This is a genomic window from Cuneatibacter caecimuris (assembly GCF_004216775.1).
GTDB lineage: Bacteria > Bacillota > Clostridia > Lachnospirales > Lachnospiraceae > Cuneatibacter > Cuneatibacter caecimuris.
This window is the reverse complement of the sequence record NZ_SGXF01000002.1, coordinates 288,358-346,028: the sequence shown is the minus strand read 5'-3', so window position 1 is coordinate 346,028 and position 57,671 is coordinate 288,358. Positions and strand designations below refer to the sequence as shown.

Genomic DNA, 57,671 nt, shown 5'->3' with positions numbered 1-57,671 from the left:
AACCAGATTACCTGGGACGTCAACGGCGGCCTGCCCTTTGATGAGACGGCCAGGCAGGAGCTTTTTGGAGAGCTGGAGAAAGATTATATCAGCGGGGTGACTTTCAGCGGCGGAGATCCGCTGCATCCCAGAAATACAGAGGAAATCGGCATGCTTGTGGAGGAAATCCATGAAAAATTTCCGAAAAAAACAATATGGCTGTATACGGGAGCGCTTTGGGAAGAGGTGAACCGGCTGCCTTTTGTGAAGTACGTGGACGTGCTGGTGGACGGAGAGTTTGTCCAGGCCCTGGCGGACAAATCCCTCAGGTGGAAAGGCAGTTCCAACCAGCGGGTGATTGACGTAAAGGCGTCCCTGGCATCAGGCAGCGTAGTGCTGAAGTATGAAGACTGACAGGAGAAGAAAGATGAGACGGATTGCTAAAATGGAAAAAGTGAGCTTCCCCAGATTTTATGAGGACTGGTGCGATACCTTCGGCCCGGTGAAGGAAGAAGAATGCAGAAAGATATATGATGGGATTGCTCTTCCCAGGAGAGCCACCAGAGGCAGCGCGGGGTATGATTTTTACGCTCCTGTGGATCTGGAGCTGGCCCCCGGGGAAAGCGTGAAGATTCCCACCGGAATCCGGGTGAAGATGGAGCCGGATTGGGTGCTGACCTGTTATCCCAGGAGCGGCCTGGGCTTTAAGTTCCGCCTGCAGATGAATAATACGGTGGGCATCATAGACAGTGATTATTATAATTCTGACAATGAAGGCCATATTTTTGCAAAGCTGACCAATGATTCCAGAGAAGGAAAAGTCTGCAGGGTGCCTGCGGGACAGGGATTCATGCAGGGGATTTTCCTGGAGTATGGGATCACAATTGATGATGAGGCAGAGGATGAAAGAAACGGCGGGTTCGGCAGTACAAGCAACTGATTTCGGAAAAGGGAGCGTGGCCCGGAACATCATGAATTTGGCGGTACCCATGATGCTGGCCCAGCTGGTCAATGTCCTGTATAATGTGGTGGACAGGATGTATATCGGCCGGATTCCCGGGGAAGGAAAGCTGGCGCTCACCGGACTGGGGCTCACTTTCCCCATTCTTTCGATTGTAACGGCGTTTACCAACCTGTTCGGACAGGGCGGGGCGCCGCTTTTTTCCATCGAAAGGGGAAGAAAAAACGAGGAAGAAGCGGGGAAAATCATGGGGAATTCCCTGACCCTCCTGCTGATCAGCGGAGCGGTCCTGACGCTTGTCTGCCTTGTTCTGAAAAAGCCCATGCTGTATCTGTTCGGGGCCAGCGACGCCACTTTTCCCTACGCGGACACCTATCTCACCATCTATCTGTGCGGCAGCATATTTGTGATGGTGGGCCTTGGCATGAACGGTTTTATTAATTCGCAGGGATTTGGGAAAACCGGGATGCTGACGGTGATGATCGGGGCGGTGATCAACCTGGTGCTGGACCCGGTATTTATTTTTGTCTTCCACCTTGGCGTGAAGGGGGCCGCCATAGCGACGGTGATATCCCAGGGGGTATCCGCGCTGTGGGTGCTGTGGTTCCTTACAGGGAAAAAGGCAGGGCTGAAGCTGCGCCTGTCCGCCATGAGGCTGAAATGGGAGCGGGTGAAGAACATTACAGTGATGGGGCTTTCCGGCTTCATGATGGCCATAACCAACAGCCTGGTGCAGATTTTCTGTAATTCTACCTTACAGCGGTACGGCGGGGACGACTATGTGGGCGTGATGACAATTCTGCAGTCTGTCCGGGATGTGCTGATGATGCCGGTTAATGGATTGACCAATGCGGCGCAGCCGGTGATGGGATTTAATTATGGGGCAAGGAAATATCAGCGGGTCTGCAAGGGCATCCGTTTTTCCAGCGCCGCCTGTGTGATCTATACCGTAGCTGCCTGGGGCGTGATCTGGCTGTTCCCGGAATTTTTGATCCGTATTTTCAACAGCGATGCGCAGATGCTGGCGCTGGGCGTTCCGTCCATGCACGTCTACTTCTTTGGATTTTTCATGATGTCCCTGCAGTTTGCGGGGCAAAGCGTATTTGTGGGACTGGGAAGGCCGAAGCAGGCAGTGTTTTTCTCTTTGCTCCGCAAAGTTGTGATCGTGGTTCCTCTGACGCTGCTGCTGCCCATGGTGGGAGGCCTTGGGACGACCGGTGTGTTTTTGGCGGAACCGATATCCAATTTTGCAGGCGGCCTGGCCTGCTACCTGACCATGCTGTGGCTGGTGTACCGGCCGCTGCGGAAAATGCAGGATGAATTGTAAATAATCAGAAGGAGAAGACGGGATGGATAGCCTGACAAAGAACAGACAGAGCCGGCGCACGCTGGAAGAGATGGCTGCAAAGATTTTTGCAGGAGAAGAGATGGAAAACTGCACCGAGCTGACGGAAGGGTATTTTAATGTGGCTTATGAGGTCCGGCTGAAAAGCGGCAAAGAAACGATCCTCAAGGTAGCGCCGCAGAAGAATGTGCGGGTGATGTCTTACGAGAAAAACATCATGTTCAGCGAGGTGCAGGCCATGAAAATGGCAGCCTCCTGCCCGGAAATCCCTGTGCCTGAAATTTATGGGTATGACAGCAGCTGTACAGTCTGCCCTTCTCCGTATTTTTTCATGGAAAAACTGGAGGGGGCAAGCCTGTTTTCCATGAAAGATACGCTGCCGCGGGAGGAAATCAGCAGAATACAGGTTGAAGCCGGAGGGCTCAACCGGAAGATCAATGAAATTTCCTGCCCGTGTTTCGGTCTGCCCGGGCAGCCCAAGCTGCAGGGAGAAGAATGGTTTCCTGTATTTCGCAGCATGCTGGAACTGGGATTGCAGGACGCGGAGGCAGGCAAGGTGGATCTTAAAATCTCCGGGGCCGGTCTGCTGGAACACCTTGAGAAGGATAAGGACATTTTTTATGAAGTAAAGGTTCCGAAACTGGTGCACTGGGATTTGTGGGACGGCAATATTTTTGTTCAGAACGGAAAAATAACAGGATTCATTGACTGGGAGAGGAGTCTGTGGGCGGACCCCCTGATGGAGGTGGGATTTCGGACTTACAAAGAAAATGAAGATTTCATAAAAGGCTACGGTATAGCCGCAATGGCAGAGACCCAGCGGCGGCGCGCTCTCTGGTACGACATCTATCTGCTGGTATTGGTTTCTCTGGAGTGCGAGTACCGGAAATATGAGACTATGGAGATGTACGAGTGGTCCACCGGGCTTCTGGCACGGCAGTTCGGGAAACTATAAAACGTCATCGGGGAGGAACAGATGGATATTAGGATAGAAAAGGGAACCAGACAATATTTGAACGATTGTGAGGAAGCCCTTTTAAATTCAGAGTTGGGCAGAAAGTATTTTACTGGCGCGGGAGCAGGAAAAATGGCAGTGCCGGAAGGCATAGAGCAGGGGAATTTATAGGGATACCGAAAAAAAGGAATCGGAAAAATCCTGATTGATTTTTTCGTGAATGCAATATGTGCGGAGGATAAAAAAATATTTTTGGCTGTCGCTGATTTTAATCCGGTAGCAAAGCGTTTTTATGAAAAAAATGGATTCCGGCAAGTTGGCGAATTGCCTAATCTCTATAGGGATGACAACACAGAGTTCCTGATGATGAAGGAAAAGTAAGGCCGCCTATCATTCAGCAATGACCTCGCCGTGCACGCTGACTCTTCCCCCGTCAGGGCATTTTGCATCAAATTTTTTTGCGCGGCCCGGGCCGTAATCCAGTTCCGCCCCATTCTGCAGAGCGTAAACCAGCGGATAGATGGTATTCCACAGCTCATGACACAGAGGAGGACATAAATCCCCGATGAGAAATTCATCTCCCTTTTTACAGTACGCGCCTCTGCATTTACTTTCTGTGACAGTTAACTTCACTTTTGGCATTCTGATACCTCTGCTTTTAATGATTTACTGCTGTATAAGGTATTGATACAGCAGTATGGAATCTGACCAGCGGGCTGCTTTGGAACTGTTCATCACTACGGCAATATAGGACTGGCCGCCGTGGGTAAAGGCGCTGACCAGACAGTTGCCGCTGTATGCGCTGCTACCTGTTTTCAGGCCGATGCATTCGCTGACATAGTTGGCGTTGGAAGCGTCAATGAGCGCATTTGTATTCTTCCAGGTAATCCGTTCTCCGCTGGTAAATACCGCATCGTAAGAAAAAAGTGAGGTAATAGCGGTTAGTTCAGGATGCTTTACAAATTCTGCTCCCAGCAGAGCCAGATCCTCCGCAGTGGTCTGCTGTTTTGGGTCGTCATAGCCGTCAGGATTGGTGAAAAAGGAATTTTTCATGCCCAGTTCTGCTGCAATTTGATTCATCGTGTTGACAAATACGGAAACTGCTTCAGATGGAGAAAGTGCCGGATTGCCTGCGATTACCCTGCCTGTATGGGCGGCAATTGTGTAGGCGGCGTCATTTCCTGAAGGGATCAGCAGTGCGTGAAGCAGCGTATCCATGGTCAGCTGCTGGCCTTTGGCAAGGTAGGCCAGGCTGGAGTGGGGCTGTACCAGATCCAGTTCATCCCCTACAGTGACCGCATCAGACAGAGGGACATAGCGCAATGCAATGATCGCAGTCAGCAGTTTGGCAGTGCTGGCAGGATAGACCAAATTATCAGAACGTTTGGCTACCAGCGTTTTTCCGTCCGCACAGCTGTAGAGAACAGCGCTTTGAGCTGTAATTCCCAGAGCCTGTCCGTCCGCCGCAGTGGGCTGCAAAGTCGGAGCGGAGGACGGAACAGGCTCTGGAGCGCCCGTCGTCTGCTCCACGGGGCCCGTTGTTTCCGGGGAACCTTCAGAAGACGAAGGAGAACTGGCAGATTCTGTAGAAATCTCTTCCGGAGTCTCCTGGGCAGAGGTATAAGTTCCTTCAGAGGCGGCCGGAAAAGTGGTCTCTCCGGCATTTTCAGAATTGCCGCAGGCAGCGGCGGAAACTGTCAGAACAGCGGCAAGCAGAAATGCGGCAGCGCGGGTGCTTTTTTTCTTCATGATCATTCACTCCTGTAAAAGAATAAAAATGGATGCTGCAGATCCCGGACAGATATGCCGGAACCTGCAGCATTGGCTTGTATTTATTTTATTTCATAGGAAACTGCGTTCCCTATGAAATAAAACCCTCCGGGGGATGCGCACTACGCGCTAAGGAAATATGGCCGCTGAAGCGGCTGCGCTTCGGCGCGAGAGTCCGGCGAGCCGGACTCTTTATTCTATTACCTGGGGTTCCCTACAAAAAACAGGGCAAGGGTACCCGGCCCGGAGTGGGCGCCGATGGTGGGGCTTACATAATGAATCAGGATATCCTGGATGCCGAAGCGCTCCCGGACCTGATTCGCTACATATTCTGCGTCTTCCATACAATCCCCGTGGCTGATAAAAACAGTATTATTTTCATCTTCGTAACCTTTGATTTTGCTTTCCATCAGATCTACCAGGGCTGTAAGGGATTTCTTGCGCCCGCGCACCTTGGAAAGGGGAATCAGATGTCCGTCGTCATCTACATGGAGAACCGGTTTCACATTCACAATAGTTCCCAGCACAGCAACAGTTTTGGATACCCGGCCGCCCCGGTATAAATTGAAGAGGTCATCCACTGTAAATACGTGGCAGAGATGCGGCAGGATCATCTGAACGTGGCTGACTGTTTCCTGATAGGATTTGCCGGCCTCTTTGGCCATCACGGCCTTATGTACCAGAAGCCCCTGCCCAAGGGACGCACACTTTGTATCGATTACAGTGATCTTCCTGTCGGGAAATTCCTCACGAAGGTCCTCTGCGGAGATCACTGCATTCTGGTAGCTGCTGCTCAGGCCAGAAGAGAAGGCAAGGTGAATGATATCAAGGCCCTGTTCCAGAATGGGATGCAGGCCCTCCCGCAGTTCTTCCGGATTAATGGCCATGGTGGTGGGCATCTGGCCTTCCCGCATTTTATTATAAAAATCTGAAGGGCTCAGCTCCTTTGTACCTCCGTAAACATCTTCCCCCAGCTGGTAGAACAGGGACTGGGCATAAATATTGTGTTTTTTCAGATACTCCTGAGGAAGATCACAGGCTGAATCTGTAGTGATGACATAATTACTCATAAATTTCCCTCCTTGATTATTTAGGCTGCAGCAATTCCAGAACCATATCCAGACGCGGCAGCACCGAACAGGCCAGCTTCAGCACAGAGGCCGGCGGCTCTGTAAGATCCGGTATACAGACTGCCGGAATACCGGCGCGGTGCGCGGCCAGCAGCCCATTGGGAGAATCCTCCAGTACCAGGGAGGCTTCCGGGGTGAATCCTGCGGTTTCACAGGCCTTTAAAAAGATATCCGGCTCAGGTTTGGATCGTTCGGTCATTTCACCGCCGGTGACAACAGAAAAATAAGAAGAAATTCCTGCCATAGCCAGCATACGGCGGACACGGGCGGAACGGCTGGAAGAGGCGACGGAGCAGCGGATTTTCCTGGAAGAAAGTCCGTCCAGCAGTGTGAGCAGCCCGGGCTTGACGGGAACGCCTTCTGATTCCATGCGGGCGTCCATTTTCTGATAGGTGAGTTCGGAAATTTTTTCCACCGGAAATCCGTCGCCGAAATGAGCAAGCATGATCTCACGGTAAGCGGTCTGGTTGACGCCCAATGTTTGAAGATAGAGTTCCTTGTCTACGGTATATCCGTATTCTGCCGCAGCTTCCTGCTCACAGATAAAACACAGCGCTTCCGTATCAAACATCAATCCGTCCATATCAAAAATCACATGCTGCGGCTGCTTCAATAATTTCATGCTGCGCCTCCTTTTACCTGTTCCTAATATACAGGAAACCGAATTGAAAAGCAAGAGTTTGGGTTGTTATTTTGGAAAAAATGTGCTACTCTAAGGGAAAATGAGGAGGATGATTCAGATGGACAGAATTGGATTTATCGGCATGGGAAATATGGGATATGCGATGCTCAAAGGCGCGCTGAAATATTTCGATAAAATGAATCTGGTGTTTTCCGACGCCAATGAACAGCGGGTCCGGCAGGTTTATGAGGAAACAGGAGTCCGCTTTATGGACAGCAACGCTGCCTGCGCAAATGATGCAAAATATCTTGTGCTTGCGGTGAAGCCTCAGTTTTATCCCGCAGTGCTGAAAAATATTGTGAATATTGTCACCCAGGAGCATGTAGTCATTTCCATCGCGCCGGGCATTACCATAGAAAAGCTGCAGCAGACCCTTGGCTATGACAGAAGAATTGTCCGGGCCATGCCCAACACTCCGGCTCTGATCGGCAAGGGCATGACCGGAGTATCTTATGATCCTTCGCTGTTTTCGGAGGAAGAACAGGAGATGATCCGAACTATTTTCACATCTTTCGGGCAGATGCAGGTGGTTCCGGAAGGGCTGATGAGCGCCGTCGCCTGCGCCAGCGGCAGCTCTCCGGCTTATGTATACATGTTCATCGAAGCCCTGGCGGACGGCGTGGTCAAATGCGGCATGCCCAGAGAACAGGCATATCAGTTTGTAGCCCGGGCGGTGGCCGGTTCTGCGGAGATGGTTTTGGAGAGCGGCCTGCATCCCGGAAAACTGAAGGATATGGTATGTTCCCCGGCGGGCACTACCATAGAGGCTGTGGAGGCGCTGGAGCAGTGGGGATTCAGAAATGCCCTGATGAAAGCGACTGACGCCTGTTTTGATAAATGTGAGAAGCTGAAGTGAGGTAGAGGATGGATAAGATCAAGCGTTTGAACAGAGAACTGAAGTACAGGGGCCGGATTCTGGATTTTTATGAAGATACCATCCAGACGCCGGAGGGACATATCGCATACTGGGATTTCCTGGCCCACAAAGGCGCGGCGGCTGTGGTCCCGGTGCTGCCGGACGGCAGAATCATCATGGTGCGGCAGTACAGAAACGCCCTGGACCGGTTCACATTGGAAATCCCCGCAGGCGCCAAGGATTCTGCGGAAGAAGAGGGGATTGTCTGCGCGGCCCGGGAGCTGGAAGAAGAAACCGGGTACCGCTGCGAACAGCTGGAGCCCCTGGTGAAGCTGGTGACCACTGTGGCCTTCTGCAATGAGACCATTGATGTGTTTTTGGCGAGAAACCTGATCCCCTCCGCCCAGCATTTGGATGAAGATGAGTTTATCGAATTGGAAACCCACACGATAGAAGAACTGAGCGGGCTGATCCATCAGGGGATCATTCAGGACTCAAAGACGGTAGCGGCCTTGATGGCATACAAAGATCTGCGCCAAAAATAAAGTTATTTTTTAATCACCCCCGGCATAGCTTTTACTGCCGGGGGTGATGTGATGTACAATGAAAAAAAAATTCCGTGGTATTGGATCCTTTTGTGCGCCGGACTTCTGTCCGGGGCATGTATTGCCAATCTGGTTCAGGCCCAGGGAGGGATTGGCGTCAGCCTCTGGGGGGATGAGATTCAGGAAAAACTTCTGCTGGTGAAAGGCGTGCCAGTATCCTATTTGAAATATCTGGCGCCCAGACGCCTGGGAGGCTGCGTTTTGCTGCTGCTGGCGGGGCAGACTATTTTCGGAAAAATTGTTAACGGCATGTCAGCCGTTTTTATGGGCATGTGCGCCGGATTCTGCCTGGGGCTGCTGGCTGTGGGAAAGGGAATTCTGGCTCCCGCCTGTTTTCTGTGCATGAGTTTCCCCCAGTATCTGCTTTATCTTCCGGCAGGTTTTTTGCTCTGGGACACAGCAGGACGCCTTGCGCCAGAGAGGGGGAGAATGGCGCGGGGGGAGAGATACTGGAAAATTGCCGGGGCAGTTTTGCTGACAGTGGGGGGAATTGCTTCTGAAACCTGGTTAAACCCGGTAATAATGGGGATTGCTGGAAAATATTTCTAGTTTTCCTTCAGCAGAACACCAAGATGTTGAGATTGGCGGAGGACTCATTACCAGATGTGGTATACAAGCTGGAATTGCTTTTTTTTGTCCGGTAAATGTGGAAAAAATGTGTTTGATTTTGTAGGAAAAAGCCGTTATAATAGAGCTTACATTGTCTTAAAGATACGAAGGATGAAGGGGAGCGCGGGCATGACAGCCGAAGTAGAACAATTTATAGCATATTTACATTCTGTTAAAAAAACCACACCGAATACAGAGGTTTCATACCGCCGCGATCTGCTGAAGCTGGTGCAGTTTCTGCAGGGAGAAGGGATTCTGAGCTGGGATAAGGTAACGCTGACCAGCCTGCAGTCCTACATCCTTTTTCTGGAAAAAGAAGGGAAGGCGGCGACAACGATCTCCCGGAATGTGGCTTCCGTAAAGGCTTTTTTTCAGTACGCCGTGGCGGCAGGGACCTGCGGGGAAAATCCTGCTTTTGCCCTGCGCGCGCCCAGAGTGGAGAGAAAAGCGCCGGGGATTTTATCCGTTCAGGAAATGGACAGGCTGCTTCGCCAGCCTGACTGCAGTAAACCCAAAGAATTGCGGGATAAGGCTATGATGGAACTGCTCTATGCCACCGGCATCAGAGTGTCCGAGCTGATCAGCCTGAGGCTGAAGGACGTGAATATGGAGATGGGTTACATACACTGCGCCGCCAGAGAAAGGGACAGGATGGTGCCTTTTGGAAACACGGCGAAAAAGGTGTTGGAAAGTTATCTGACAAAGGCGCGGGAACATCTCCTAAAAGGCAAACAGACGGATCTGCTGTTTACCAACTGTTCCGGCGGGCAGATGAGCCGTCAGGGTTTCTGGAAACTGATCAAGCTGTACGCGGAGCGGGCAGGGATTGACGGAGATATCACCCCTCATACACTGCGCCATTCTTTTGCCGTACATCTGGTGGCAGGCGGAGCTGACCTGCACGCAGTACAGGAGATGCTGGGGCATTCAGATATTTCCACCACCCAGATGTATGTGACTCTTGCGGGAAGGAGCCTGCGGGAGTCCTACGCGGCTCATCCCAGAAAGTAATGAAGCAGTAGCATGGGAAAAGGTTCTGTTGACAAACAGGGCCTTTTATTGCTACATAGGAAACAGCGTTTTCTATGTAGCAAACCCCTCCGGGGGATCGCACTGCGCGCTAAGGAAATTTGGCCGCTTAAGCGACCGCGCTTCGGCGCGAGAGTCCGGCGAGCCGGACTCTTTATTGCATAGGAAACAGCATTCCCTATGCAATAAACCCCTCCGGGGGATCGCACTGCGCGCTAAGGAAATATGGCCGCTTAAGCGACCGCGCTACGGCGCGAGAGTCCGGCGAGCCGGACTCTTTATTTCAGGGAATATAGAACATTAGGGAGGAAGGCCATGAATAGCAGCGGAATTCCTGTCCGCGGGAAAGAAAACAACAGAAACAGAATTTATCAGGCAATTTATGAAAGGGACGGCGTGAGCAGGCAGGAGATCGCGGACGCGCTTTCTATGAGCCTGCCCACAGTGGCGCTTTATCTCAACAGCCTTCTGGAGGAAGGGCTGGTGGAAGAAAAAGGCGTTTTTGCGTCCACAGGAGGGCGGAGAGCTGTGTCTTACCGGATTGTACCGGAAAGCAGGTATGCGGTAGGGGTGGAAATTACAGCTCTGGATATGACTGCCGTGCTGGTGGATTTGTATGGAAAACAGCTGAGCAGGAGAAGGGTGAAACTGCCGTTTCAGTATACAGAACGATATGCCAGAAGGCTTGGGCGGCTGGTGGAGGAACTGCTGAAAGGGAAGCCCTCCGACGGGCCGGAGAAGAGGTCTCGGCTTCTGGGAATCGGGGTGACGCTTCCGGCAATTTTAGATGCGGAAGGAAAAATGATCCTGCATGCGGAAACCCTGGGCGTGCAGGGAGTCTCAGCGGAGCTGCTGGGGCGGTATCTGCCGGGCAGGGTATGCTTTTTTCACGATTCCTCGGCCGCGGGCCTGGCGGAGGCCTTTGCTTTGGGAGAAGAAGGCCGGAGAGCCTATCTCTATTTGAGCAATACGGTGGGAGGCGCTCTTCTGGAAGGGCGTTCCCTGGTTTCCGGGGAGCATGGGCAGAGCGCGGAATTCGGCCATATGATTCTGCACCCGGGCGGAAGAAAGTGCTATTGCGGGCGCAGGGGATGCGCGGATACTTATGTTTCCGCCAGAAGGCTTTCGGATATCAGCGGCGGGGAGCTAAAAGCTTTTTTTGACGGTCTGGAAGAGGGGAACGCCCTGTACCGGGACGCCTGGGAGGAGTATCTGGATAATCTTTCCCTGCTGATCAGCAATATCCGGGTTTCCTTTGACTGCAGGCTGATTCTGGGAGGATATATGGGCGGCTATCTGGCCGGAAGGCAGGAAGAACTGAAATCCAGGCTGGGAGAGCTGGACGGCCATGTGATGCCTCTGGATTATCTCCAGGCCTGCCACTACGAAAAAGACGCCGCGGCGGAAGGCGGAGCGTTTCTGTTTATCAGCAGGTTTATTGAGACGTTGTAATGTGCAGCGGCAGAAAAAAACTTTTATAAAATACTTTATAAAAGTATTGACAAATTTCAAATCCGTGGTATTCTGAAATCAGAAGCCGCGGGTTTCCTTTTTTAAACCGGCGGAGAAGCAAAGAGATAAAATGTGTGGGCGCGCAGGCGCGGAACAGGAGGAATTATGGCACTGGTAACAAGTAAAGAACTGCTGACAAAGGCACAGAAAGGCGGCTATGCGGTAGGGGCGTTCAACGTGGAGAACATGGAAATGGTGATGGCGGTCATTGATGCGGCGGAGGAGTTAAATGCTCCGGTGATCCTGCAGACCACCCCTTCTACGGTGAAATACGCAGGGCTGGATCTTTATCTGGCCAATGTCAGGGCAGCCGCGGAGCGGGCCGGCGTGCCTGTGGTGATGCATCTGGATCATGGCAGCAGTTTTGAACTGGCCATGCAGGCCCTTCGCACCGGGTATACTTCTATCATGATCGACGGTTCCCACAGTGTGTATGAGGAGAACATTGAGGTGACGAAGCGGGTTGTGGACGCCTGCGCGCCCTCCGGGATCCCGGTGGAAGCGGAGCTGGGAAAGGTCGGCGGCAAGGAAGATGATCTGGAATGCAAGGACGGAGGCTATACGGATCCTCAGGAAGCAGCGGAATTCGCGGAGCGCACGGGAGTTTCTTCTCTTGCGGTGGCAATCGGAACCGCCCATGGAGTATATACAGGAGAACCTAAGCTGGATCTGGACCGCCTCACTGAAATCCGCAAAGTTGTCTCTATTCCGCTGGTGCTCCACGGCGCTTCCGGCTTGTCCGACGAGGCGGTGAAAGAGAGCATTCGCCGGGGAATCTGCAAGGTGAATTTTGCCACGGAGCTGAGAATTGCCTATACGGAAGGCGTAAAGGAAACGCTGGAAGCTGATCCGGGAGTATTTGATCCCAAGAAATATGGCAAAGCAGGTATGGCAAAGGTCAAAGAGCTGGTGATGAACCGCATGAAGGTCTGCGGGTGCGAAGGAAAGGCATGACATGGCAGCGGATTTACTGTTGGGAATAGATATTGGAACCTCTGCCTGTAAGGCGGCGGTGTTTGAAGAGAGCGGGAGGGTGTTCGCCCACACCAGCGAAGATTACCCGGTCTACTATCCCCATCCCGGCTGGGTGGAACAGGACCCTGAGGAATGGTGGGAGGCAGTGTGCCGGGCTGTAAGAAGGCTTCTGGAGCAAAACCAGATTCAGCCTTCCAGAATCGCGGGGATCGGCATAGACGGCCAGAGCTGGTCCGCCATTCCGGTGGACCGGGAAGGAAACTGCCTGGCGAAGACGCCCATCTGGATGGATACCAGAGCGAGGGATATCTGCAGCAGAGTGAATGAACAGGTGGGCGCGGACAGGATTTTTGAAGTGGCGGGCAATGGGTTTACCCCCAGTTATTCCACCCCCAAAATGATCTGGTTCCGGGAAAATATGCCGGAGGTATATGCGCGGGCAGATGTGTTTCTGCAGAGCAACAGCTACATAGCCATGAAGCTGTGCGGTGAAAAAACCCAGGAAGTTTCCCAGGGTTATGGCGTGCACTTTTTCGATATGGCCAAAAAGGTCTGGGACCCTGTCCTGGCAGCGGAACTGGGCCTGTCGGCGGATAAGGTTCCGGAACAGATTGTGGCCTGCCACCAGGTGGTGGGCGGCGTGACCGAAAAAGCAGCGGAACAGACCGGCCTGCTGGCAGGCACCCCGGTGACCGCCGGAGGTCTGGACGCTGCCTGCGGATCTCTTGGCGCGGGAGTGGTCCGCCCGGGGCAGACCCAGGAACAGGGAGGGCAGGCAGGGGGCATGAGCATCTGTGAAGACCGGCCCCTGGCCCATCCAAAGCTGATTCTGAGCCCCCATGTTGTGCCGGACCAGTGGCTGCTCCAGGGCGGCACCGTGGGCGGCGGGGGCGTGATGCGCTGGATGCAGAAAGAGCTGGCGCCTCAGAAGAGCTTTGACGAGCTCACGGAACTGGCAGATACCGTGCCTGCGGGGAGCGAGGGCGTGATCTTCCTGCCCTATATGTCAGGAGAACGTTCCCCTTTATGGAATCCGGACGCCAGAGGGGTATATTACGGCCTGGGATACGACAAGGGCCTTGCCCATATGATCCGGGCCGGCCTGGAGGGCGTGGCTTTTTCTCTGGAGCACAACCTGCGCTGCGCGAAAGAAGCAGGCGTGGAGGTGGATTCCCTGCTGGCCATGGGAGGCGCTGCCAACAGCCGCATGTGGACGCAGCTGAAAGCAGACGTTACCGGAAAGAAGATCCATGTGCCGGCTTCCGATACAGCCACCACCCTGGGAGCAGTGATCCTGGCAGGCGTTGGCATCGGCATGTATCCTGATTTTGAGACTGCGGTGGAAAAAACAGTAAAAGTACAGCGGGTGCATGAGCCCCGGCCTGAAATACATGAAACATATGAGAGAGTCATGGAGCGGTATCTGACATTATCCAATGCCATGCTGCCGGTCTATGGGTTATTAGAAGGAGGAGAAAAATGAAAGCAGCAGTAGTTCATGGCGTAAAAGACATTCGTTACGAGGAGATCCAGACTCCCGGCGCAGCGCCCGGAAAAGTTTTGATCAAGGTGAAGTATACAGGGATCTGTGGCTCCGACGTGCCCCGTGTCAACGGAACAGCCTGCCATTTCTATCCCAATGTGCTGGGACACGAGTTCTCCGGCACAGTAGAAGCAGTAGGAGAAGGGGTGACTTCTGTAAAGCCCGGAGACAAAGTGGCGGGCGTTCCTCTGGTGCCCTGCATGAAATGTGAGGACTGCCAGAAAGGCGATTATTCTCTGTGCAAACACTACAGCTTTATCGGCTCCAGAGAATACGGCAGCTATGCGGAATACGTTGCTGTTCCGGAAAAGAACGCTGTAAAATTTGACGACGCGGTTTCCTTTGAACAGGCAGCCTTTTTTGAGCCTGCCACCGTGGCATTGCACGGGCTGAAGCGCGTGAATTACCAGGGGGGCGGCAATGTGGCGATTCTGGGCGGCGGCACCATCGGCATGTTCACCATGCAGTGGGCCAGAATTTTTGGCGCGAAATCCGCTACAGTGTTCGACATCGTTCCGGAACGATTGGAGCTTGCAAAGCGCCTGGGCGCAGAGCATGCGGTGAACACAAAGGACGCGGATTTCATGGAGCAGGCCATGGCCATTACAGAAGGCCGCGGATTTGATTATGTATATGAAACCGCCGGCAACACCATCACCATGAAGATGGCCTTTGAACTGGCAGGGAATAAGGCAGGTGTATGCTTTATCGGAACGCCTACCAGGGAAATGACCTTTTCCGTAAAGGAATGGGAGAACATGAACCGTAAAGAATTCAACCTCACCGGTTCCTGGATGTCCTACAGCGCGCCGTTCCCGGGAGAGGAATGGACTCTGGCCGCCCATTATTTTAAAACCGGCCAGCTGAAGTTTGACGAATCCTTTATTTATAAAAAATTCCCCCTGTCCCAGGCTGCGGAGGCATTCAAGCTGTTTGAGATCCCGGGCGAGGTAAAGGGCAAAATTCTTCTGGACAGCGAGGCGTAAACATGATTCTGACAGTGACTTTAAATGTGGCAGTTGACAAGGCTTATGTGATAGAAGGGCCTCTGCAGGCAGGAGAAGTGATGCGGGTGAAGACCTGCAGCAACACTGCCGGAGGCAAGGGACTGAATGTGTCCAAGGTCATCGGCCTGTGCGGGGAAGAGGTGCTGGCAACCGGCTTTACAGGCGGATTCAACGGCGCTTATGTGGAAAAGCTGCTGACGGAAAAGGGTATTCCCAATGAATTTGTGCATGTAAAGGGAGAAACCCGGTCCTGCATCAATATTCTGGACGGGGACGGAAAGTCCACGGAATTTCTGGAGCCTGGGGCGCCTGTGACAGCAGAAGAGGAGGCTGCGTTTCTGAGAAAGTTTGAAACGCTCCTGCCCAAATGCAGCGTGGTTACCATGTCCGGCAGCGCCCCCAAGGGCCTTCCGGCGGATATTTACGGAAAGCTGATCGCCATGGGAAAAAAGGCCGGGGTCAAGATGATTCTGGATACCAGCGGGCAGTATCTGATTGAAGGTGTAAAGGCGAAGCCTTTTCTGATCAAACCAAATCATGATGAGATCGCCCAGCTTTTGGGCCGCCCGGCGGAGACCATGGAAGAAATGCTGGAAAGCGCGAAAGAGCTGCACCGCTCTGGTATCCCCTATGTGGTGATATCCCTGGGCGCCGACGGCGCGGCTGTGGTCTGCGGGGAAGGCGTTTATACTGCAAGGCCGCCGAAAATCCAGGCGGTGAATACCGTAGGCTGCGGGGATTCCATGGTCGGAGCCATGGCTGCGGCGCTGGAACGGGGTTATGGCGTGGAGGAAATGCTGCGCTATGCGGTGGCGGTGTCTTCCGCTAATGCCATGAACCTGGAAACAGGGTATTTCCGGCAGGAGGATATGGAAGAGAATCTGAAACAGGTTATTGTGGAAAAGATTGGCTGAATAGAATAAAGAAAGAATTCCCCTTTTTTGAAGCGGGCAGCGAGATGAGTGACTGCCGGTTTTGAAGGAGGGGAATTTTAGGTTTTTACAGTAAATAGGTTCGTTCAAAATACGGTCCGCTAGTTTTCAAATGAGGAAGATTGACAGTAATAAAAATTGGTGATATAATATAAAAAAGTAATTAAATAAGTAAATTTAACCAATAAAATGCACAATGATGAAGCGGGATTGAATATTAAAATTAAGGCTAATTTGGCGCCCTGATGGGATGCAGGGAGATGCTTACACCAGGGAGGGAAAATGGAATATATACAAGTAACGAAGGACAATATTGATAGGGAACATATTTGTTGTGCGATTTCTAACAACAAAGATATTCAAGTGTCTTCAAAAAAAGAGTGGATGATGAAATGCTTTGATGATGGACTTGTTTTTTTAAAAGGTACCGAAAGAGGAAAATGCTTCATTGAGTATATTCCATCTGAAAATGCGTGGGTTCCCGTTATTGCAGAAAACTACATGTATATTGACTGCTTTTGGGTATCGGGTTCGTTCAAAGGATATGGCTATTCAAATGATTTGTTAAATAAGTGCATTGAGGACAGTAAGGCAAAAGGAAAATCGGGACTTTGTATTCTTTCTTCTGCGAAGAAGAAGCCGTTTCTCTCTGACCCTAGGTATTTGATTTATAAGGGATTTCAAGTTGCAGATACATCCGATGCGGGAATCAACCTTATGTATCTTCCATTTGACGAAAAAGCAGTTGTTCCGAGATTTACAGAAGGTGCCAGACATCCGCATATTGATGAACAGGGTTATGTTTTATATTATACGAACCAGTGTCCGTTTAATGGGAAATATGTTCCAATAGTTGAACATACGGCGGCAGAAAACAATATTCCATTCAAGGCAATTCGGATTGAAACAAAAGAACAGGCACAGGCAGCGCCAAGCCCTTGCACATCTTATGCAATGTTTTATAATGGTGAGTTCTTAACGAATGAACAATTCAACGATAAGAAGTTCTTAAAGCTGGTACAGGGCAAATAGTACATCCTAAATATCCCAATCATCTACTGTAAGGTTGAAGTGGACGGGACAGAAATAGTTGACGGAAGGGATCATACAATGATAATTAGAAACGAACAACAGGATGATATCAATATCGTTGAAAATTTGATTCGTGATGCATTTTGGAATGTATATGAACCAGGTGCTACAGAACATTACCTGGCGCATCAAATGAGGAAACATAAAGATTTTGTAAAAGAACTGGATATGGTAGCTGAACTGGATGGGAAGATAGTCGGATGCATCATGTATACGGTTGGCAGGCTATCTTCAGAAGAAGGAATCACGAAAAAGTGTCTGTCATTTGGTCCGATTGCAGTACATCCTGATTATCAAAGAAAAGGAATTGGAAAGGCCTTAATAGAAAGAACGTTTGAATTGGCAAAAGAATTAGGTTATGAAAGTATCATTATTTTTGGTCACCCATCCAATTATGTTGCCAGAGGTTTTGTCAGCTGTATCAAAATGAATGTATGTGTTGGCAATGGATATTTTCCGACAGCGATGCTGGTAAAGACGCTGGTTGACGGTGCATTTGACGGAAAAAGATGGGTATTCAAAGAGAGTGAGGCATGTGAATTTGCAATGAGGGATGCAGAGGAATATGATAAACTTTTTCCGCATAAAGAAAAGAAAATACTGCCTTGCCAGGAAGAATTCTTTATATACTCCCATTCTCGTTTACACGAATAAACGTTTTGAGCGGGAAATTCTAATTCGACAGAGGGTGACCAATATTTCTGGGGATATGGTTACAGATGGATAAAATTCGGGAAGAACCTTATGGGGGAGGGGGAATATGATGCAGCGCCTTTTCATATGCTCAGGCAGGACAGAACAGATCTGCTTATTCTGTGGGAGCGGGCGAAGGTAGAAGGGCGCGAAATCAGTTCCGCTTTCGGCAAAATAACTGCCGCCGTATCTGCAAAAACAGGGCGGGACAGGAAGAATGATTGAAAATCCGGGTATTCTGAATAAGGCCAGAAAGAATAGGGGGATGCACGGCGAGGGAATTATATCTTGATTTTATCCCGCAGAAATGATATGATAAGCACAGCATTTTGCTAAAAACAAAAGACAGAGGTGCTGGTTTGGGCAGATACAAATTTCTTTTTGATTTAGATGCTACGATAACAAAGCTGGAAATTCTTCCGGAGATTGCCAGGAGAATTGATTGTGTGGAGCAGATGCAGGAGCTGACAGAGCGGACCATGTCCGGGGAAATCCCCTTTGACCGCAGCTTTACGGAACGGGTGAATATTTTAAAAAAGATTCCTGTCAGCACGGTGCAGCAGATCATTCTGCAGGTCCCGCTGCATCAGGAGCTGGTGCGGTTCATTCAGGAGCATCGGGAAGACTGCTATGTGGTGACCGGAAATCTGGACGTCTGGATCTGCAGGCTGATGGAGAAACTGGGCCTGGAAGGGCATTATTTCTGCTCCATCGCTGAAGTGGACGAGTCTGGAGAAAATTTGCTGGGGATTCGTAAGGTAATTGATAAATCGGTGGCGATCCGTCAGATTCCCACCCCATTTGTAGCGGTGGGCGATGGGAATAATGATGCGGAGATGATCGGCGCGGCTGAAATTGGGATCGGTTTCGGCGGGGTGCGTCCCATTGCGCCCGCAGTATTGCAGAATGCGACTCATGCGGTATATACGGAGGAAAAACTATGTCAGTTTCTAAGACAATTGTAATCAGCTGTGCAGGAATGGGCACCCGGCTGGGAATCGGCAGCACGAAAGCGCTGATTGATATAGACGGGAAGCCGCTGCTGATCCGGCAGCTGGAGCTGCTGAAGGATTATGACGATATCCGGGTGGTGGTGGGTTATCAGAAGGAGCGGGTGATCGAGACTGTAACAGCCTACCGGAAGGATATTTTATTTGCATTTAATCACGACTATAAACATACAGGGACAGGCGCCAGTTTTCTGATTGGCGCGGAGCATTCCAGAGAGCTGGTGGTAGCGCTGGACGGGGATCTGCTGGTAAACCCGGAGGACTTACGGCGGGTGCTGGAGAGCGATGAAGAGTATATCTGCGGAACAACGCCTTCCACAGATAATCCGGTTTTGCTCCAGACAGAGGAGACAGCGTCCGGCCGGGTTGTTACCGGTTTTTCCAGAGAAAAAGGGGAATATGAGTGGACCGGCCTGGCTCAGATCAGAGCGGACAGGCTGGGCAAGGGCAGCGGACATGTATATCAGCTGCTGGAGCCGCTGCTTCCGGTGCAGATGAAAGAGATCCGGACAAAAGAGATCGATACCATGGATGATTATAAGCACGCGGTGGCCTGGGTACAGAACGGCTACCGGGACTAAAGGCGGGAGAGCATATGCCAAGATTTTATGAGCCGGAAGTGATCCGGCGGGTGCAGCTGACGGAGATGGAAATCCTCAAAGATTTTATGAAAATTTGCGATGAGCACCATCTTCGCTATTTCGCGGTGGCGGGAACCGGCATCGGCGCCATGCGCCATGGGGGATTCATCCCCTGGGATGATGATATTGATATCGCCCTGCCCAGAGAAGATTTTGAGCGGGCGCTGCAGCTGGTCAGAGAGAAATTGTCTGACCGCTATTATATTCTGAATACGGAAGAAGATCCGAATTACCCTTTGATGAGCACCAGGCTCTGCAAGCGGGGGACCAAATTTCAGGAGTATGCGCTCCAGGGCGTGGACTGTGAATTTGGGATTTTTTTGGACCTTTATGCCTATGATAATGTGGCGGACGGCAAGTTCGCTTATTTTGTGCAGGCCTGGACTGCCTGGTTCTGGAGCAAGCTGCTGATCCTGCGCAGCATTCCCCATCCCTATCTGGGATTTACCGGAGGAAAGGCCAAAGCCGCGCAGGCAGTTTGCGGCCTGGTCCATCGTCTGATGAAATGGTTTCACATTTCACCCAAATGGATTTACCGGAAATGTATCCGGCAGTGCAAGAAATACAACCATGTCCATACCAAGAGGATGGGATATCTCTGCGATACAAGCCCTCATTGGAACACCATGGAAAAGGACAAAACCTTTCCGCTGGAGAAGCATTCTTTTGAAGACGTCCAGCTGAATTTCCCCAAGGATATCCATGGGATGCTGGTGAACTTCTACGGCGATTATATGCAGATGCCGCCGGTAGAGAAGAGAAAGACCCATTACCCCTATGTGCTGGATTTTGGCGATGGGATCAATGTAGCAAAATAAGCAGGGAGGATAGATCATGCAGGCGATTATTTTGGCTGCCGGAATGGGCAGAAGGCTGCGGGAACTGACAAAAGATGTGGCAAAGTGTATGGTGAAGGTAAACGGAGTGCCGCTGATCGAGCGGATGCTTCGCCAGCTGGATGCGCTGTCGCTGTCCCGTATCGTGATAGTGACCGGCTATCAGGGAGAAAAGCTGGAGCAGTTTGTGCAGTCTCTTTCTATCAGGACAGAACTTGTGCTGATTCGGAATACGGAATATGCCAGGACGAATAATATTTATTCCCTGTCCCTGACACAGGAATATTTGCTTCAGGAGGATACGCTTCTTCTGGAATCCGACTCTATTTTTGAGGAAGCGGTGCTGAAAAAAATTCTGTCTCACCCCTATCCGTGCCTGGCGCTGGTGGCCCGGCCTGAGAGCTGGATGGACGGAGCTGTGGTTTCTCTGGATGAGGACGGCAATATCAGCAATTTTATCAATACCCGTAATTTCCGTTACGAAAACATGGGAGATTATTATAAAACTGCCAATATCTATAAGTTCAGCCAGCGCTTCCTGGAACAGGAATACGTTCCTTTCCTGGAGGCTTATGCCGGAGCCTGGGGGCATACCCGGTATTATGAATCTGCGCTGAAGGTGATTGCATTTCAGGAACGGCCGGTGATCAAGGCGCTGGAGCTGACCGATGAACGTTGGTATGAGATTAATGATATCCAGGACCTGGATATCGCGGAATCCATTTTTGCCACAGGAGAGGAAAAGCTGAACCGGTACATGAGGCGGTTCGGAGGATATTGGAGATATCCCCGGATGCTGGATTTCTGTTATCTGGTCAATCCCTTCTTCCCCAACGAGCGGTTTATGGACGAGATGAAGGCAAACTTTGATACACTGGTGCGGCAGTATCCTTCCGGAATGGGCGTAAACAGCCTGCTGGCGGGAAAATATTTTGGCCTGCGGGCGGAGAATATCTGCGTGGGCAACGGTACGGCTGAGCTGATCAAGTCCCTGATGGAAAATCTGGAAGGCAGGATCGGAATGATCTATCCTACCTTTGAAGAATATCCCCACCGGAAGAAGGAAGAAGATATCCTGCCTTTCCCCGGCATGGGGGAGGATTTTGCCTATAACGTGGATTCCCTGATGCGGTTCTACGAGGAAAAGGAAATTGCTGCTGTCATCCTGATCAATCCGGACAATCCTTCCGGACATTTTATCCCCAGGGAAGATATCTTGCGCATGGCCGACTGGGCCCAAAAGAAAGGCTGCAGGCTGATTGTGGACGAGTCCTTTGTGGATTTTGCAGAAACAGAAGTTTCAAATTCCCTGCTGGAACAGGAGCTGATCGATTCCCATCCCAGCCTGATCGTGTTAAAGAGCATTTCAAAATCCTTTGGCGTGCCCGGGCTGCGTCTGGGCGTGCTGGCGACGGCCGACCGGGAGCTGGTGGCCTTCATGAAGAAAGATGTGGCCATCTGGAATATAAATTCCTTTGCAGAATACTATATGCAGATTATTGAAAAATATAAAGCTGATTACGAGGACGCGATGGTCCGTTTTATGGATGTCCGCCGCCGGTATATGCGCAAACTGAAAAAAATCAGCCAGCTGAAAGTCTATCCGTCCCAGGCCAACTACGTGCTCTGCCGGATCGAGTCCGGCTGTACCGCCACTAGACTTGCGGATATTCTGCTGAACCGTCATAATATCCTGATTAAAGATCTGTCCACCAAGACCGGCTTCGAGGGCGGAAATTATATCCGCCTGGCGGTCAAGACGGACGAGGAAAATGATGCGATGGTAGCTGCTCTGCAGGAGGTTTTGGGCTGAAGAAGTTTCATTTGGCAAATTTACCGTGATGCTGCAGGCGTATTTCCGCTGTGCTGTCATCAGTGTTCTTTTTATAAAATGAGCCGCCAGGGAAAACTGGCGGCTTTTTAGTTGCATAGGAAACTTCGTTCCCTATGCAACTAAACCCTCCGGGGGATGCGCACTACGCGCCAAACTCTTTATTTTCAAAGAATTGGATTCATTGCCTATATTATGGTATACTTATTATAATAGAATCGTGACAGAAAAATAAATCGCATGAAGAATGTGAGGTAAATTATGCTTGAAAATAAACTAGGTATTACGGATTCGACAGAATTAGCAAGAGCAGAAGAGAAAATCAGTAAGCAAAAAGCAATTGAGATGTTTGAAAATGGTTTTTTTGAGAAATTAGAACCTGGAACTTATAAAAGTCTTGCGATGATTCATAAATATCTTTTTCATGAAATTTATGATTTTGCTGGAGAATTACGCAAGGTCAATATATCGAAGGGAAATTTTCGATTTGCTCCGCTGATGTATTTGGAAGCCGCTCTGCAGGGCATTGATAAAATGCCACAGTCAACCTTTGATGAGATTATCGAAAAATATGTGGAAATGAATGTGGCACATCCTTTCAGAGAAGGAAACGGAAGGAGTATGAGAATATGGCTTGATTTGACGTTGAAAAAAGAGATCGGCTATGTAGTTGATTGGAGCAAGGTTGATAAGGAGGATTATCTGCTTGCTATGGAGCGAAGTCCCATCAAAGATATAGAAATAAAACACATTCTAAAAAACGCTCTTACTGATAACATAAACGATCGAGAAATCTATATGAAAGGCATTGATCACAGTTATTACTACGAAGGATACTTTGTATTTAAGACGAAAGACTTGACTGAAATTTAATTGAGAAAATTTTTCATCATTACAATCGAAAAATCAATCGTAAAAATTTACGATTGATTTTTTGCGCGTTTATGCATATAATACAATCAATAAGATTGGAAAGGATGGGATTAATATGCGTGAAACACGAACATTAGAATTCAAGGAAACGATTACAAATACTTTTTTAAAAACAGTCAGTGCCTTTTCAAATTACGATGGCGGAACAATCTTTTTTGGAATTGATGATGATGGTAACATTAAGGGATTATCGGATGTAAAGCGATCTTGTTTGGATATTGAAAATAAAATTAATGATAGCATTTCTCCTCAACCCAATTATACACTTGAAATACAAAATATTGATCAAACGATTAAGCTTACTGTAAAAAGTGGTGTTCAGAAGCCATATTTATATAAATCAAAAGCCTACAAGAGAAACGATACAGCAACGATAGAAGTAGATACATTGGAATTTTCGAGACTCATATTAGAAGGAAAAAATATTAGGTTTGAAGAGCTGCCCTGTAAAGAGCAGGAGTTGTCTTTTGAAATTTTGTATAATAAACTAAAAGAAAGTATCCAAATAGAAACATTTAATCAGGATACATTAAAAACCTTGAACTTATATGACAATGACAATGGATATAATAATGCGGCAGGGATTTTGGCCGATAAAAATCATTTTCCAGGAATTGATATAATGAAATTTGGTGAAAACATCAGCATAATTCAAAAAAGATCGACATTTGAAAATATATCAGTATTAGAGGTATATGAAAAGTCAATCGATGTATTTAGAGACTATTACCAATATGAAGTAATACAGGGTGCTGAAAGAAAAAAGGTAGAAAAAATACCGGAAGCAGCTTTCCGGGAAGCAATTGCAAATGCCTTGATTCATAGAGCCTGGGATGTAGAATCTCAGATCAGAGTTTTGATGTTTGAGGATAGAATTGAAGTTGTTTCTCCAGGAGGCTTACCATCTGGAATAACAGAAGAAGAATACTTATCTGGTAAACTTTCTGTATTAAGAAATAGAAATCTTGCAAATGTGTTTTACAGATTGGGATTTGTAGAGATATTCGGAACCGGAATTACAAGAATAAAACAATTCTATGAAGAAGGATTGATAAAACCAGATTTTGAAGTATCAGAGAATACAATTAAGATTGTGCTTCCAATTTTCGAAAAGAATTTAAATTTAACGGAAGATGAAAGAACGATATATAAAATTTTAAGTAAAACAATACTGAAACCAATTAGTGAAATTACACCATATGTACCTTTTGGTAAATCAAAGACAGCACAGTTACTGAAAGATATGGGGCAAAAGGGTGTTGTAAGCGTCAAAGGTAAAGGCAGAGGTACAAAATATACAATAAAATAGCTTATAATGTCACACTCAACAGAAATAGAGAATACCCAGGCAGGGAGACGGCAGAAAAAACGGAGGGGGTTATTGCCGGCAGGCATCGAACCACCGGAGTTTCTTCTGCCGTCTCCCCGCGACTTTCCCTCCAAAATCCTTAAAAACCAGAAATAAAAAAGCCTGTTCTGATATTCGAAACCCAGAACAGGCTTTTTGATATGGAGAAAATAGAGGCAAAACGCAGAAATCAAGCGTTAAACATCACCTTCTCCGACCCAAAGGCCTTAGCAATGACAGCAGTAAGTATTCCGCCGTAAGCCAGAGTAGAGAAGAAAGTCAGCAGGAAATGCGTGATCGTCAGATCCATCGTGAACACCTCGCCCATGGCCACACTGCAGTTATATACCGGAATCAGGTAATAGACAGTATCCTTTACCCCGGAGCCAGGAGAGATCATGGTGAAGATGCCTGCCACGATAACCAGAAGGTAGATCGGCGTCACATAAGCGGAAGCTTCTTTCACTGATTTTGCAAATACCGCTACAACCGCTACCAGCGCCACATACAGAAATGCCAGCGACAGAATTACGGCTGCCAGCATGGCAATCTGGCTTCCTGTGATGGAAAACGCCATTTCCTCTCCAAAGGACATGGCCTGAGGCAGGGCCACGATCAAAGCTACCAGATAGACCAAGGCCGAGAGCAGTGACAAAACTGTCAGGGACAACAGTTTTCCCAACACAATTTCACTGCGTTTGGCTGGCGTGACCAGCATGCTGGCCATGGTGCCGCGCTCTTTTTCCCCAGCGATGGTGTCTGTGCCCAGGCTCATGGTGCCTGCGAACAGCAGCAGGGTGATCATGTAGGGAAGCATGGTAGCCAAAAGCTTGCCGGATGCTTTCTGCTCGTCCTGGATGACAGAGCCGGGATTATTTTGATCGATGGTAAAAGCAGTCAGAGCGTTCAGATCGCCGAAACGCTGTTTCAGCAAATTCTTTTCGTAAACGCTGGTCATCTGAGCGACAAAATTTTCCCTTGCAGAAGTGGAATAATTCTGCGAAGGATTATAAAAGGTCAGCACTTCAGGAATGCTGCTGCCGGCTTCATAATCCTCCACCTGCTGCAGGAAGTTTTCCGGGAAGATCACCAGCAGGTCGGAAGTGCCGTCGTAAATCTGCTGTTTGGCAGCGGTGATATCCGCCTGGGAATCCAGCCAGGTCACCTGGGCGCTGCCGAAGAAATCTGAAAGGGCGCTTTCCAGGTCCGCGGGAGCATTCTGAACGGAAATAACAGACTTATGCTGTTCCTGGTCAGAAGCCTCTGCCTTTGCCAGATAGCCGATCAGGCTGTAAATCCCGATCAGGATGATGACCGGCAGAAGGAAAAGAGAGAAAATCATTTTAGGATCCCGGAATACCCGGCGCATCTCTTTGTTAAATACAATTTTTATGTTGTTCATGCCTGCACCTCCTTTTCATGGGCCAGATAAAGCCGGAAGAAAGCGTCCTCCAGATCATCTGCCTGTTCCTGGGCCAAAAGCTCTGAAACAGTGCCCTGGGCTGCCAGCTTGCCGTCAATGATGATTGCCACCCGGTCGCAAAGCTTTTCTGCCTCAGACATGATGTGAGTGGAGATGATGACCAGTTTTCCTTCTTTTTTCATCTGAAGCAGATAATCTGTCACTGTCCTGGCAGTGATGATATCCAGGCCGGTGGTCGGTTCGTCAAAAATGATAACGTCCGGATCGTGGATCAGGCTGACTGCGATGGAGGCTTTCTGCTTCATGCCGCTGGAAAGCTCGTCAATTTTCTTGTCCTGAAATTCTGTGATGCCAAATTGAGAAAACAGCAGCTTGGTCCGCTGGCTGATCTGCTCGTCGTCCATTCCGTGCAGGCTGCCGAAAAAATGCATCAGATACAACGGCGTAAACTGCGGGTCCAGTTTGATTTCATTTGTCAGAAACCCGATTTTGGACCGGACGGCCGCTGAATCCTTTACCGTATCCAGACCGTCGATGAGAACCTGTCCTTCTGTGGGATGCAGCAATGTGGCCAGACAGCGCAGCGTTGTGGTTTTGCCAGCGCCATTTGTGCCCAGCAGGCCGAATATTTCACCTTCATGGGCAGTGAGCGACAGGTGGTTCACAGCAATTTTTGTGCTGCTGGAAACCTTCAGCTTTGCCTGCTGCCGCTTGCTCAGCTGATAGATCTTTGTGAGATCCCTGATTTCAATCATACGATACCTCCATTTAGACTGATTTGAAATGTTTTGAAGCAAAAAGCTTTAAACATGCAAATTATATCATATTTATTCACCGCCGCATACTCTTAATTCTTACAATTTCACCGGGGAGTTATGACAAGGGAAAGGGGACGGCAATTTTTCTGGAACCAAGAAGGCATACTTTCATACTATGTTATTAGACGTGCAGAATATGAAAGGAGATTTTTATGGATTGTTATATGAACCAGAGGCGTCCTGATATGCGGCGTCCCGGATGTTCCGCTCCCTGCAATAACGGCAGACGCCCCTCCTGCGGCTGTCAGGCAGACCAGGGGAATTGTCCCGCAGCCATGCCCTGCCGCGGAGCCTGCGGCAATGTTTCGCCAAAGGAGGCTGCGTATGAGTTGGAGAGAACCAGAAACGATATGCCGGGATTCCAGCTGGCAATGGCCTATGTGCCGTGGCAGTGCTGGGGAGATCAGTACTGCTGTGATGAAGCCCTGCAGAGAGGCACAATTTTCCCTGCATTAGATTTTCCATTCCTGATCGGGAGGTGCGCAGTTAGAAGATGAGAAACCGGGAACAGTTATTAAAAGAAATCTTTCAAGTCAGCTTCTGTGTGGATGATGTGACTTTGTATCTGGATACCCATCCACAGGATATAGATGCCATGCAGTTTTACCATGAACATGTAAACCGCAGAAAGGCCATGCTGGACGAATATGCCGCACAGTACGGTCCCCTTCTGATCGACGACGTCACCTGTCAGGACCGCTGGACCTGGACAGATGAACCTTTTCCGTGGGAAGGAGGAATGTGCTGATGTTCCGTTATGAAAAGAGATTGCAGTATCCTGTAAAGATTACCCAGACCAATCCGAAGCTGGCGCAGGTTATCATCAGCCAGTTTGGAGGAGGAAAGTGCAAAAGGATATGATTTTTGCCGGGATTGCTTGACAGGCAGGGGGAAAGCCGCTACAATTATTTTGCGCATCCCCCGGGGATGTGTTACAAAAGAAAAGGAGATATATGATGAAAGAGAAAAAGTCTTTGAAAGAAGCTTATGATTTTTATGGTAAGCTTCCGCTGGGCCGTGCGATCCCTCTGGGTTTGCAGCACGTTCTGGCCATGTTTGTGGGGAATCTGACCCCTATCCTGGTAATTACCGGGGCCTGTGGGATTGGTGCAGGAAGCGAGTTTGCGGAACTGCAGGTATCCCTTCTTCAGAACGCCATGCTGATCGCAGGTATTGTGACGCTGATTCAGCTGTTTGCCATCGGGCCGGTGGGCGGTAAAGTGCCGATCATCATGGGAACCAGTTCCGGATTTATCGGGGTATTCAACAGTGTGGCAAAAACCATGGGCGGAGGAATTCTTGCTTATGGCGCGATGATGGGCGCTTCGATCATCGGAGGCCTTTTTGAAGGGGTTCTGGGATTTTTCCTGAAACCGCTGAGAAAGTTTTTCCCTGCCGTGGTGACGGGTACTGTAGTACTTTCCATCGGTTTGTCTCTCATCGGCATCGGCGTGAACTCCTTTGGGGGCGGAGATAAGGCGGCGGATTTTGGTTCTGTAGAGAACTTGCTTTTAGGCGGCCTGGTTCTGGTGGTGATCATTGTGCTGAAACATGCCACCAAAGGCATGGCCAGCTATTCTGCTATTTTGATCGGAATTATTGTAGGCTATATCGCGGCTATGGTAATGGGGCTGTTCCTGCCCACTACAGGGGTGGCGGCTGACGGCACGGAATATGTGAAAGCCTGGGCTCTGAACTGGGACAAGGTTGCGCAGGCCGATTGGTTCGCCGTGCCGAAGCTGATGCCTGTGAAGCCGGTATTTGACTGGCGGGCAATTCTGCCGGTGGGAATTATGTTTATTGTGACAGCGGTGGAAACCGTGGGAGATATTTCCGGCGTTACAGAAGGCGGTATGGGCCGTGAGGCCACAGATAAAGAGCTGTCCGGCGGAATTATCTGCGACGGCCTGGGTTCCAGTTTCGCAGCAGTATTCGGCGTGCTGCCCAACACCTCATTCAGCCAGAACGTGGGCCTGGTGGCAATGACAAAAGTGGTGAACCGCTTTGCTCTGGCAACAGGCGCGGTTTTCCTGATCCTGTGCGGGCTGTTTCCGAAGCTGGCGGCTCTGATTTCCATTATGCCTCAAAGTGTTCTGGGCGGAGCGGCTGTGATGATGTTCTCTTCTATTGTGGTCAGCGGGATTCAGCTGATCACGAAAAATCCGATTACGGCCAGAAGCATCACGATTGTTTCCGTCGCCTTAGGCCTGGGCTACGGCATCGGCGCGAACAGCGCGATCCTGTCCCACCTTCCCCAGACGGTACAGCTGATTTTCGGCGGCTCCGGCATTGTGCCCGCCGCTCTGGTGGCTATTATTCTGAATATCGTGCTGCCCAAAGACCAGCCTGCGGAGGCTAAGAACTGATCATGAAGAAGAAATTGATCGGCCTGGTCCTGACCGCTGTTTTCGCATTTACTTCGCTGACCGGGTGCGGGCAGGCGGAAGAACAGAGAACTTCAGCAGCGGCAGCTGCCCCTGAAGAGAGTGCAGAAACGTCTTCCTCTGTGAAAGAGCAGGAGGGAATTACCATAACAGATCAGGCGGGCAGAACGGTAAAACTGGACGGGCCTGCAGAAAAGCTTGTTTCTTCTTATTATATTTCTACTGCCCTGCTGGTGGCGCTGGGCTGTGAGGATAATCTGGCGGGGATCGAGATGAAAGCGGATACCAGAGAGCTGTACAGGCTGGCCGCTCCAGGGCTGCTGGATTTGCCGGCTGTGGGTTCCGGCAAGGGGATTAATGTGGAGGAAACCGCGGCACTGGAACCGGATGTGGTAATTCTGCCCAAGCGGTTGGAAGAGAGCGTTTCCAGCTTCGATGCGCTGGGCATTCCGGCGGTGGTGGTAAATCCGGAGACCCAGGAGGATTTCGAGGAATGTCTGAGCCTTTTGGCGGAGATCACAGGCCGTCAGAAGGAGGGAGAAGAGCTTTTGGATTATTACCACGGGAAAATGAATTTTGCACGGGAACTGACAAAAGATGCAGAACGTCCTCTGGTCTATCTGGCTTCTGGTTCCGACTATCTGCGGACCTGTACCTCTGAGATGTACCAAAATGAACTGATTGCCATGGCGGGCGGAAAAAATGTGTCCCAGGAATTGACGGACAGCTATTGGACGGCTGTATCGGCGGAGCAGCTGCTGGCCTGGAATCCGGATTATATTTTCGCGGTGAGCTATGCGGAATATACGCTGGAAGAGATAGAGGAAAATGCGGCTCTGAAGCAGACTGCCGCGGTGCAGAAGGGAAATGTACTGACGTTTCCTTCAGAAATAGAGGCGTGGGATTATCCTACCCCCTCTTCTGTATTAGGCGTGCTCTGGCTGACCAGCAGGCTGCATCCTGAGCTCTATTCCGAGGAAGCGTATTTGAAGGATGCGGAAGACTTTTACAGCCGCTTTTTCGGGATTACAGTGACAAAAGAGGCGCTGGGCGTTTCATAAATTTTAGGGGTAAGAGAGGTAATTGATGAATCATAAAAGGTTCTGGGTGATGGCCGGAATAATGCTGGGCGCTGTGCTTTTGTCCCTCTGTGTGGGGCGGTATCCGCTGACGCTGTCAGACCTGTGGGGAATTCTCACAGGCTCTGACGGGGGGATGGGGAGCAGGGTGTTTCTGCAGATCCGCCTGCCCAGGACTTTTTTAGTTCTGGCCTGTGGTGCGGCGTTGTCAATATCCGGCCTGGTGTATCAGAATATATTCCGGAATCCGCTGGTTTCTCCCGATGTGCTGGGCGTGACCGGCGGCGCTTCGGTGGGCGCTGCTGCTGCGATTCTGGCGGGTGCATCTGCAGCGGCGACAGCGGCTTCCGCTTTCGGAGCCGGTATTTTTACCGTGCTGGTTACTGTGGCCCTGGCAAAAGCCGCAGGCGGGCAGCAGAAAGTGACGCTTCTGATCTCGGGGATCGTCACGGGCGCTCTGGCGGGCGCTCTTTTAATGATGCTGAAATATCTGGCGGATCCTTCCCAGCAGCTTCCGTCCATTGAATACTGGCTGATGGGGAGTTTTCATACGTCGGACTGGAAGGATGTGGGGGCTGCGGCGCCTGTGATTGCTGCTTCACTGTTTTGCCTGTGGCTGATGCGGTGGAAACTGCAGCTGCTGGTGCTGGGAGAAGAGGAGGCCGGGAGCCTGGGGCTGCCGGTGGGGAAGGTCAGGCTGGCGGGGGCTCTGCTGGCCACGCTGCTGGCGGCTTCCGTGGTATCAGCTGCAGGGGCTGTCTCCTGGATCGGCCTGATCGTTCCCCATATGATCCGGCGTCTTTTCGGAGATGATCTGAAAAGGAACTTCAGCCTGTGCGCCATGGGGGGCGGGACGTTCCTGCTGCTTGCGGACACACTGGCCAGGTCTCTTACTGCGGCAGAAATTCCGGTAAGCATTCTGACTTCCTTTGCCGGAGCGCTGCTGTTAGCTCTGGCACTGGCGGGCAGGAGCAGAAAGGGGGAACTGCTGTGAGCCTTGAATTCAGAAATATCACACTGTATCTGGAGAACAGAATAATCTTAGAAGACGTCTCTTTTTCCTGCAGCGGAAGGATTACTGCCGTGATGGGAACAAACGGCGCGGGGAAAACTTCCCTTCTGAAATCCCTGCTGGGGCTGTACCATCCTGGGCGGGGAGAAATATTGCTGGACGGAATAAATTTGGGACAGCTGAAGTCTCCTGTCCGCCGGGCGCAGCTTCTCTCCTATGTGCCTCAGGACTGCCAGGCCGCCGGATGTCCGGTGCAGGAATTTGTGGTTATGGGCAGAAACCCCTATCTGAAATTCTGGCAGATGCCGGGAAAAAAAGAGTATGAGGCCGTGGAGCATGCCCTGGAGGAACTGGGGATTCAGGATTTGAAGAACAGGACGATGGAGCATTTGAGCGGAGGGGAGAGAAAACTCTGTTATCTGGCCAGGGCCAGGGTGCAGGAGGCCGGGTGGATGGTGCTGGATGAGCCGGAGAGCGGCCTGGACTTCGGGCGGCGCCGCCTGCTGCTTTCCCGCCTGAGGGAATACCTGACAAAACACGGGAAACATGCTATAATGAGCGTACATGATCCGGCGCTGGCGGACGCTTATGCGGACCGGGTGGTGCTGCTGCAGGAAGGGAGAATTCTGGACTGCATCAGTCAGGAAGATGAAAATTACGAGGAACGGATGATGGAAGGGCTGCGCCGGCTTTACGGCAGGCAGCTGGACTGGGTGCGGGGAGCAGCCGGGCGGGCCGTCGTCTGGAGAGGAGACAGGAATGCTGACCATTCAGAATTATGTGAAAGCAGAAAGCCTGGAGCAGGCCTATGAGCTGAACCAGAAAAAGAGCAGCAGGATTATCGGCGGGATGCTGTGGCTGAAAATGAGCAGGATGCGGGTGCAGACTGCGATAGATCTGTCCGGCCTGGGGCTGGATACCATAGAAGAGGAAGAAGATTCTTTCCGGATCGGCAGCATGGTTTCCCTGCGCCAGCTGGAGCAGCATCCGGGGCTGGCCCAGAGTACGGACGGGAGCATGCGAGAGTGCCTGCGCCATATCGTCGGCGTCCAGTTCCGGAATCTGGCTACCTTGGGCGGCAGTATTTTCGGCCGGTTCGGTTTTTCAGACGTGCTGACGGAGTTTATGGCCCTGGGGGCTGAGGTGGAGCTGTACCGGGGAGGGAGGATTTCTCTGGAGCAGTTCGCGGCCATGCCTGCGGACCGGGATATCCTGGTGCGGGTGATCCTGCCCAAAGAGCCGGGGCGCTGTTCCTATCAGTCTCTGCGCAACAGCAGCACAGACTTTCCTGTTCTGGCCTGCGCCGTATGTGCAGGAGAGAACAGAGCGGCTGCTGCGGCTGTGGGCGCCCGTCCCGGCAGGGCTGTGCTGGTGCGGGATGAAGAAGGGATTCTCAGCGCGGGGATCACAGAGAAAAGCGCGGAAGAATTCGGTGCATATGCGGCGGCAAAAATCAGGACCGGCAGCAACATGAGAGCCGGTGCGGGGTACCGGAAGCACCTGGCGCAGGTGCTGGTGAAGCGGGCCTGCCTGGAGATCGGAGGAATGCAGGGATGAAGATTACAGTGACGGTAAATGGAAGAAAAATTCAGGAAGATGCAGCCTGTGACCTCCTGCTCATTGATTTTCTGCGGGCCCACGGGTGCCTCAGCGTGAAGCGGGGCTGTGAGACTTCCAACTGCGGGCTGTGCACGGTGATGCTGGACGGCCGCCCGGTGCTGTCCTGCTCCGTGCTGGCTGTCCGGGCGGACGGCAGGCGGGTGGAGACGCTGGAAGGCCTGCAGGAAGAGGCGGAGGAGTTTGGCGCTTTTATCGCGGACCAGGGAGCGGAACAGTGCGGATTCTGCAATCCGGGCCTGATGATGAATGCCATCGCCCTGTTCCGGGAAAATCCGGAGCCGGAGGAAGAAGAGATTAAAGAATATCTGGCTGGAAACCTCTGCCGCTGTTCCGGCTATGAGGGGCAGCTCAGGGGAATCCAGGCTTATCTGGCCTGGAAAAAGGGGGTGAGGTCATGAAGCTGAAATCAGTCAGTCAGCCTGTCCGGAAAAAGGACGCCATGCAGCTTTTGACAGGCAAGCCAGTGTATCTGGAGGATGTGGCCCCTGCGGGATGCCTAACAGTCAAAGTGCTCCGCAGCCCTCATGCCAATGCGATTGTAGAAGAAGTAAACGAAGACGCTGCTTTAAAAGTGCCGGGGATCGAGGCAGTCTATACCTGGGAAGATGTGCCCCGGCAGCGGTTCACCATGGCAGGGCAGACATACCCGGAGCCCAGCCCCTACGACCGGCTGATTCTGGACCGCCATGTGCGCTATGTGGGAGATCCTGTGGCGATTGTGGCCGGAGAGACAGAAAAAGCTGTGGATCAGGCGCTGAAGCTGCTGAAAGTAAAATATCAGGTGTTAGAGGCGGTGCTGGACTTCCGGAAAGCCAAAGACAGCGATATTCTGGTGCATCCTGAAGACAGCTGGAAATCCCTTTGCCCTGTGGGCGCGGATAACAAGAGGAATCTCTGTGCCAGCGGAGAGAGCGGCCATGGAGAAATTGACGCGGTGCTGGCGGACTGTGATATCATTGTGGAGCATACATATCATACCAAGGCCTGCCAGCAAGCCATGATGGAGACTTTCCGGACCTGCTGCACCATTGATCTCTACGGGCGGCTGAATGTGCTAAGCTCCACGCAGATCGTTTTCCATGTGCGCAGAATTCTCTCCAATGCCCTGGGCATTCCAAAGTCCGGCATCCGGGTGAGCAAACCCAGGATCGGAGGAGGATTCGGGGCGAAACAGACTGTGGTGGCGGAAGTTTTTCCCGCGTTTGTGACCTGGATGACGAAAAAACCTTCTATGATGATTTTTACCAGGCAGGAGAGCCAGACCGCTTCTTCCCCCAGGCATGAAATGGAAGTCCATGTGAAGGTGGGGGCTATGAAGGACGGGAGAATCCGGGGAGTGGATCTGTACACCCTTTCCAATACAGGGGCTTATGGGGAACACGGCCCCACGACGGTGGGATTGTCAGGGCACAAGTCGATTCCGCTGTATGGTTCTCTGGAAGCGCACCGTTTTTCTTATGACGTGGTATATACTAACGTGATGTCAGCAGGCGCATACCGGGGATATGGAGCAACCCAGGGGATTTTTGCCCTGGAATCCGCGGTGAACGAGCTGGCTGCAAAGCTGGGCATCGACCCGGTGGAGCTGAGAAAGCGCAATATGGTGCGGGAGGGCCAGGTGATGCCCGCCTATTACGGGGAACAGACGAACAGCTGCGCGCTGGACCGCTGCCTGGACCGGGCGGCGGAAATGATCGGCTGGAAGGAAAAATATCCCCGGAGAGTGCTGGACAACGGCCATGTGCGCAGCGTGGGCGTGGCCATGGCCATGCAGGGTTCCGGCATTTCCGGCGTGGACGTGGGCTCCGCCACACTGAAAATGAATGAAGAGGGATATTATACGCTGAGAATCGGCGCGGCGGATATGGGTACGGGCTGCGATACTATTCTGGCGCAGATGGCGGCGGAATGTATGGAATGCCCGATTGAGAATATCACGGTGCTGGGCGCGGATACAGACGCTTCTCCCTATGATTCCGGCTCCTATGCTTCCAGCACCACCTATGTCACAGGGAAGGCAGTGGAAAAAGCCTGCGCCAGGCTGCGGGAAAAGATTCTGGAAACAGGAGCGGAGCTGCTTTCCTGCGGGACAGAGCAGGCGGAATTTGACGGAAGCGTTGTGGCGGACCTGCAGAGCGGCAGAAGCGTAACCCTGAAAGAAATAGGAACAGCCGCCATGTGCGGCAGCTGCAGGGCCCTGGAGGTGACGGAGAGCAACAGCTCCCCCATCTCTCCGCCGCCGTTTATGGCAGGCATGGCGGAAATCGATCTGGACCCGGAAACCGGCCATGTGGAATTGGTGGAGTATGCCGCCGCGGTGGATTGCGGGACAGTGGTGAACCCAAATCTGGCCCGGGTTCAGACAGAAGGTGGGATCGCCCAGGGCATCGGGATGGCGCTGTTTGAAGATGTGCAGTACAGCGGCAGAGGGAAAGTGCTGGAAAATTCTCTGATGCAGTATAAGATCCCCACCCGGCTGGATGTGGGGAAAATCCGCGTGGAATTTGAGAGCAGCTATGAGCCCTCCGGGCCTTTTGGAGCCAAATCCATCGGAGAAATTGTGATCAACACCCCTGCACCGGCCATTGTTCATGCAATCTATAACGCTACGGGAAAATGGTTCCGTGAACTGCCGGTAAAACCGGAAAGGATTGTGATGGAGCGCTGTGAAGATTGATGTGATATTGCTGGCGGCCGGCAGCGGCCGCCGTTTTTCCGATGAGAAGCATCCCGGCAAAAACAAACTGCTGCATCTGCTTGGCGGAAAACCTTTGTATTTGCGGTGCTTTCAGAATTGGGCGGAAGCTGCCGGGACGAGTGAGGGATGCCGGATTTTTGCAGTGGCAAGAGAACAGGAAATACTGGACGCGGCTGAAGATATGGGCTTTTTTCCTGTGGACAGCCCCGAAAGCGCCAACGGAATTTCTTACTCTATCCATGCCGGGCTTCATGCGTCCCTGGAAGGCGGAGGGGCGGAACGTTTTGTCTTTGCAGTGGCGGATCAGCCTTTGCTTCAGGTTTCCAGTCTGAAACGTTTCCTGCAAAAGGCAGCGGTTTCTGACTACGCCTGTCTGGCCTGGGAACAGGAGCTGTATAATCCGGCCTCTTTTCCAGCTTCCGCGTTGCCGGAATTGATGGCGCTGCCCGGGGATCAGGGAGGAAAGCGGGTTTTGCTGGGGCATTTGGATCAATGCGCGCGGGTATATGCTTCCCGCCGGGAAGAAATTCTGGACGGGGATACGGCACAGGAAATGAAGGAATTGGAGAGGATTTATGCCGTTTATCAGCCTGATCATACCAGCGTTTAATGCGCAGGCATATTTGCGCCGCTGCCTGGACAGCGCTGCGGCTCAGAGTTTCCGGGACATGGTGGGGCTGTTAGAAACCAGTCGATCCATCAGGCTAGGGTGCAAACGGTCACCTGGGCGGAAAAACCTGATAGTAGGGGAAAATAGAACAAAGGAGAAAATGAAGTGAATGTACTGGTAAAAGCTGGGGGGTTATTTTTGATCTGTTCCTTTTTGGGATGGTGCCTGGAAGCGGCGGCAGTATCTGTACGGAAAAAGTCTTTTGTGAATAAAGGTGTTCTAAACGGGCCGTTGTGCCCTGTGTATGGGATCACATTCCTGATTGTCCTGGCAGTGACAAAAGATCTTCAAGACAATTGGTTTTTCTTATTATTAGGATGTATGGTACTGGCTACAGTCGCGGAGTTTCTGACGGGAAAATTCCTGGAACACATTTATGGAAGAAAGTGGTGGGACTATTCTCAGAGAAAATGCCAGTATGAGGGATATGTCTGTCTGGGGAATTCGCTTCTGTGGGGGATTTTGGGCCTGGTCGGAGTCAAGTTTCTGGCGCCGTTTTTCCTGAAATTGCTGGATATGATTCCCAGTGTGATCCGGACTCCTCTGGTACTGATCCTTCTGGCAATAGCGGTTTTGGATGCGATAGAAACATTTGCGGTGGCCCTCCGGTGGAAGAAAACCGAAGGGATGGAAAATCTTGGCGGGAACCTGGAAAGAATTTCTTCCAGGCTGGGAGCGGGAATCTTTTCTTATACGAAAAAGCGCCTGCTGAAAGCATATCCCAACAGTTCGTATTCTCAGGCGCCTTCCCTGCTGGGGAAAGGCGCGGCTGTATTTGCGGAAGGCTGCAATTTTTACAAGCTGGCATGGCTGTTCCTGATCGGTGCGTTTTTGGGCGATCTGGTGGAAACTGTGTTCTGTTTCCTTACCTCAGGAGTGCTGATGAGCAGGAGCAGCGTGGTCTACGGGCCATTCAGCATCGTCTGGGGGCTGGCTGTGGTTTTGCTGACAGGACTGCTGTACCGTTTCCGGGAAAAAGAGGACAGGTATCTGTTTTTGGCAGGAACAGTATTGGGAGGGGCTTATGAATATGTGTGCAGCGTATTTACTGAAAAAGTATTTGGCGCGGTATTCTGGGATTACAGCGGAATTCCTTTTAACCTGGGCGGGAGGATCAATTTGCTGTACTGCTTTTTCTGGGGGATCGCAGCCCTGGTTTGGATGAAGGTGTGTTATCCGCCGCTGTCCCGGCTCATTGAAAAAATCCCGATGAAGGCCGGAAAAGCTCTGACTTGGGTACTGGTTTCTCTGATGATCGTTAATATGGCTGTTTCTGCCGCTGCTTTAGGCAGGTATACGGCTCGTACAGCAGGAGTGGCTCCGGCTAATCAGATAGAAATCTTTCTGGACGAACATTTCCCGGATCAGCGAATGGAGCGTATTTATCCCAATGCGGTGGTAAAACGATAGATAAGGCGGAATGTGCCCTCTTTCCGGTCGAAGACCACTGAAGCCAGCAGGTTTTTCAGGATACGGTTCTGCAGGCCCGGAGAGATACGGTCCTGGCGGATCCAATCCAGAAGCCGGGCGGCAGGCAGACAGACCGGGACTAGATGACTTTCCGGGGAGCTCTGCCTGATTTCGGGATATGAGGTGCATTCTTCTGTATGGCCTGGAGAAAGAGACAGCAGCGTTGTCAGCTGCTGTTTTTTTTCGCGATATTCCTCCAGAGAATCCACGCCTGCCTCATAGGCTTCCCGAATTCTCTCCAGCCGTTTTTCCAGCCTGCGTCGCAGCGTTTTTGCTGCTTCGGATGAAACAGCGCCGCAGAAATCCTGTCCGGAATCTCTGCCCTTGGAAATGGGGATGGAAAAAGAGAAGGAAATCTCCCCCAGGTCTTCCTCGAGAGCATCCAGCAGCACCTGCCGGAATACCGAAATGGAGACAGAATGGCTTTCTTTGCACTGCCCCCTGGAATAACGGCAGCATTGCAGAGAATTTCGGGAAGATCTGGTGAGCACCGAGCCGCAGCAGCTGCATCTGACCAGACCTTTCAGCGAATAAGGCGGCCGGCATTCACAGGCGGCGCGGGGGGCATGGTTCCTCTTTTTCTGAACCTGATTGAATACTTCCTGGTCTACCAGAGCGGGATGGGTGCCAGGAACAGGGCTGCAGCCTTTTCTGCAGTGAAGTCCCAGGTAGACCTGATTGGAAAGCAGATAGGAAACAGCGCGCGGAGTGAATGGGTTGCCTTTTTTCGTGAGGATTCCCTGCTGATTGAACCAATCCGCCAGATCGCGCAGGGTCTGGCCGTTTAAAAACCTGCGGAAAGTTTCCGGAACCAGCGGAGCCGTTTCCGGGTCGGGGATAAAAGCCCCCTCCCGCGCCAGATAGCCAAAGGGTGGAGGAGATACCACGCCGCCTCTGGAATATTTTTCCTGCATTCCCCGCCGGACTTCCTGGGCCAGATTGATGGAATAATATTCATCCATAGCTTCCAGCAGAGCCTCCACCAGAATCGAGGTGGGATCTGAAGAAAGCTGCTCGGTGATGGAAATCACCTCTATTCCGCAGTCCCGTCGGAGCAGAGATTTATAGAAAATACTGTCCTGGCGGCTTCTGGCAAAACGGGAGAATTTCCAGACCAGGATCAGGTCAAAAGGGCGGGGAGTCTGCTTCGCCATGCTGATCATTTTCTGAAACCCGGGGCGCTTGGCCGCGCTGCGGCCGCTGATTCCTTCGTCGGTGAAAACCAGTTCTTTAGGGAGAAGGAGCTGGTGAGAGGCAGCATATTCCAACAGCTTTTTTCGCTGGCTTTCCGGGGAATATTCGATCTGGTCCTCTGTGGAAACGCGGATATAGGCGGCGGCAGTCTTCATTATTGCCTCTTTTTGTTTTTTTCTAATATATTCCGGAGGACTTTGGGATATGGTAGAACTGGAGGTGAAAAACTGATGGAAAAACGCAAGGATGGAAAGGAAAGTAAGGAGAAAAAAGAATGGGCAGAGGACGAAAGAAGAAAATCCAGAATAAAGCGGGTCGGTGAGGGGCCGGAGGCAGCATTACGGATGCGGCTGCAGAAAGAAATGGAAGAAGCGCTGTCAGAAATCTGCCGGGAAACAACGGAGGATGGGGAGGCGCTGAGAGAACTTTCATCCCCTTTTGCACTCAGGAGGACCTGACGGTGAGCTGGCGGCCAGCATGCGCTACCTGTCTCAGCGGTTTACCATGCCGAATAAGACCTGTAAAGGGCTGCTCACTGATATCGGTACAGAAGAGCTGGGCCACCTGGAAATCATTGGAGCAATTATTTATCAGCTCACCAAAAACCTGAGCATTGAAGAAATCAAAGCTTCCGGATTTGACAAATATTATGTGGATCATACCCTGGCATTATGGCCCCAGGCAGCCGGGGGCATTCCCTTTAACGCCTGCGAGTTCCAGTCCAAAGGAGACGCGATTACAGACCTCCATGAGGATATGGCGGCAGAACAGAAAGCGAGAACCACATATGACAATATCCTGCGCCTGATCGACGATCCGGACGTATGCGATCCCATCCGTTTCCTCAGGGCAAGAGAAGTAGTGCATTATCAGAGATTCGGAGAAGCGCTCCGTACAGTGCAGGATCAGCTGGATTCCAGAAACTTCTATGCTTTCAATCCCGAATTCGATAAAAACCCGAAAGACTGCGGCTGCAGATAAATCAGGCAACTGCCGGGAAAAAACCAGTCAAAAAGGCGGAAGAGAAAACGTAGGAGCCTATAGCTAAGGCATGGAGGCTCCGGAGTTTTCTCTTCCGCCTCTTTGCGGCTACTTTCCCCCATCCCCGAACTGCAGGGTACGGAATCCCTCCCCATGTACCTCGTTGGACTCCATAATAATGATAAACGCCCCAGGATCTTCTTTTTTTACCGCGCTCTGGACCTGGTACATCTGCTTATTATTGCAGGCGCACATCACAACCTGCTTTTCGTCCTCCTGATATCCTCCGGCGGCTTTCAGGATGGTGGAGCCGCGCCCGCAGGACTGGTCGATGACATCGCAGATTTTCCGCCCGTTGTCTGTCACAATTAACGTCAGTTTTCCGGAATTGATTCCGTACATCACTTTATCCACGACGGTGGCGAACAGATAGTTGACGATCATTCCGTAGATAATGCCGTCCACATCCCGGAAAATCGCTCCTCCGGCCAGGATGATGACCATATCAGAAAGAAATACGATTTTACCCAGAGAGAGGTGGGGGCGCAGCGCTTTAACCGCCATGACCACAAAATCAGATCCGCCGGTGGAGGAATTCTGCATGTAAATAAGCGCATATCCCAGCCCGGCGATCACTCCGGTACAGATTGCTGCCAGCAGCTGGCTTCCTTCGTATACAGGGAGCAGGGGTCCTACATAGTCGATCATCAGAGAAGAGAGGATCATGCAGCGGATGGAACGGAAGAAAAAGGAGCGTCCCAACAGTTTGTAGCAAAGAAAGGATACTGGTATATTCAGCAATATGGTGCCCGCGCCCACCGGCAGGGAAAACAGCCGGTTTAAAATAATGGCGATGCCGGAAAAGCCGGTCATTGGAAATTCCGCGTTGACAGCAAAATTATAGATGCCCACAGCCACCAGAAAACTGCCGATCACCTCCATACAAATGGCCTTCCAGGATATTTTCTGCAAAAATTGTCTCATAAAAAGGACCTCCGTTCTGCTGTGAAATATTAGCGCCGCTCCATGATATAAAAATCTGATCATGGCAGTGGGCCAAAACAAAAAAAGAGCGGATACAAACCATACTGTTATGATCTGCATTCGCTCTTTTAAAATAGTATAACACAAAACAGGGATTTCTGCAATTTAAAATAATATAAAATCAGAATAATCTGCCGCAAGGGACGCGGAAGAGATTATATCTTCCGCACAAAATCAGAACGGCAGCAGCCGATAGCGTTGCCGTCTTTTTTCACCTGATACCAGATATATCCGTCAGAACCCATGATTTCACCGGTAATTTCCAGCAGAGTTCCGTCCGCCAGGACATATCGGATGTCTCCGTTTACGGGTTCCGTGCGGATTCTCAGGTTTCCTCCGGTGATTTTGCCTGTCCAGCTCTGATAGCCGCCCACTTCTGTGAGATAAGCGCCGTCCGCGTAGCCAAAGCTGTCTCCGCAGAGCAGGAGCTTCCAGCCGTTTTGGGCGTCCTGCAGGACGCCTACGTTGTACCCGTTTCTCAGACCGATAATGAATTCACCGGTGGGATGAGGATATTTTCTCATATTGAGGATGCCGTCAGGCGACTTTACGATCATATGAGGATAGTCCGGGCAGGGCTTCAGATAAGCGCCTCCCATATATCCTTCCCATAATTTACCTCCGCCGTCGTAATATCTGCAGTATCTCCATCCATTGGGATACTCCCTGCGTACATTGACAACAGTGCCTGTTTTTGCAGAGCCTACGGACGGATAAGAAGTGCCGGGGCCGGTGCGGAGCATCAGAATACCGTCAGGGCTTTCTACGGCAGCGACATAATTTACTTTGGCACTTCGGTCTTCAGTTTTCAGCAGGGTTTTGAAATCCTCCCAGGCTTTCGGATTGTGGACAAAGGGAGCCGGGCAGATTTTATGGGTGACATCATAATGGCGCAGGATGTGGTCAGTTTCGATCCCGTATTGCTCCATCAGTTCCCGGATCAGGCCGGCAGCCGCTTCTATGGTCTCTTTTTCAAAATACCAGTCTGTATCAGACGCATACAATGTACTGGCATTCTTTTTTCTGACACACATTTCCACCCCGATGGAATTCGCGTTTCTGCAGTCCGGGTGGTAATAGGTTCCATAGGTGCCGCAGTGCCAGGCGATATTCTGATCTGAGACAGACTGCCAGATATCTCCTGCGAAGCCTACATAGTAGTGGGCGGATGCTCCGACGCTGGAGGAAGCGTAATACTGGCAGTTTGCCTTCGCGTCTCCCAGTGCGCCCACATAGTGGACAACAATATACCGGATATCTTTTGCGGTTCTGCCTGCAGGCTGCATATTGCAGGTGTTTGTACATAAAATAGAACGATTTATCTGCACGGGAAACCCTCCTTTCAGGCCGGCAGCTCCGGCTCATCCGGGCTTCTGTGTGTGAAAATATGCGATAATCTATAAAAGGTATCTCCTGGCAGGTCTGCAGTTTCATTCTGGGGATATTTGGAAATATCCCCAAGAAATTCATCCAGGTCAAACTCAGGGGCCGGGATATCGTTTTCATAGTCCAGCAGTTCCTGGCATTGTTTGCTGATGGCCTGCCGGCGCTCTGCTTTTGTTTCCTTGAGTTCTTCGGAATCACCTTCCTGGAGGCTGTTTGCCTCCAGGTCTTCAGAAAGGGATTTATATTGGGCGATGATCAGCTGGTTCAGTTTTTCCAGCTTGTTATACAGCTCGTTCAGGACCGGAATATATTTAAAGCTCATTCTCAATTTTAAAATATCTGCCAGAGGCTCCAGGCTCTGGTTTACTGCTAAGTTCGTGATTTTCAAGATAACGGCCTCCCATTGTAGTATTTAATATTTTATTGCATAGGAAACTGCGTTCCCTATGCAACAAGACCCTCCGGGGGATGCGCACTGCGGCGTAAGGAATGATGTCGCTTGTGTGACACGCCGCAGGCGGAGAATCCCGCGAGCGGGATTCTTTTTCATTACATAGGAAACTGCGTTCCCTATGCAACAAAACCCTCCGGGGGATCGCACTGCGGCGTAAGGAATCACGTCGCTAAAGCGACACGCCGCAGGCGGAGAATCCCGCGAGCGGGATTCTTTTTCATTTACCCACGGGTTCAACTTTTGATTTTGCGGATTCTGTTTTGATCTGGTCAAAAAGGGAATACATCGCGTCTTCAAATGCAGTTCTGTCCTGGTTTACTTCTGCCCGGTTTTCCCGGTAGGCAGCCTGGTCCTGGATATAAAAGGAATAGGCCGGGGCGTCGTCTTTTATTTCATTTTCCCCGATCGTGCAGGTGAAACTGGCGATGGAAACCCCATCTACAATACTGCTGCCTGTAAATTGAGTATTCTTGCTTGTTTTTAACATTTGATTTCCTCCTTGGATGATATGGTTTCTCTGATTCCGTGCGCTGCCAGAAGCGCATAGGCTCTGGCCAGCTGGCTGTTCAGATTTTGGATCTCGTGTTCTAACTGTGATTGTTTTGATTCTATTTTGGAGATTCTGCCGGCATGCGCGGCCAGGCAGCCGTCCAGTTCCTGCATGCCTTTCCACAGGATTCCGCTGATGCTGTACATATTCACTGCGTCCCTGGTTTCATTGACAATGCAGTCTGGCGCGCCCCGCTCGATCACAAAACCGATTTCTTTTTTATGGATTCCTTTTTCCAGGTCTATTTTGCGGTTGTAGGAATAGACTGGGGATCTGCGGATCAGGGACAGGGCGTTTTCCTGGTAGGGTGAAATGTTGGATTTGAATTTTTCGGAAGATGCTGTGGTGTATTTACCTGCTATGATTTCCTGTGGGTCTGTGCCGGCGTAGTTTTTGACGTATAGGGCGTAGTTGGTGTGGATCTGCACGGCGTTGGACTGGTTGTTGGCACAACTACGGATGGTGTTGCACCAGAGAGGCTTTTGTAAATGTGTGTGATCAGGAAAAAGACCTATTTCATTTGCCCATGAACTATCATTTTTTTGCAAGGAAAACCATACCCTATCCCCTGCCGAGCCGATAACGGCCCTGTTGACTTTACCGTAACCCGCACATAGATAATTTGCTGTTCTGGAATGCCCCTGGACATCTAATGTTCCTGCAATACTTGCAGATCCTGTAACGTCTATATTACCTCCACAAAGCATATCTCCTACAGTTTCAAGTGAGCCCCAAGATCCGTCATAACTCTTTTCAACTAAAATCCTTCCTTTAATTGAAAAGATTGCTGTAGAGCTAAACATAGAAAATAATCGCCATAATTCTTTTCCTGAATCTCTGCTAAATGATCGTATCATGTACCCATTCATATTTATATATGCGGGGCTATTTGTCTTGAGAGTTATGGACGGGATACTTTCCTCCCCAGTGCTGAGGACAATATTGCCTCCTGTAATAATGGCATTGCTACAGTTCATTTCTCCAGCGTTTGTTACTTTAAATGTCGTTCCACAGCTAATACCATTTGTCCCAAGATACACGCTGTTGGAGGCTCCGGCAAGCGCTGTAGTTCCTTTCGCGATATAAGACCCGCCGATAGAAAATCCCCCAATATTTGCCGATATTGCTTCCAAAGAATTTACGTTGATTTTATCCGCTGTAATGCTGCCGTCCACAATCAATTCACCCTGGTTTTTCTTCCTTACACAGACATTCTTAGCATAGATTTGAATTTTGGAACTGCTTTTGTCATAAATACAGATGGCATAATATCCGTAATTTTTACAAGACCCCAGATTAATGGTTCCGGAAAAAGTCTGTTCTGCGGTTGTCAGGGAATGGGTGGGGCCGGAAACAGTGACCTTAGTTGTTAAATCATCAGTTGACCGGTTTCCGCAAAAGAAAACACTGACAGTACAGGAGCCGGAAGCCGAGCCTTTTGCAGTAAAGGTATAATATAACTCTTCATTATTATTAAAAGAATTGGGCTTATACTGCGTCAAGGCCAGGTAGGGATTGGAGGATGTCTTTTTTGTGATGTATCCGCTGCTGAAAATGTTATCACCGCCGCTGCCGAAGGGGTGATTTCCGGCAATTGCAGATTGTGAGAGCACCTCATTTGCTGTAACATAGTTGGTAAAATCCCCCAGGGCAATTTTTTCCGCGGTGATGGTATTGGTTTTGATCCATCCGCCGTTAATCTGCGTGGTGGTGCTGATCGCATTATCCGTCCATTTCATGACCATATTTTTCAGGTTCAGCAGGGTATTCCCGTTTGTGGTAATCCAGGCGGGCGTAGCGTTGATTTTTCCCTGGGTTTCACTGCTCAACCCATTGAAAGAAATTAAACCATGAAGGTTGATGTAATTGGCCGCCAAAGTGGCGGTACGATCAGTAAGCTCAAAATTGCTGGAAGAGGTACCGGATTTGACGATCCATCTGAAGCGGTCTGACAGCTGCGAGGCAGTGGTCTGAACTGCACTGATTTTCATATCGGTATCATTAGAACTGGGGGACCAGTCTGTGGGGATTTGGCCTTCTTCGAATTTTATTCCGTATATGTAAATTTCTCCGACTGGATGCAGTATGGCAGGAATAACAGTTATAATGCCACTGGCATCTTCTCTGGTTTTAAATACCATCTTATACCGGTACCAATTACTGTCCAGAAGATGAGTAACTCTGCCGTCAGAGGATGAACTGCCGGTACCTCCTGACAACGACTCGGATTCTACACAGGGATTGTAGGCGGAACTCACGGAATTGCATAAAATGGAATCAATGGAACCATAGCCCGAGGCATAAAAACTCAATGCATAGTAAGTATTTGGTTTAATATCAATTGTATCATGCCATATGCAGACATTCTCAGATTCACTGTCGGAAGTATTTTGGTAGTAATAGCTGGTAAATCCATTTTCCCATCCATATTCATATCCAAAACCCCCGGTCATACCGCTGAAATCCCTTGTCCCATCCAACAAGTTCACCCCGCCGATCTGTACATACTGCCGGACAGTAGAAGTAATCGCCTCATCCGTGATTTTCTGTTCCGCGGAGTTCACCCTGGCAGTCAGGCTTGTGACCTGTCCGTCCATTGTGCGGAGGGTAGTTTCTGCGGTAGAAACCTTTGACGAGATCCCGGACAGGTCGGTGGTCAGGGAGGTGACCTTGTCCGTGATTGTTTTGACCGTAGTGTTGTCATAGGCGCTTATTTTGCCGTCAATATCCGTCATCCAGACTTTATCCGTAATGGATTTATCCACCTTATCCACGATAGAAGACACGCCGGACAGCGTGGATTTTGTTTCTGAAATGATCTGGGGCAGCGCCTTGAATCCGTTATCGGAATACATATAGATATCATGCTGGGGATACAGATAGATTTTGTGGGTTCCGGACATATACCCCAGGGAGATATAGAGCAGATGATCTTCTGAGGCGGGCTCTGTTGTAGTAAAAAGAGCGGAGCCTGGGGTGAAGGTGGTGCCGGAGAGGGTTCCCACCAGATAGCAGGTTTTCTTCGCCTCCCCCGTCCAGCCGGCTTTTGTGGCCTGCAGATCCACTTCGGGAAACTGGGTGAAATTGTTTGTGCCTGTGGCTCCCGCGGCGATGCTTCCTGCGGCATACAAAATCTGTTTGGTGATGTCAAAGCCTGCGGAAGGAGCCAGATGGAAATATCCGCTGTTGTCGCCTACAATCAGTTTCCCGGCTGTAATCGCGGTTTTGGCTGTGATGGGGCTGGCGTGTTTTACTCTGTCGAAGGTATCGGAATTGTAGTTGGCGTCAGCCCACCAGCCCTGGGAGATCACAGAGCTTCCGGCAGAGACGTTCTGGCGGTAGATCAGCCGGATGGCGTTGTTCGCGGGATATTGGGTGGTCAGCCTGGTGGAACCGGAATAATAGCAGGGAACGGCTCCTGTGGCGCTGCCGTCCGCTAGTGTCAAATTCAGCGTGGCGTTTCCGGAACCGTTATAAGGCAGCCAGTAGGTGATCTGCTGCCCGTCCTGGAGATAAAAGAGATCCGCTTTTCCGGTCCAGTTTCCGGTGACCCCGGACTGAGTGCCCAGGACAGTTAAGGAAGTTTGGGTATTGATATCTTCCGGGGCGGGAGTCCAGTCAGTGGCATGGTTCCCTCTTTCGATTTTGATCCATTCCACGCTGGCTGTCACGGTTTCGGAAGCCGGATGGGTGGCGACAGAAAAGGTGTTCACATCGGTATCGCCGGGAGCCGGATCAGGACAGGTAAAGGTTGCCTGATATATTTTCTTTGTCTCATCATAAGAAAGGCTTTCGGCTGCGGGAGTATTTCCCAGATCCCGCCACAGCCCCAGGCCTGCCCCTGTGACGGAGCCTTTCAGGCTGACCGTATATACTGCGCCCGGGACCCAGGTTTCACTGAGCCTCCCGTTCATGACATGGCTGGAGGCGGAGTACCAGCCTTTCCGGCTGTTAAGGGCCAGGTTCCTGCCGCCGATCTCCAGATCTGCGGTATCATATAATTTCAAAACAGTGATTACATCAAAATAGGCGCTGTCGCTGCTGATACATTTCAGAGAGAGTGACGTGACGTCCCGGGTGAACAGATCGCTGGTTTTACTGATTGTGAGCGCGCCGGAGAAGACGGTCAGGCCGTGGGCTGCGCCGGAAACATCTGTCCAGGAACTGCCGCCGTCCCTGCTGTACTGCCATTTTCCAAAGGTTATCCCGCCCTGAAAGACGGGCGTAAGCCGGATGGTATCGGGGGAGAAGGTAAGCCCTCCGTCCGAAGATTTAAAGACCTGGGATGTGGCGGAGAGGTCCACAGCTTTAGCGGGCGCTCCTGCCGATCCTGCTGCCCCGGCTTTTGATAAGGTATAACTGAATACTTTGGTGATACTGACCCCGTTGGCAGTGATGGGGATATTTACAGTCCCGCTGAGCGCGGTCAGAGAGGAGGTGACTGCCACAGTGACGGAAGCGCTGGCAGTTCCGTTGTTCTTTACCGTCATAGTCATTCCTGCGGGGAGCCCGGTGATGCTTCCCACGGCAGCGGCAATTCTCTTGATGCCCTGAAAGGCGAGGATGTCTGTTGAGACAGCGGCGGCGGCAGCGTGCCCGGAAGAATCCGCGGCAAAGGTGTGGTTTTCGTCGGTGAGAATGACTGTGACAGAATCTCTACCGTCTGCTACATTTGTGATTGTTACCTGGTTTGACGCTTTTAGCGGCATTTCGTTTCTCCTTTCCGCACCCTGCCGGGAAGCAAAACGTGAAAGCCATAGTTAAATAACCTCCACGACAAAGGTGCATTTTGTATCGATCATGCTTCCGTCTACATATACCACTTTTTCCGTTTTCCAGGCCTCGCCTTCATCCATGGGAAGGGAATCCTTATCGAGGCGGTAGGTATGGTAGGCTGCCTGGGGCAGGTCGGGGCCGGAAGCGTCAACCCATGCGGAGCCGTTGTATTTTTTCAGAGTTACTTTATTATTTGCTTTATCGATATGATAATAGAAATCGCCGGAAGCAGGGGAAGCCGGCGCTGCGGTCAGGAAAGCGGTGGTTTTCAGCAGGTCCACTTCTTTTCCATTCTGGTAAAGCCTGTAATAGAGGACGCCGGAACCTTCTCCATTTTTGACCTGGGTGCCCAGAGTGCTGATGATATCCACGCTGTAGTTGTCCTGTTTGTCGGTTACAGTGGCATATGCCGTATAGGTTTTTCCTCCGTATGTCCCGGTGCAGGAGAAGGAGGCGATGGCGTCCACCATATCGGGGGTTACGGTCAATTTGGAGGAAGTCTGACCGGAGACGGCTGTCCAGGAGCCGGATGTGTATTTCTTCCAGACATATGCGGTGGGGGTGACGGCGGATGCGCCGGAATACATGATGGTTTCAAGAACCACGTTGTTTCCGGAATTGACGATCACGTTTCCCGCAGGGGAAATGATTTCAAAGAGCACTGCATTCTCGCCGTTTACTGCTGCTTTTGCCTTTGTCCAGGTGAATTTCTTCACAACTGTTGTGGAATTGCAGGTAAATGTCAGGTCGATGGTTCCGTTCATGGCCGCAGCCGCGCCCAGGGCGCTGCCGGCGGCGAAGGATAATACAAGAGAGCCGTCCGTGCCTGCCGATGCCGGAGTGTTGGATTTCACCGTAACCCCTGCGGGCAGGGCTCCTGCCGCCACAGTGCAGGCCGCCTTGCTGATTCCTTGATAGCCGCAGAAGGGGATGGTGACGTCCATGGCGTTTAATACTGTTCCGGAACTGCTGCAGGGAATCACCTGAGATTCATTGCCCACAACAACAGAGGTTCCGCCCGCGCCCGCGGCTCCGGTGGCGCCGTCCCTGGTCACGGCGACCGTCTGGACGTCCAGGGAAGCCGTTGTGCCGCCGGAGGCATAGAGGGTGCATCTCACAGCGGCTATATTGGGAGAAGAAGGGGTATATTCCTTAGAGGTTTCATCTGCGGATGAGGTATATTTGGTGGTAAATGCAGTTCCGTCCGCAGATTCCGCGATGAGAAACCTTCCCGCGTAAGCCTGGCGGGCAGCGGAAGTCCCTTCCCGGTAAAAAGCACTGAAGGTCACTGTCTTGGGGGTGAATACATTGCTGATATTTTTATTCAGGACAAGGGTGCTGGCGTCGATGAAATAAGTCCGGGCCGAAGCGCCTGCGGCGCCGCCTTTTACTCTGGTTACTGCGAATCGTTTTGTGATAGAAGCGTAACCGGAACGGGAGGCGGTGAAATCCACATATCCTGTATCCACGGTGCAGCCGGTGATGGTGTAAGTCTTTTGATCCGCGCTCTGGGTTCCTGTGATTCCGGAAGAAGGCGTGACGGTGACGGTAAAGGTATCCACAATGTCCTTTCCGTTTTCATAGACCGCCAGAGTGGAGGCGGCTCCGGCATAGGAACTAACGGAACCGGCGGAATTGGCGTACAGCGTGTGGGATTCATTTGTCAGGACGCCCACGGCGGAATGGGCTCCGTCCCGCACCTTGTAAATGGAATGGATATCGTACACGTCCGGATCATCGGTGGTCACCCGGATGGTAGCCACATCGTGGAAAAAGATGGCGTGGGAAGGTTTCACATAAAGTGTGGAGCTGGTCAGGGAGGCGTTGTCGGAAGTGGTGGGATAAGAGACAAATTCTCCCGATGCATTTTTGTACTGCCATCCGGTCACTGTTACATTTGTGGCAGTGGCAGTCAGGGCCAGCTGGGATTCTCCGGTGAGATTCCCGGAAGCGTCGTACAGAAATACATTGCCGCCGGCAATGGAGATGTAGTGAAGCTCCACAGCGTTCTGCAGCAATGAGTAAGAGAGCAGGCTCTGGGCGTTTACTGTAACGCCGGATTCCGGGTCCATGTAAGTCACATAGCAGATATAGCTGAGCAGGCCGCTGGCAGCCGCGCCCAGCTTGTTCTGGTTTACGGTAAGGATGCCGCCGGAAACAGTTTCTCCGGCAGTCAGGTTCCCTTCTGTGCTTGCCCCTTCCCTACGTTTCCAGGAGACTGTGACTCCGGGGCTGGCAGGAGACAGGGCTTTCTCATTAAAGTAGATAACCGGGGTGATTTTCAGATTGGTGCTGGCCCAGGAGGGCGTGTAGGAATCTTTGTTTGGGTCATAAATTGAAGAAAGAGGAAGGCTGCTGTTTAAATAGACGCTGAGCCTTCCCACGTCGTCGATGTCCACAATTGTGATTTGGCTGGAAGCTTTGATTGCCATAAAATAATATCCTCCTTGATATCAGAATGTGCCTGCCGCAACCAGCTGATGGTTCAGCCAGAAGGAGCAGCGAAACTGTGCTTTTTTATAGAGATCTTCTCTGGTGATGTGCAGGGATTTAGCGCCGGATTCATGCTGGGAATTCCAGTAATCATCCAGATCGGCATCCCCGCTCTGGCGGGTCCAGATAAAACAGCTGTCCGCAAACTGGGCCGTCACGTCTTCATTCCCGCGGTACAGGACGGCGGAAAGGATGGTGTCAATGATCCTGTTGGTGAAAATTACGCCGTTGGAGCTGTCGATTTCGATTTTGTACTGAAGGTTATCTTCGATTTTTGAATCCAGGGCCTGGGTGGTCTCCTTCAGTTCATAGAATTCTGTGCCGAACCTGGTTCCGTTTTCTGTATAGATCCGGTCGATGCTGGTGATGAGGCGGCCTTCGGAATCTATTTCCACCTGAAAATCCAGCCGGTCCGGCCCGATGGTTCCCGGGGCGATCATTTTATTCACAATGATGTTGTCCGGGATGCCTTCTTGTCTGATTCCATGGGAATCGAAAAGGGCGGTGGTTCCGTCCTCGCCCCGCACCACGAAGCTGAAACCGCCGCCGCCGTCCTGGCCGATCTGGACCCGGACATTGCCTTCGGAATCGAAGAACTGCTGGGTGGCCCCTTTCAGGGCAATGGCGGGCCGGCCGGTTTCAGAGGACACCAGGGTGATCAGCTCAGCGCTGGCGATATGGGCCATCAGGTCGGCCACAGAAATCTCCGCGGCGATCATGTGCTTGATGACGGCCTCGTCGATAACAGCATTGTCCGCTGTGAGATGAATGGCCTGCAGATCCCCCACCCCGGCGTTTCCGGCCAGAAGGCTTTCCACATCTGCCAGAGCGGCCTTTAATTCCCCGATATCTGCGAACTTGATATCCGCATAATCCGAGCTCAGGATATGGGCGGAGAGACGCTCAAAATATCCTTTTTCCCCCTCCAGGATTTTTGTAAAGATATAATCTGAGGTGATGGCGTCGAACTGACCGTCCAGCATCTGGAGCAGCCCGGTGTATTCCCCGTAGGAGAGGGTATATCCTCCGCCTTTTTCCGAATCCGGGTCTTTCCCGGAACCGGAACCGCTGCCGGAGGCGCTGCGGGAAGAGATGGAGGAGACGGAGCCTCCTGCGATGCCCTTGAGCAGATATTCGATGTCGTTTGTGCCCTGGTTGTCCCGGTACATGTTGGACCACACCACCTGGATGGAATCCGGGTTATAGAAATCGAAAGAAACAGAAATCAGGCGCAGCAGAAAATCTCTGTTCCCTTTTAAAACAGTCACAAAATTGCCCAGGGAAAAATCTTCCCATTTGGACCGGAACTTGGGCAGGGAGAACAGGTTGACCAGAGAAGTGCTGATGGTGTACTGGGGCTGGGAGAGGCGGGACAGGGTGTTGACTGCGTCCTTTTTCAGCTCTTTTTGCTGCTCGATGATCTCTTCGATGGAGTAGCTGTCCAGAATGAGGATGGTATCGTTTGTATAGTCTGCTTCCTTGATATAGGGCGTCAGCTCTTTGAGTTCAGATACTGTATAAAAAGAATTCCAGTCGATCTGCTTTGTGACGGCCAGTTTTTCCCGGACAATCTCTGCCTCTTCTGCCTTCAGTTCTTCCAGCTGCGCTTTTTTCGCCTCCAGCTCTGCCTGGACCGCGTCCCGTTTCTGCACTGCATTGAGCCAGGTTTCAGAATCCTGGCTGAGCCCCAGCTTCTCGTAGTTTTCAAGGATCTGGCTGGTGGTCTTTAATTTGGATGTCAGCTCATTGATCCCGTATTTTGTCCAGTCCTCTGTGCCGGAATCCTTATCCTCAGGCAGCATGGTGTGGAGGTTCAGCTGCTCCAGGGTATTATTGTTGTGCCTGATTGCCAGAGCGATATAATCCTCGCACAGGGAATCTTTGAGGGCCAGCCAGGCCTTCCATTTGTCCAGAAGGCCCGGGCTCATTCTGTCATAGTAGTGGGAGAGGTCGAAGAGGTAGTCCATGCCCAGGTTCACATCCCGCAGATCCAGCTTATCCCCGCCGAAAACCCGGATGGCGGTCACCGTATCCTCCTCTGTTCTTTGGGAGAGCTGAAAATCTTTGACCAGATTTTCAAAACCCAGGTAAAGGTCTGTGGTCCGGCCCAAGACGTTCTGGTCGAAGGTGTCCCCCGCGTCGTTGATGGGATAGGCGTTGATCAGGTTTTTGTCCGTATCAAAGGTAAAGATACATTCAAAAGCTTTTGCGGCGTTTTCCATTAAGAAGGAATAGGGAGAGCCGGAGAATTCGGAAAAGCTCCGGATTTTGGGCTTTAGCGCGGGATGGATGTAGCCAACGCCCCAGTTGGGAAACTTCTCCAGCAGGAGATGCATCAGGCTCAGGTCCGGATCGTCATCATGACAGAACCGGATATAATCTTCTTTTGCAAGCTGCCAGTCATCCTCCCAGGTAAGCTCCGGATGGCGGTCCAGAAAGACGATGTTTTCCAGGGAATCCACCGTACCGGTGTTGACAGTGAAAGAGGTGTTTCTCTGGGAAAGCTCGTATTCCAGCGAATACATGGCGCAGTCTTTGAACAGCTGGGTCCCGTCGTCTGTTTCCGCGGGCTCCTGCAGCTGAAACCAGCCCACGTCTTCCACATAGACCGTGTTGAACTTTTTCAGATGCTCCCAGTTCTGCACATTGTCTCCATAGGCTACGGTAAAGGAAATCTCTGAATAATCAATGAGATTGATTTTGCCGGAAGCGCCGGTGATATGGTTGATCAGCCCGTAGATTTCCTTGGATGGAGAGGCGATAAAGAATTTCTTGTTTTTTATTTCTGATAATGCGCTGGTGTGAAACTGCATTTAGATCCCCGCCTTTCTGGGAAACAGACAGCTGATGGTGAGATCTGCGCTGCCGGAGGCTTTCAGCTCATTGATCCCGGGTTTTAGCCGGAGGAATTTTTTGTTGAACACCGGATAGAAGTTGTGGCGGGGGACGGTGGAGGAGACGATCAGCGTGTTTCCGTCCACAGTGGTGGCGGCGCCGGAAGGCAGCTCCGTAAAGAGCATGGTTTCACCGGAAGTCTTGTTGTAGAGATAAAATTCCCCCGTGCCCTGTTTGGTGATGGTAAGGACCATGGGAAGGTCGGACCATAAATCGTCGCTGGTATTGTCGATCTGGAATTCCAGCGCGTTGTCCACGGTTTTTGAGAGGGAAAATTCCTCCCAGCCCCAGGGCGCGTCGCAGCGGAAGGTGATCCGAAAGCCTGCGGTTTTATCCAGAAGCATATATGGTTCTACATTTATGGGGATAGCCATAAAGTAGAGGCTATCAAGTTTGCCTTCGGGAAAGGTCAGCTTGGCATACTGCTTCCGCCCGGTGAGCCATCGGTAGATATTTCGTTCCGTTACGGGACTGATGAAGCCGTCCGGGGAGCTGCCGTCTGAGATGAGGGTGATTTCCATCTCCAGGACGTCGGCGTATCTGCTGTCCAGCAGCAGGGGGACCGGGCCGGACCCCACGGAGACTGCCGTCAGGTCCAGCTTCATCCCGATGTCCCCGTCCTCCAGGCCGGAAGAGTTGAAATGCCCCGGGGTCATGCCGTAGTCAGATGGGCTGATCCCATCGTAAATAAAATTGTTACAGAATATCTGCATTTATACAGCCTGCCTTTCTGATAGATTATGGGGCTGCGCCCCCGCCCGGCTGCTTTCCGGCAGCGGGAGGGCGGGAGAGCGCCTGGTTTGGTTAAATTTTCTGCATGTCATATGCGTTTGTGCGGAAGCCCACCCGGCCCAGCTGCCTGGCGATGGCTCCTGTCACTTTGTTTACTGTGTCTTTCTGGGCGGACTCCAGCTGGGATGCGAAGGTTTTGTCCACGCTGCCCTGCACGGTGAGGGAAGCATCTATTTTATCAACTTGTATGGCCGGAACAGCCGGCAAAGGAGAATACATGGATGTGTTATGGGAAATGATGCCTGCGATATTGGGGAGTAATTGGGGCAGCATTCTTACCATCTGTTCGAAATCAGCATTCTGCTTTTCGGTCAGAACCCGTTCTCCCATTCTCACCGCAGCAAGGGTGTCTTCCCCCAGCGCTCTGTGCAGCCATTGGTCTCTGGTTCCGGAAACGACGCCGCCTTTGGCCATTTGTAAGTTTGTCATCGGGGGGCCGCCACCTTTGCCGCCTTTGCTCTTTACTGTGAGATCAATGCCTACTCCTGATGGCAAGGAATTGATCGCGGACGCAATTCCGCGTATAGAGTTGGCAGCTCTGTCGGCAGCATCTTTAATTCTATAAACAGAGTTTACCGAACCGCTTGTATCATAGGATGATCCAAGGGTATTTGCAGTTGCACTGGCGAGATTCTGCGACGCGTTGGCAGACTGATCCAGGGCGGATCTTACGCTGCCTACCCGGGAGACCAACCCGGAGGTGTCCACGCCAAATGCTCTCAGCATTGCATCCGTGGATCGGTTGGCTTCAGTCTGCAGAATGATCTGCTCCTGCTCCACCAGCTGAATGGCCTGAATAAACAGGCTGGATGCGGCGGTGAGATCAGAGCCGTAACCTGCCACCGCGGCAGAGCCGTTGCGCCAGGGCGTGGTAATGCTGCTGTCTATGGACAGGCCGTACTGCTGGATGATCAGGTCGATGCCGGCCATAACAATGTCCGTATTGTTCTTCACATCTTCAAAGGTCTGGGTGTACATCGCGTAGCGGGCGTCCAGAGAAGCCCTCAGCTTTTCTTCCTGCAGGACTCCGTTTTCATCCAGAAAATCGGTGAGCTTATAGAGGGTGTTGCCAATCATGACTTCGCCTTCTGTCAGCAGCAATCCGATTAAGACTTCCGTGGAAGCGATGGAATTTTGCAGCGCCTCTATTTCCGCCTCTTTCATAGCCTTATAGGCTTCCAGTTCCTGGTCCAGGGCGTCCTTTCTGGCGTCTAAGTCGTGCTGGTACTGGGCTTCCTGAAGGGAATTGATGTTTTCATTCTGCTGCTGCCGGAGCTTTGCCAGAGAAGCCCGGTCCGCCGCGGTTCCGGAAGCGCCCAGGGCGTTGATTTCCCTGGCGGTGGCTGTGATATTCCTGTTCTTTTCCAGGATGGAATTTCGGTAGTCGTGGAGCGCTTTTTCTTCGCTGAGCGCGTCCTTCAGCGTGCCGATATAATCCGAATAAGCGTCGATTTCTTTTTCAATAGCGTCGGTTGCTTCTTTCACCCGCTGCTCATTGAGCTCCCGGATGGCGTCTTTTGCGGCATTGGCTGAATCCACGCAGTCCCACTGTTTGGATTCCAGATCGGCCAGCTTTTCGTAATATTCCGCGGCGGAATACTTGCCGGCGGCATAATCTTCCTTCAGCTTTTCAATCTCTTTGGCGTACTGGGCGGCCTGATACATACCTGCTTCATATGCCTGGGTCTGGAGCCCCAGATAGGTGAGGGATTCATCCGTCCATTCCGTTCCCTGCGCGCCTTTTGTCGCTGTTTCAATATCCAGCAGTCCGCTGAGGCCGGAGATCTGGTCCTGGATCTGGCTGAATCTGTCCGCGATGGCGTCCAGGGTATCCCAGTGCAGGTTGTCAATATCTGTCTGGAAATTTTCGATATCTGTGTAGCAGCCGATGATTTCCTGGTCGATGCTCTGCAGCTTCTGGTACATCTCCTCCCATTCGTCGGAACCCAGCTCGATGCCGTTTGCCAGCGCTTCGTCCATCTGTTTTTTCAGCTGTTCCCGTTCTTCTTCCAGCAGGCTGATGCGTTCCCGGGACTGGTCGATCAGCGCCTGATAATAGCCTTCGCCTACCTTCTGGCCCTGGGATTCTAAAAGATCGATGATGCCGTCGATCTTGCCTTTGGCGGAATCGAAAATCTCGATAAAGCGTTCAAATTCCTCCGCAATGTTGGAAAATTTGGCTGCCTGCAGCTGCTTCAGGGTTTCTTTCAACTCAATGAGCTCCTGGTCGATATCGTCCACCTTATGGGCCCATTCCTGATAGTTTTTGATGGCTTCCTGGATTTCGGAGGAGGTGTTGCCGATGAATTCGGTCATGGAAACCCCGCCGTTTTTGGCCAGCTCTTTGAAATTATCAGGGAGCATGGACAGGTACTGGTCCGCCTGCTCCTGATACATGCCTCTGGTCTTTTCCAGGTCGGAGAGGAGGGTTTGATTAACGGAGATCAGCTGGTCGGCAAAACTGTTTTTCCCGGCGGCGCTTTCCACGTTATCCATGTAGGTTTCCAGGGATTTGGCTACCTTTTCTATTTCGTGGCGGCGCTGTTCGAAATGATCCAGTATATCTGTGGAAAGATTGTCAATTTCTTCTTTCTTCTCTGTGTTGCCGCCGGTATTAGAGCCGGAAGACCCGGAAGACCTTTTATTTGAATCTTCCGCCTTATATGCGCTCAGCCCCTTGTCTTTTGCGGCTTTCAGCATGTTGATCTGGGAATCGATATTTTCAGCCTGCTTGTCATAACCGGCGATTTGTGCTTCGATTTGTCTTTTTTGATTTTCTAAATCTTGATCGGCAGCCTGGCTCTGTTTATTTATTTCATTCAGCCAGTCATCTGCCATGGTATATGCGCCGTTTGGAAGGCCTGTTTCAACATCAAAAGGCGATATAACACCTTTGGCAGATACGCTGTCTAATGCGCTAATCTTATTGCTTTCACCGAAGGAAACCGGACTGGAGGGAGAAAAGGGCGTGGGGGTGCCATTCATGGCGTTTTGCATTGTCAGCCCCACGTTGTACCAGTCAGTGCCCAGATTTGCAATGTTTTTCTTCATTATAGAGACATTTCTGGCCACAGAATTGGCGGATTCAGTGGCTGAAATGTCCATATTATTCTGCATGTTCTGGCTTGCGAGGGCTACATATTGGTTGTAGGCTTCTGTGTCGTTTGTCATGGATGCGGCAGCAGTATTATATGCTTCCGCTTCGGTCATTCCGCCCTGGATCATTGCGTTGACCGCGCTCTGGGCGTTGTTGATCTTATTGATGGCCGCCTGCTTCGAGGCCAGAGAATCGCTGGAGGAGATGGAATTGATTAGGTTTAATTGTTCCTGGGCGAAATTGCGCTTGGCAATAATCGAGGCTTTTTCGTTTTCAAGTTCCTGGATTTTTGTGTCCAGATCCGCTTTTAACTCAGCTTCCCGGCCCTGGATGGCGCTGTTGACCGCCTCTTCATCCAGTTTGATTTTTCCGTCGGTATATTGTTCTGCGTTAGTTAGTATTTCAGGAAAAACTTTGGCGTATTCCCAGGCGTCGGCGGAATCAAAGACAAGGCCGTTCTGAGAGATGTCGTTGGACAGGCTGGCCAGCTTGTTCATTTCGCTGATGGTGCTGTCGATCATCCCAATGGTGTCTTCCATCCTCCAGTTAAATTCCACCTCT

Annotated in this window: 52 protein-coding genes and 2 pseudogenes (2 of these 54 only partly in view); 38 read left to right on the top strand and 16 right to left on the bottom strand. The window is 51.1% G+C overall.

From position 1 onward, the window contains the following. The 6 genes and pseudogenes from nrdG to EV209_RS17090 all read left to right on the top strand — a co-directional run. Positions 1–393 carry the 3' portion of an anaerobic ribonucleoside-triphosphate reductase activating protein gene (gene nrdG, locus EV209_RS07825; protein ID WP_130434783.1) on the top strand. The gene continues 102 nt to the left of window position 1, outside the view, so 393 of the gene's 495 nt are visible here — the last part of the coding sequence; its start codon lies beyond the left edge, outside the window; it ends in the stop codon at positions 391–393. Positions 394–406: 13 nt separating this feature from the next. Then, positions 407–919, top strand: a complete 513-nt coding sequence (locus EV209_RS07820) for a dCTP deaminase/dUTPase family protein (protein ID WP_130434781.1) — start codon at positions 407–409, stop codon at positions 917–919. Beyond that, positions 867–2,267, top strand: a complete 1,401-nt coding sequence (locus EV209_RS07815) for an MATE family efflux transporter (protein WP_207220589.1) — start codon at positions 867–869, stop codon at positions 2,265–2,267. Before EV209_RS07820 ends, EV209_RS07815 begins: the two co-directional genes overlap by 53 nt. A 22-nt stretch (positions 2,268–2,289) precedes the next feature. Further along, entirely contained in the window at positions 2,290–3,240 is a 951-nt protein-coding gene (locus EV209_RS07810) for an aminoglycoside phosphotransferase family protein (protein WP_130434777.1), read from the top strand. 21 nt (positions 3,241–3,261) lie between these two features. Continuing rightward, positions 3,262–3,411, top strand: coding sequence for a hypothetical protein (locus EV209_RS16310; protein ID WP_165388859.1), 150 nt, complete (start codon positions 3,262–3,264; stop codon positions 3,409–3,411). Positions 3,412–3,426: 15 nt separating this feature from the next. Next, positions 3,427–3,621, top strand: a pseudogene (locus tag EV209_RS17090) (GNAT family N-acetyltransferase); the annotation flags it as partial. A gap of 9 nt (positions 3,622–3,630) precedes the next feature. On the opposite strand, the gene EV209_RS07800 reads toward EV209_RS17090, so the two are convergent. The 4 genes from EV209_RS07800 to EV209_RS07785 form a co-directional block, all read right to left on the bottom strand. After that, positions 3,631–3,882: a TIGR04076 family protein gene (locus EV209_RS07800; RefSeq protein ID WP_130434775.1), complete on the bottom strand. Its 252-nt coding sequence runs from the start codon at positions 3,880–3,882 to the stop codon at positions 3,631–3,633. Positions 3,883–3,906: 24 nt separating this feature from the next. Beyond that, positions 3,907–4,989: a D-alanyl-D-alanine carboxypeptidase family protein gene (locus tag EV209_RS07795; RefSeq protein ID WP_165388858.1), complete on the bottom strand. Its 1,083-nt coding sequence runs from the start codon at positions 4,987–4,989 to the stop codon at positions 3,907–3,909. Between the two features lie 221 nt (positions 4,990–5,210). Continuing rightward, positions 5,211–6,080, bottom strand: coding sequence for a DegV family protein (locus tag EV209_RS07790; protein WP_130434771.1), 870 nt, complete (start codon positions 6,078–6,080; stop codon positions 5,211–5,213). Positions 6,081–6,096: 16 nt separating this feature from the next. Beyond that, positions 6,097–6,762, bottom strand: a complete 666-nt coding sequence (locus EV209_RS07785; RefSeq protein WP_130434769.1) for an HAD family hydrolase — start codon at positions 6,760–6,762, stop codon at positions 6,097–6,099. Between the two features lie 118 nt (positions 6,763–6,880). On the opposite strand from EV209_RS07785, the gene proC reads away from it, so the two are divergent. From proC to EV209_RS07700, 18 genes are all read left to right on the top strand, one after another. Then, complete coding sequence (gene proC, locus EV209_RS07780) at positions 6,881–7,678, top strand: pyrroline-5-carboxylate reductase (RefSeq protein WP_130434767.1); 798 nt, start codon at positions 6,881–6,883, stop codon at positions 7,676–7,678. Positions 7,679–7,686: 8 nt separating this feature from the next. Then, positions 7,687–8,223 carry an NUDIX hydrolase gene (locus EV209_RS07775; protein WP_130434765.1) on the top strand — a complete coding sequence of 179 codons (537 nt, stop codon included), beginning with the start codon at positions 7,687–7,689 and terminating at the stop codon, positions 8,221–8,223. Between the two features lie 51 nt (positions 8,224–8,274). Next, a complete protein-coding gene (locus EV209_RS07770; RefSeq protein WP_130434763.1) occupies positions 8,275–8,832 on the top strand; it encodes a hypothetical protein in 558 nt (185 codons plus the stop codon). A gap of 189 nt (positions 8,833–9,021) precedes the next feature. Continuing rightward, on the top strand, positions 9,022–9,903 hold the full coding sequence (locus tag EV209_RS07765; protein WP_130434761.1) for a site-specific tyrosine recombinase: 882 nt from the start codon (positions 9,022–9,024) through the stop codon (positions 9,901–9,903). A 333-nt stretch (positions 9,904–10,236) separates the two neighbouring features. Then, complete coding sequence (locus EV209_RS07760) at positions 10,237–11,373, top strand: ROK family transcriptional regulator (protein ID WP_130434759.1); 1,137 nt, start codon at positions 10,237–10,239, stop codon at positions 11,371–11,373. Between the two features lie 165 nt (positions 11,374–11,538). Then, positions 11,539–12,387, top strand: coding sequence for a class II fructose-1,6-bisphosphate aldolase (fba, locus tag EV209_RS07755; protein ID WP_130434757.1), 849 nt, complete (start codon positions 11,539–11,541; stop codon positions 12,385–12,387). A gap of 1 nt (position 12,388) precedes the next feature. Then, on the top strand, positions 12,389–13,891 hold the full coding sequence (xylB, locus tag EV209_RS07750; protein ID WP_130434755.1) for a xylulokinase: 1,503 nt from the start codon (positions 12,389–12,391) through the stop codon (positions 13,889–13,891). Beyond that, positions 13,888–14,937: a galactitol-1-phosphate 5-dehydrogenase gene (locus EV209_RS07745; protein ID WP_130434753.1), complete on the top strand. Its 1,050-nt coding sequence runs from the start codon at positions 13,888–13,890 to the stop codon at positions 14,935–14,937. Before xylB ends, EV209_RS07745 begins: the two co-directional genes overlap by 4 nt. Positions 14,938–14,939: 2 nt before the next feature. After that, positions 14,940–15,872 carry a 1-phosphofructokinase gene (gene pfkB, locus EV209_RS07740; protein ID WP_130434751.1) on the top strand — a complete coding sequence of 311 codons (933 nt, stop codon included), beginning with the start codon at positions 14,940–14,942 and terminating at the stop codon, positions 15,870–15,872. A gap of 300 nt (positions 15,873–16,172) precedes the next feature. Then, entirely contained in the window at positions 16,173–16,922 is a 750-nt protein-coding gene (locus EV209_RS07735) for a YoaP domain-containing protein (RefSeq protein WP_130434749.1), read from the top strand. 78 nt (positions 16,923–17,000) lie between these two features. Then, positions 17,001–17,636, top strand: a complete 636-nt coding sequence (locus EV209_RS07730) for a GNAT family N-acetyltransferase (protein ID WP_130434747.1) — start codon at positions 17,001–17,003, stop codon at positions 17,634–17,636. Between the two features lie 90 nt (positions 17,637–17,726). After that, positions 17,727–17,900, top strand: a complete 174-nt coding sequence (locus EV209_RS16305; RefSeq protein ID WP_165388857.1) for a hypothetical protein — start codon at positions 17,727–17,729, stop codon at positions 17,898–17,900. A 134-nt stretch (positions 17,901–18,034) separates the two neighbouring features. Next, complete coding sequence (locus tag EV209_RS07725; RefSeq protein WP_130434745.1) at positions 18,035–18,640, top strand: HAD-IB family phosphatase; 606 nt, start codon at positions 18,035–18,037, stop codon at positions 18,638–18,640. Continuing rightward, positions 18,616–19,266, top strand: coding sequence for an NTP transferase domain-containing protein (locus EV209_RS07720; RefSeq protein ID WP_130434743.1), 651 nt, complete (start codon positions 18,616–18,618; stop codon positions 19,264–19,266). Before EV209_RS07725 ends, EV209_RS07720 begins: the two co-directional genes overlap by 25 nt. A 14-nt stretch (positions 19,267–19,280) precedes the next feature. Next, positions 19,281–20,144 carry a LicD family protein gene (locus EV209_RS07715; protein WP_130434741.1) on the top strand — a complete coding sequence of 288 codons (864 nt, stop codon included), beginning with the start codon at positions 19,281–19,283 and terminating at the stop codon, positions 20,142–20,144. 16 nt (positions 20,145–20,160) lie between these two features. Beyond that, entirely contained in the window at positions 20,161–21,975 is a 1,815-nt protein-coding gene (locus tag EV209_RS07710; RefSeq protein WP_130434739.1) for an aminotransferase class I/II-fold pyridoxal phosphate-dependent enzyme, read from the top strand. Positions 21,976–22,251: 276 nt separating this feature from the next. Then, positions 22,252–22,866: a protein adenylyltransferase Fic gene (gene fic, locus EV209_RS07705; RefSeq protein WP_130434737.1), complete on the top strand. Its 615-nt coding sequence runs from the start codon at positions 22,252–22,254 to the stop codon at positions 22,864–22,866. A gap of 115 nt (positions 22,867–22,981) precedes the next feature. Then, positions 22,982–24,235, top strand: coding sequence for an RNA-binding domain-containing protein (locus EV209_RS07700; RefSeq protein WP_130434735.1), 1,254 nt, complete (start codon positions 22,982–22,984; stop codon positions 24,233–24,235). Positions 24,236–24,464: 229 nt separating this feature from the next. Here the strand turns inward: EV209_RS07700 and EV209_RS07695 are convergent, their stop codons facing one another. Then, entirely contained in the window at positions 24,465–25,676 is a 1,212-nt protein-coding gene (locus tag EV209_RS07695; protein ID WP_130434733.1) for an ABC transporter permease, read from the bottom strand. After that, positions 25,673–26,452, bottom strand: coding sequence for an ABC transporter ATP-binding protein (locus EV209_RS07690; RefSeq protein WP_130434731.1), 780 nt, complete (start codon positions 26,450–26,452; stop codon positions 25,673–25,675). Before EV209_RS07690 ends, EV209_RS07695 begins: the two co-directional genes overlap by 4 nt. A 215-nt stretch (positions 26,453–26,667) precedes the next feature. Between EV209_RS07690 and EV209_RS16665 the strand changes: the two genes are divergently transcribed. From EV209_RS16665 to EV209_RS07630, 12 genes and pseudogenes are all read left to right on the top strand, one after another. Beyond that, positions 26,668–27,012, top strand: coding sequence for a spore coat associated protein CotJA (locus EV209_RS16665; RefSeq protein WP_243647542.1), 345 nt, complete (start codon positions 26,668–26,670; stop codon positions 27,010–27,012). Continuing rightward, positions 27,009–27,263 carry a spore coat protein CotJB gene (locus EV209_RS07680; RefSeq protein ID WP_130434729.1) on the top strand — a complete coding sequence of 85 codons (255 nt, stop codon included), beginning with the start codon at positions 27,009–27,011 and terminating at the stop codon, positions 27,261–27,263. The genes EV209_RS16665 and EV209_RS07680 overlap by 4 nt, the downstream gene beginning before the upstream one ends. Continuing rightward, a pseudogene (locus EV209_RS07675) lies at positions 27,263–27,355 on the top strand (manganese catalase family protein); the annotation flags it as partial. The gene EV209_RS07680 and the pseudogene EV209_RS07675, both read left to right, overlap by 1 nt. A 116-nt stretch (positions 27,356–27,471) precedes the next feature. Then, positions 27,472–28,881, top strand: coding sequence for a uracil-xanthine permease family protein (locus EV209_RS07670; RefSeq protein ID WP_130434727.1), 1,410 nt, complete (start codon positions 27,472–27,474; stop codon positions 28,879–28,881). A 2-nt stretch (positions 28,882–28,883) separates the two neighbouring features. Continuing rightward, complete coding sequence (locus EV209_RS07665; protein WP_130434725.1) at positions 28,884–29,960, top strand: ABC transporter substrate-binding protein; 1,077 nt, start codon at positions 28,884–28,886, stop codon at positions 29,958–29,960. 25 nt (positions 29,961–29,985) lie between these two features. Then, positions 29,986–30,972, top strand: coding sequence for a FecCD family ABC transporter permease (locus EV209_RS07660; RefSeq protein ID WP_130434723.1), 987 nt, complete (start codon positions 29,986–29,988; stop codon positions 30,970–30,972). Beyond that, a complete protein-coding gene (locus EV209_RS07655) occupies positions 30,969–31,802 on the top strand; it encodes an ABC transporter ATP-binding protein (protein WP_130434721.1) in 834 nt (277 codons plus the stop codon). The genes EV209_RS07660 and EV209_RS07655 overlap by 4 nt, the downstream gene beginning before the upstream one ends. Next, complete coding sequence (locus EV209_RS07650) at positions 31,750–32,547, top strand: FAD binding domain-containing protein (RefSeq protein WP_130434719.1); 798 nt, start codon at positions 31,750–31,752, stop codon at positions 32,545–32,547. The genes EV209_RS07655 and EV209_RS07650 overlap by 53 nt, the downstream gene beginning before the upstream one ends. After that, a complete protein-coding gene (locus EV209_RS07645; protein ID WP_130434717.1) occupies positions 32,544–33,008 on the top strand; it encodes a (2Fe-2S)-binding protein in 465 nt (154 codons plus the stop codon). The genes EV209_RS07650 and EV209_RS07645 overlap by 4 nt, the downstream gene beginning before the upstream one ends. A 2-nt stretch (positions 33,009–33,010) precedes the next feature. Next, the gene (locus EV209_RS07640) at positions 33,011–35,287 is read left to right on the top strand and encodes a xanthine dehydrogenase family protein molybdopterin-binding subunit (protein ID WP_130434996.1); all 2,277 of its coding nucleotides are present in this window, start codon (positions 33,011–33,013) and stop codon (positions 35,285–35,287) included. Continuing rightward, the gene (locus tag EV209_RS07635; RefSeq protein WP_130434715.1) at positions 35,277–35,918 is read left to right on the top strand and encodes a nucleotidyltransferase family protein; all 642 of its coding nucleotides are present in this window, start codon (positions 35,277–35,279) and stop codon (positions 35,916–35,918) included. Before EV209_RS07640 ends, EV209_RS07635 begins: the two co-directional genes overlap by 11 nt. Before the next feature lie 165 nt (positions 35,919–36,083). Then, positions 36,084–37,388 (top strand): putative ABC transporter permease, encoded by a 1,305-nt coding sequence (locus EV209_RS07630; protein WP_130434713.1) that lies wholly within the window; start codon positions 36,084–36,086, stop codon positions 37,386–37,388. On the opposite strand, the gene EV209_RS07625 is transcribed toward EV209_RS07630, so the two are convergent. After that, on the bottom strand, positions 37,361–38,797 hold the full coding sequence (locus EV209_RS07625; protein ID WP_130434711.1) for a recombinase family protein: 1,437 nt from the start codon (positions 38,795–38,797) through the stop codon (positions 37,361–37,363). The two genes, EV209_RS07630 and EV209_RS07625, sit on opposite strands and share 28 nt — an antisense overlap. Positions 38,798–38,872: 75 nt before the next feature. Between EV209_RS07625 and EV209_RS07620 the strand changes: the two genes are divergently transcribed. Both EV209_RS07620 and EV209_RS07615 read left to right on the top strand, forming a co-directional pair. After that, a complete protein-coding gene (locus EV209_RS07620; RefSeq protein WP_130434709.1) occupies positions 38,873–39,100 on the top strand; it encodes a hypothetical protein in 228 nt (75 codons plus the stop codon). 19 nt (positions 39,101–39,119) lie between these two features. Then, positions 39,120–39,623 carry a manganese catalase family protein gene (locus EV209_RS07615; protein ID WP_130434994.1) on the top strand — a complete coding sequence of 168 codons (504 nt, stop codon included), beginning with the start codon at positions 39,120–39,122 and terminating at the stop codon, positions 39,621–39,623. 108 nt (positions 39,624–39,731) lie between these two features. Here EV209_RS07615 and EV209_RS07610 read toward each other — a convergent pair whose 3' ends face one another. The 9 genes from EV209_RS07610 to EV209_RS07570 all read right to left on the bottom strand — a co-directional run. After that, complete coding sequence (locus EV209_RS07610; protein ID WP_130434707.1) at positions 39,732–40,607, bottom strand: YitT family protein; 876 nt, start codon at positions 40,605–40,607, stop codon at positions 39,732–39,734. A gap of 215 nt (positions 40,608–40,822) precedes the next feature. Then, on the bottom strand, positions 40,823–41,995 hold the full coding sequence (locus EV209_RS07605; protein WP_243647541.1) for an N-acetylmuramoyl-L-alanine amidase: 1,173 nt from the start codon (positions 41,993–41,995) through the stop codon (positions 40,823–40,825). A gap of 14 nt (positions 41,996–42,009) precedes the next feature. Next, positions 42,010–42,441, bottom strand: coding sequence for a hypothetical protein (locus EV209_RS07600; protein ID WP_130434705.1), 432 nt, complete (start codon positions 42,439–42,441; stop codon positions 42,010–42,012). A gap of 283 nt (positions 42,442–42,724) precedes the next feature. Beyond that, a complete protein-coding gene (locus EV209_RS07595; protein WP_130434703.1) occupies positions 42,725–42,994 on the bottom strand; it encodes a hypothetical protein in 270 nt (89 codons plus the stop codon). Then, positions 42,988–47,766 carry a tail fiber domain-containing protein gene (locus tag EV209_RS07590; protein ID WP_130434701.1) on the bottom strand — a complete coding sequence of 1,593 codons (4,779 nt, stop codon included), beginning with the start codon at positions 47,764–47,766 and terminating at the stop codon, positions 42,988–42,990. Before EV209_RS07590 ends, EV209_RS07595 begins: the two co-directional genes overlap by 7 nt. 51 nt (positions 47,767–47,817) lie before the next feature. After that, positions 47,818–50,265, bottom strand: a complete 2,448-nt coding sequence (locus tag EV209_RS07585; protein ID WP_130434699.1) for a hypothetical protein — start codon at positions 50,263–50,265, stop codon at positions 47,818–47,820. Positions 50,266–50,286: 21 nt separating this feature from the next. Then, a complete protein-coding gene (locus EV209_RS07580) occupies positions 50,287–53,139 on the bottom strand; it encodes a phage tail family protein (RefSeq protein ID WP_130434697.1) in 2,853 nt (950 codons plus the stop codon). After that, positions 53,140–53,934 (bottom strand): phage tail domain-containing protein, encoded by a 795-nt coding sequence (locus EV209_RS07575; protein WP_130434695.1) that lies wholly within the window; start codon positions 53,932–53,934, stop codon positions 53,140–53,142. It lies immediately after the preceding gene. A gap of 91 nt (positions 53,935–54,025) precedes the next feature. After that, positions 54,026–57,671, bottom strand: partial view of an ATP-binding protein gene (locus tag EV209_RS07570; protein WP_165388856.1) — the 3' portion only. 1,190 nt of this gene lie beyond the right edge of the window; the window shows 3,646 of its 4,836 coding nt (coding positions 1,191–4,836); its start codon lies beyond the right edge, outside the window; the stop codon is at positions 54,026–54,028.

What these genes read in the sequence shown, in the direction of transcription:
- EV209_RS07820 (WP_130434781.1), top strand. Translation starts at nt 407, where the DNA reads ATGAGACGGATTGCTAAAATGGAAAAAGTGAGCTTCCCCAGATTTTAT.
- EV209_RS07815 (WP_207220589.1), top strand. Translation starts at nt 867, where the DNA reads ATGATGAGGCAGAGGATGAAAGAAACGGCGGGTTCGGCAGTACAAGCA.
- EV209_RS07810 (WP_130434777.1), top strand. Translation starts at nt 2,290, where the DNA reads ATGGATAGCCTGACAAAGAACAGACAGAGCCGGCGCACGCTGGAAGAG.
- EV209_RS16310 (WP_165388859.1), top strand. Translation starts at nt 3,262, where the DNA reads ATGGATATTAGGATAGAAAAGGGAACCAGACAATATTTGAACGATTGT.
- EV209_RS07800 (WP_130434775.1), bottom strand. Translation starts at nt 3,882, where the DNA reads ATGCCAAAAGTGAAGTTAACTGTCACAGAAAGTAAATGCAGAGGCGCG.
- EV209_RS07795 (WP_165388858.1), bottom strand. Translation starts at nt 4,989, where the DNA reads ATGAAGAAAAAAAGCACCCGCGCTGCCGCATTTCTGCTTGCCGCTGTT.
- EV209_RS07790 (WP_130434771.1), bottom strand. Translation starts at nt 6,080, where the DNA reads ATGAGTAATTATGTCATCACTACAGATTCAGCCTGTGATCTTCCTCAG.
- EV209_RS07785 (WP_130434769.1), bottom strand. Translation starts at nt 6,762, where the DNA reads ATGAAATTATTGAAGCAGCCGCAGCATGTGATTTTTGATATGGACGGA.
- proC (WP_130434767.1), top strand. Translation starts at nt 6,881, where the DNA reads ATGGACAGAATTGGATTTATCGGCATGGGAAATATGGGATATGCGATG.
- EV209_RS07775 (WP_130434765.1), top strand. Translation starts at nt 7,687, where the DNA reads ATGGATAAGATCAAGCGTTTGAACAGAGAACTGAAGTACAGGGGCCGG.
- EV209_RS07770 (WP_130434763.1), top strand. Translation starts at nt 8,275, where the DNA reads ATGTACAATGAAAAAAAAATTCCGTGGTATTGGATCCTTTTGTGCGCC.
- EV209_RS07765 (WP_130434761.1), top strand. Translation starts at nt 9,022, where the DNA reads ATGACAGCCGAAGTAGAACAATTTATAGCATATTTACATTCTGTTAAA.
- EV209_RS07760 (WP_130434759.1), top strand. Translation starts at nt 10,237, where the DNA reads ATGAATAGCAGCGGAATTCCTGTCCGCGGGAAAGAAAACAACAGAAAC.
- fba (WP_130434757.1), top strand. Translation starts at nt 11,539, where the DNA reads ATGGCACTGGTAACAAGTAAAGAACTGCTGACAAAGGCACAGAAAGGC.
- xylB (WP_130434755.1), top strand. Translation starts at nt 12,389, where the DNA reads ATGGCAGCGGATTTACTGTTGGGAATAGATATTGGAACCTCTGCCTGT.
- EV209_RS07745 (WP_130434753.1), top strand. Translation starts at nt 13,888, where the DNA reads ATGAAAGCAGCAGTAGTTCATGGCGTAAAAGACATTCGTTACGAGGAG.
- pfkB (WP_130434751.1), top strand. Translation starts at nt 14,940, where the DNA reads ATGATTCTGACAGTGACTTTAAATGTGGCAGTTGACAAGGCTTATGTG.
- EV209_RS07735 (WP_130434749.1), top strand. Translation starts at nt 16,173, where the DNA reads ATGGAATATATACAAGTAACGAAGGACAATATTGATAGGGAACATATT.
- EV209_RS07730 (WP_130434747.1), top strand. Translation starts at nt 17,001, where the DNA reads ATGATAATTAGAAACGAACAACAGGATGATATCAATATCGTTGAAAAT.
- EV209_RS16305 (WP_165388857.1), top strand. Translation starts at nt 17,727, where the DNA reads ATGGGGGAGGGGGAATATGATGCAGCGCCTTTTCATATGCTCAGGCAG.
- EV209_RS07720 (WP_130434743.1), top strand. Translation starts at nt 18,616, where the DNA reads ATGTCAGTTTCTAAGACAATTGTAATCAGCTGTGCAGGAATGGGCACC.
- EV209_RS07715 (WP_130434741.1), top strand. Translation starts at nt 19,281, where the DNA reads ATGCCAAGATTTTATGAGCCGGAAGTGATCCGGCGGGTGCAGCTGACG.
- EV209_RS07710 (WP_130434739.1), top strand. Translation starts at nt 20,161, where the DNA reads ATGCAGGCGATTATTTTGGCTGCCGGAATGGGCAGAAGGCTGCGGGAA.
- EV209_RS07700 (WP_130434735.1), top strand. Translation starts at nt 22,982, where the DNA reads ATGCGTGAAACACGAACATTAGAATTCAAGGAAACGATTACAAATACT.
- EV209_RS07695 (WP_130434733.1), bottom strand. Translation starts at nt 25,676, where the DNA reads ATGAACAACATAAAAATTGTATTTAACAAAGAGATGCGCCGGGTATTC.
- EV209_RS07690 (WP_130434731.1), bottom strand. Translation starts at nt 26,452, where the DNA reads ATGATTGAAATCAGGGATCTCACAAAGATCTATCAGCTGAGCAAGCGG.
- EV209_RS16665 (WP_243647542.1), top strand. Translation starts at nt 26,668, where the DNA reads ATGGATTGTTATATGAACCAGAGGCGTCCTGATATGCGGCGTCCCGGA.
- EV209_RS07680 (WP_130434729.1), top strand. Translation starts at nt 27,009, where the DNA reads ATGAGAAACCGGGAACAGTTATTAAAAGAAATCTTTCAAGTCAGCTTC.
- EV209_RS07670 (WP_130434727.1), top strand. Translation starts at nt 27,472, where the DNA reads ATGAAAGAGAAAAAGTCTTTGAAAGAAGCTTATGATTTTTATGGTAAG.
- EV209_RS07665 (WP_130434725.1), top strand. Translation starts at nt 28,884, where the DNA reads ATGAAGAAGAAATTGATCGGCCTGGTCCTGACCGCTGTTTTCGCATTT.
- EV209_RS07660 (WP_130434723.1), top strand. Translation starts at nt 29,986, where the DNA reads ATGAATCATAAAAGGTTCTGGGTGATGGCCGGAATAATGCTGGGCGCT.
- EV209_RS07650 (WP_130434719.1), top strand. Translation starts at nt 31,750, where the DNA reads ATGCTGACCATTCAGAATTATGTGAAAGCAGAAAGCCTGGAGCAGGCC.
- EV209_RS07645 (WP_130434717.1), top strand. Translation starts at nt 32,544, where the DNA reads ATGAAGATTACAGTGACGGTAAATGGAAGAAAAATTCAGGAAGATGCA.
- EV209_RS07625 (WP_130434711.1), bottom strand. Translation starts at nt 38,797, where the DNA reads ATGAAGACTGCCGCCGCCTATATCCGCGTTTCCACAGAGGACCAGATC.
- EV209_RS07620 (WP_130434709.1), top strand. Translation starts at nt 38,873, where the DNA reads ATGGAAAAACGCAAGGATGGAAAGGAAAGTAAGGAGAAAAAAGAATGG.
- EV209_RS07615 (WP_130434994.1), top strand. Translation starts at nt 39,120, where the DNA reads ATGCGCTACCTGTCTCAGCGGTTTACCATGCCGAATAAGACCTGTAAA.
- EV209_RS07610 (WP_130434707.1), bottom strand. Translation starts at nt 40,607, where the DNA reads ATGAGACAATTTTTGCAGAAAATATCCTGGAAGGCCATTTGTATGGAG.
- EV209_RS07595 (WP_130434703.1), bottom strand. Translation starts at nt 42,994, where the DNA reads ATGTTAAAAACAAGCAAGAATACTCAATTTACAGGCAGCAGTATTGTA.
- EV209_RS07590 (WP_130434701.1), bottom strand. Translation starts at nt 47,766, where the DNA reads ATGCCGCTAAAAGCGTCAAACCAGGTAACAATCACAAATGTAGCAGAC.
- EV209_RS07585 (WP_130434699.1), bottom strand. Translation starts at nt 50,265, where the DNA reads ATGGCAATCAAAGCTTCCAGCCAAATCACAATTGTGGACATCGACGAC.
- EV209_RS07580 (WP_130434697.1), bottom strand. Translation starts at nt 53,139, where the DNA reads ATGCAGTTTCACACCAGCGCATTATCAGAAATAAAAAACAAGAAATTC.
- EV209_RS07575 (WP_130434695.1), bottom strand. Translation starts at nt 53,934, where the DNA reads ATGCAGATATTCTGTAACAATTTTATTTACGATGGGATCAGCCCATCT.